Raw genomic sequence first — 57,671 nt, 5'->3', positions numbered from 1 at the left:
CACAATCCCCAGCTTGATGCCGCGGCCCGCAAGCTCCTCCATTGTCTCATTCACATGGGGAAAAGAGCCAATCAGCTCATCGTGGTGAGCATAATTATAGGAACGGTAAGACAGCTCCAGCGCGCTGGTATCTTCCAGGCCGGAAAAAGCACTCAACTGCTGATGCAGCGTAGTCCCCATATAGGGAATAATCTGCTCCCGGGTCAGCGGGGGCAGATTATTCTCCTTCAGTGTGTGCATGAACGAGCTGATAATCAGCTCGTTGGTATTTACAATCGTTCCGTCCAGATCAAACAGTATACATTCTATCATTAATCAGCTACTCCTTCGGTAATTCATCCGGCGTTTTCTCCGGCTCCGGTTGTCTAACCTGTGGAGCACTCTGCGGCGTATGAGCGGCACTTTCTGGAACTACAGCATCCGCTGCGGCAGCCTTGGTGCTGACAATAGGATCGGAGTAATGGTCCTTAGGCTGGCCTGTTACCCGCCGGACAATGATTAGTATTATAGCCGCTAAGATAGTCAGCAGCGCTAAAAGCTGCGAGCTGCGGATATTTCCATAAGCCGGATCAAGATATCCCTGTTCGAAACCAAGCCACTTCATTGGCGACCATAATCCGTTCAGGAAGGAGGCCAGTCCGCTGTTCCCCATGAAAGCCAGGCTGTCTGTACGCAGTGCTTCGATAAAGAAGCGTCCGATGGAATACCAAATGAAATAAGACAGGAAAATCTCGCCTGCACGCACAAACTTTTGCCGGCGCAGCACCATCAGCAGTAAAATGCCCAGCAGGCTCCAGAGTGATTCATACAGGAAAGTCGGATGATGGAAGGCGTCTCCTATGTACATCTGGTTCACTATAAAGTCAGGAAGATGCAGCTTGTCGCGCAGGAAGGATTCCTCCACAACGCCACCATAGGCTTCCTGGTTCACGAAATTCCCCCAGCGTCCGATCATCTGGCCCGCAAGCAGTCCGGGTGCGCAAATATCTGCAATGCGCCAGAACGCATACCCTTTGTAACGGAAATAAATAATACCGCAAATTATAGCTCCGATCAGAGCGCCATAGATTGCGATCCCGCCGTTCCAGATCTTGAAGACATCAATAAGGTTGTCCTTGTAATCCTCCCATTTGAACGCCACAAAATAAATCCGTGCACCAATGATCGCAGACGGCACACCGAGCAGCAGCATATCCATGAAAAATTCCTGCGGAATGTTGAAACGCTTGCCTTCCTGGATCGCCAAAAATAACCCGGCCAATGCGCCGACACCCAGTATCAAACCATACCAGTGAACCGGCAGTGAACCGATGGAGAAGACAATCGGATCAATCGCTAACGAAAAAAACATGCTCTCACACTCCTAGTCCAAATCATCCATGTCTTCAGATATGGTGGCAGTAAGCTTGTTGGTGAACTGCAACGCCGCATTGAAGCCCATCTGCTTCAAACGATAGTTCATTGCCGCCACTTCGATAATAACTGCAAGGTTACGTCCTGGGCGTACGGGAATCGTAACAAGCGGCACATCTGTATCAATAATCCGTGTCGTTTCCTCATCCAGTCCGAGCCGGTCATATTGCTTGTCCTGCTGCCAGGCTTCCAGTCTGACTACCAGCGTAATGCGTTTATGATTCCGGATCGCTCCTGCGCCAAACAATGTCATTACATTGATTATACCGACACCGCGAATTTCCAGCAGGTGGCGGATAAGCTCCGGAGCCGTCCCATGCAGCTGGTTATCCGAGGTTTGGCGGATTTCTACCGCGTCATCGGCAATCAGGCGGTGCCCCCGTTTTACAAGCTCAAGCGCTGTCTCACTTTTACCGATGCCGCTGCTGCCAGTAATCAGCATACCCACACCGTATACATCACAGAGAACGCCATGAATCGTGGCTGTAGGCGCCAGCCGGCCTTCCAAAAAGCTGGTTAGTCTGCTGGAAAATATCGTAGTTGCCATAGAGCTGCGCAGCACCGGCAATCCTTTTTCGTTGCTTATATCAATAAGCTCCTGCGGTACATCAAGTGCTCTTGTAATCACGATACAAGGCGTATTATCATTACAGATCCCGCGAATCCGGCTTTTACGTTCTTCGTCCGGCAGCATGGAGAAAAAAGCCAGCTCGGTCTTGCCCAGCAGTTGAACACGTTCTTCAGGGTAATATTCAAAATAACCAGCCATTTCCAGACCGGGACGATTCAAATCATCCACTGTAATCGGTCTCTTCAAGCCCTCATGTCCGGAAACAACCTCTAACTGAAAATTCTGCACCAATTCAGATACTTTTACCTTCTTAGCCATGTGTGTCCGTCCTTTCGTCACCAGCGGCGGTAACCGCTCGCCCGCATTTGGTTAATAACAGTTCCTATCCCAGCCGCAGGTAATTCTCCTGCTATCTTAATGGATAACGCCTATGAATGCAATCATAATAGCCTTGTTCCTTCTGTCGGACTCAGCAAAAAAGCAGGGCTCTCAAGAACCGTGGTATGCAAAAAATAAACAGCCCCACATTGTGGGGCCATGGCTTTCCGTCCAAAATCATGCGCTGTATAGAAAGCCCCCAAAATATAACTGCTTCTGTTTATTAAAAAAGCCGCCTTCTCAGGCGGCTTTCTTCAAACGGTTACGCTATCTTATCCGAGCAGAACGTTAAGTTCGGATTCCTTGTCGAAGATGTGGATTTTGTTCATGTCGATCGCCAATTTTGGCTTGCTGCCTTCACGGGTAGTGGAACGTCCATCTACACGGGCGATTACAGTGCCGGCACCAACGCCGCTCAAGTACAAGAGCATTTCATGACCCAGGTTTTCAGTAACATCTACCATCGAAGTGAAGATCGTGTTCGGAGAAGCTTCCAGGAATACTGGTTCTTCGTGAATATCTTCCGGACGAACACCCATGATTACTTCTTTGCCGATGTAGCCTTTGTTACGCAGCAGCGTGGCTTTGCCGCCTGGTACTTCAACATCAAGGTTCTCTGCGCGGAAGCGTACGGCGCCGCCAACGTCGGACAGTGTACCATTGATAAAGTTCATTGTAGGGGAACCGATAAATCCGGCTACGAACAGGTTTGTAGGCTCATTGTACAATTCTTCAGGAGAAGCAGCTTGTTGAATGATACCATCATACATAACTACGATACGGTCACCCATTGTCATAGCTTCTGTCTGGTCATGTGTTACATAGATACAAGTGGTTTCAAGACGTTTAACCAGCTTAGTGATTTCAGCACGCATCTGACCACGAAGTTTAGCATCCAAGTTGGAGAGAGGTTCATCCATCAGGAAGACTTGCGGATCACGTACGATCGCGCGGCCCAGGGCAACACGTTGGCGTTGACCACCGGACAATGCTTTTGGTTTGCGGTCAAGCAAATGTTCGATATCGAGGATTTTCGCAGCTTCGCGGACTTTTTTGTCGATTTCTTCTTTTTTCACTTTACGCAGTTTCAAACCGAATGCCATGTTCTGATATACACTCATGTGCGGATACAAGGCGTAGGATTGGAATACCATCGCGATATCGCGGTCTTTAGGAGCTACGTCATTGACTACACGGTCGCCAATGTACATCTTACCTTCGGAGATTTCTTCCAGACCGGCAATCATACGCAGGGTTGTGGATTTACCGCAACCGGATGGTCCGACCAATACCAGAAATTCCTTATCTTTAATATCAAGATTGATATCGATTACTGTCGCTTTATCGGAACCCGGGTATTTTTTGAAAATATGCTCTAAACGAACGCCTGCCATTGTATTTCCCCCTCGAGTCAATTATTGGATTAAAAAATAAATCGCTTTCTTGTATATTTATCTTACTTCAGACATGCCGCGCTGGCTATTTGTAACGTTCACAAAAAACCTATTTTCTTTTCGTCACTTTATACAATAACATGGCTAACTTCACAATAGCCGCATCTCCAAAGCTCCGGACATCCGCTCCGGTCTCCTGTTTGATCTTGTCCAGCCTGTACAGCAGCGTATTCCGGTGGATATAGAGCTTTTTGGCTGTTTCACTGACATTGCAGTCCATCTCAAAAAAAGTCTCCAAAGTAAGCAGCATTTCCTTGTCCGCGAGCACAGGGGAATAGTCCCCGATCTGACCAAGCAGTTGCCTGCGGCGCTCATCGGGAATACTGTTAACCAGCCGCTCCATATGAAGCTCCCATGGCAGATGAATGTAGTCCCCAACCTGAAAAATCCGGCCCAGTATAATCGTTTCGCGCAGCAGGGCTACCGCTCCGGTTAACCCTTTCACAGGAATAATGGCAGGTGCTACCGCCAGATGGAAAACCCCAACCCACTCGCTGGCAATCAGCTCATGCAGTCCCATACAGGTCTGCGCCAGCAGGTCATCAGCACTCTCTTCCTCGTCTTCCTTATCATCCCCGCCGGTGAGCAGTTCCTTACGGGCTAAAATTAACCATTCCTTCTCCTGCAGGGGGATAAGCAGAATTTCATTCTCGAAATAACTGCGCAGCAGCTTCATCAGAGAACGGTAGGTGACCTGCGGGTTATGAACATTTTCGCTGACCAGCAGGAAAGGGATCATCTCTCCCACCAGCCGTCCCTTCAAAGTCATCTCGTCAGGGATTTCCGCCTCATTCTTTTCCTGCTCCAATTGGGCATTCAACCACCCGCTGAGCTGGCGGGCCTCAATTTCCCCTTCTTCCTTCAGGCCCGTTGCCTTAAGGGCGATTGCGAAATTTCTTGCCGCATAGTTAACCAGCTGCACCTCCATTGGAGTCAGCCCATCCAGCTCCAGCCAAATTGCTGTTACCCGTTCATCGTTCTCATACAAAGGCACCCATAAACGTCCCTCATGCACCACAGGCTGGTCCTGATCTTCCGCACCCATACCAAAAAGGGAAGCCGAATGCTGCCTCCCAAGCTGTTTGATTCCGGTTCTCTTTCCGGTGAGCTGCTCCAATTTTTGACGCAAAACCTCACTATCCATCGTCACCATACTCCACCACTTTTGCTCTTTTCGCTTATTTTATCACATTTTTCAACAAGATGCGCCTTAGACACTATCAGGGTTAGCGCAGCCTGACTGGCAAACTTCAACCGGCATGAACATGGCTTCTAATGGTTCATAAAGAACAAATTACTCTGGCAGGTGAATAACATTACGGGACTTACAGCTGCAGGGATTCCCACCGCTCCAAAATCACAGGGGCACTGAAGACGGATCGTTGTACTATAGGCAGGCTTAGCATCTTTTGGGCTTGCTTAGAACTCCTATTCCAGGCTCCATCGAACGATATAACGACTGAGTCCGTAACTGCTGAAAAAGTAAGATTTTTGGCAAAATAGGGTCTCCTCAGTCCGCTTCAGTCCGCGGATGGAGCCCCATCCTCCTGCATCGCTTATATCCTCTGAGGCTTCCAGGATCTCCGCATTGTTTGACATTGAATAATTTCTATAAAACAAAAAAGCCATCACCGAATGGTGATGACTTTCGATTGGAATGAGCCATGAAGGACTCGAACCTTCGACACCCTGATTAAAAGTCAGGTGCTCTACCAACTGAGCTAATGGCTCATAAAAATGGTGGAGGCTGATGGATTCGAACCACCGAACACGTACGTGAGCAGATTTACAGTCTGATGCGTTTGGCCACTTCGCTAAGCCTCCGTAATATGGTGGCGCGGGAGGGAATCGAACCCCCGACACAAGGATTTTCAGTCCTTTGCTCTACCGACTGAGCTACCGAGCCATAAAAGAAAATCTAACCAACCCCATTATGGATTCTCATCCCTGAAGCAAATAAAAATGGCGGAACCGACGGGATTCGAACCCGCGATCTCCTGCGTGACAGGCAGGCATGTTAGGCCAACTACACCACGGTTCCGCATTTGTAATAAAATGGTGCCGGCGAGAGGACTTGAACCCCCAACCTACTGATTACAAGTCAGTTGCTCTACCAGTTGAGCTACACCGGCACGGTGTAAAGGTAAGCTTAAAACATAAAGATGGTGGAGGCTGAGGGGTTCGAACCCCCGACCCTCTGCTTGTAAGGCAGATGCTCTCCCAGCTGAGCTAAGCCTCCAGGTATGTATGGTAGCGGCAGAGGGGATCGAACCCCCGACCTCACGGGTATGAACCGTACGCTCTAGCCAGCTGAGCTACGCCGCCACAATAACATAATTAATGGATTTAAGATGGCGGAGAGAGAGGGATTCGAACCCTCGCACCGCTTACGCAGTCTAACCCCTTAGCAGAGGGTCCCCTTATAGCCACTTGGGTATCTCTCCAATTGATATAGCCATGTAAATCCATACAGGAATTTGATTCCTGAAAACTGAATCCGAAACGAAAATTGCATTTTAGTTTATTGGATAAGCCCTCGACCGATTAGTATTGGTCAGCTCCACACGTTACCGTGCTTCCACCTCCAACCTATCTACCTCGTCGTCTTCAAGGGGTCTTACATACTGGGAAATCTCATCTTGAGGGGGGCTTCACGCTTAGATGCTTTCAGCGCTTATCCCGTCCGTACGTAGCTACCCAGCCATGCTCCTGGCGGAACAACTGGTGCACCAGCGGTACGTCCATCCCGGTCCTCTCGTACTAAGGACAGCTCCTCTCAAATTTCCTACGCCCACGACAGATAGGGACCGAACTGTCTCACGACGTTCTGAACCCAGCTCGCGTACCGCTTTAATGGGCGAACAGCCCAACCCTTGGGACCTACTTCAGCCCCAGGATGCGATGAGCCGACATCGAGGTGCCAAACCTCCCCGTCGATGTGGACTCTTGGGGGAGATAAGCCTGTTATCCCCAGGGTAGCTTTTATCCGTTGAGCGATGGCCCTTCCATGCGGTACCACCGGATCACTAAGTCCGACTTTCGTCCCTGCTCGACTTGTAGGTCTCGCAGTCAAGCTCCCTTCTGCCTTTGCACTCTTCGAATGATTTCCAACCATTCTGAGGGAACCTTTGAACGCCTCCGTTACTCTTTAGGAGGCGACCGCCCCAGTCAAACTGCCCGCCTGACACGGTCCCCGTACCCGCTCAGGGTACCAGGTTAGAACCTAGATACGATCAGGGTGGTATCCCAACGGCGCCTCCACCGAAGCTTGCGCTCCGGCTTCTACGGCTCCCACCTATCCTGTACAGATCGTACCCAAATTCAATATCAAGCTGCAGTAAAGCTCCATGGGGTCTTTCCGTCTTGTCGCGGGTAACCTGCATCTTCACAGGTATTAAAATTTCACCGGATCTCTCGTTGAGACAGCGCCCAAGTCGTTACGCCATTCGTGCGGGTCAGAATTTACCTGACAAGGAATTTCGCTACCTTAGGACCGTTATAGTTACGGCCGCCGTTTACTGGGGCTTCGGTTCACAGCTTCGGGTTTAACCCCTAACCGCTCCCCTTAACCTTCCAGCACCGGGCAGGCGTCAGCCCGTATACTTCGCCTTGCGGCTTCGCACAGACCTGTGTTTTTGCTAAACAGTCGCTTGGGCCTTTTCACTGCGGCCCCCTCGGGCTATTCACCCTACCGAGGCACCCCTTCTCCCGAAGTTACGGGGTCATTTTGCCGAGTTCCTTAACGAGAGTTCTTCCGCGCGCCTTAGAATTCTCTTCTCGCCTACCTGTGTCGGTTTGCGGTACGGGCACCTTCTCCTGGCTAGAGGCTTTTCTTGGCAGTGTGAGATCATGACCTTCGCTACTGTAATTTTCGCTCCCCATCACAGCCCAGCCTTATGGTGTGCGGATTTGCCTACACACCAGCCTCACTGCTTGGACGGACATCCATCAGTCCGCGTCACTACCCTCCTGCGTCACCCCATCGCTCATAACGGATTACGGTGGTACAGTAATTTCAAACTGTTGTCCTTCGACTACGCCTGTCGGCCTCGCCTTAGGTCCCGACTTACCCTGAGCGGACGAGCCTTCCTCAGGAAACCTTGGGCTTTCGGCGGATCAGATTCTCACTGATCTTTTCGTTACTCATACCGGCATTCTCACTTGTGTACGCTCCAGCGCTCCTTACGGTACACCTTCAATGTATACACAACGCTCCCCTACCCCTGATGCAAAGCATCAAGCCATAGCTTCGGTGGTGTGTTTAGCCCCGTTACATTTTCGGCGCAGAGTCACTCGACCAGTGAGCTATTACGCACTCTTTCAATGGTGGCTGCTTCTAAGCCAACATCCTGGTTGTCTGTGCAACTCCACATCCTTTCCCACTTAACACACACTTGGGGACCTTAGCTGATGGTCTGGGCTGTTTCCCTTTTGACAATGGATCTTAGCACTCACTGTCTGACTCCCGGCAAGAAGTCCATGGCATTCGGAGTTTGACTGAGCTTGGTAACCCTTGCGGGCCCCGCACCCAATCAGTGCTCTACCTCCACGACTCCATTCACCGAGGCTAGCCCTAAAGCTATTTCGGGGAGAACCAGCTATCTCCGAGTTCGATTGGAATTTCTCCGCTACCCCCACCTCATCCCCGCACTTTTCAACGTACGTGGGTTCGGGCCTCCAGTGCGTGTTACCGCACCTTCACCCTGGACAGGGGTAGATCACACGGTTTCGGGTCTACGTCCACATACTTAATCGCCCTATTCAGACTCGCTTTCGCTGCGGCTCCGGCTTCTCACCTTAACCTTGCATGTTAAACGTAACTCGCCGGTTCATTCTACAAAAGGCACGCCATCATCCATATAGAGGACTCTGACTTTTTGTAAGCACACGGTTTCAGGTTCTATTTCACTCCCCTTCCGGGGTGCTTTTCACCTTTCCCTCACGGTACTGTTTCACTATCGGTCGCCAGGTAGTATTTAGCCTTAGCAGATGGTCCTGCCGGATTCATACGGGGTTTCACGTGCCCCGCACTACTCGGGATCCGTCTCGGAGGGAACAGGGTTTAGGGTACAGGGCTTTTACCTCTATCGCGGGCCTTTCCAGACCTCTTCGCCTACCCGGTTCCTTTGTAACTCCATGTGAGACGTCCCACAACCCCAAGGAGCAAGCTCCTTGGTTTAGGCTGTTCCGCGTTCGCTCGCCGCTACTGACGGAATCACTATTGTTTTCTCTTCCTCAGGGTACTTAGATGTTTCAGTTCCCCTGGTCTGCCTCTTCACACCCTATGAATTCAGGTATGAGTGACTGCGAATTACCACAGCCGGGTTTCCCCATTCGGACACCCCGGATCAAAGCTTGCTTACAGCTCCCCGAGGCAGTTTCGTTGTTCGCCACGTCCTTCGTCGGCTCCTGGCGCCTAGGCATCCTCCGTGTGCTCTTATTAGCTTAACCACGATTTTCTCCGTAGGAGAAATATCGAACATTGAATGAATTCAAAGCTCTTTACTTCCGTTAGGAAAATATCGGCCACTAATAACTATTTCAACTTGTTCACACAAGTTTCAGCTAAAAGATGTTCTAAAACGCATTTTCGTTTCGGTATCCAGTTTTCAAGGATCAAGTTCTTGCATATACTTTTTTGAAACAAGTTTGGTGGAGCCAAGCGGGATCGAACCGCTGACCTCCTGCTTGCAAGGCAGGCGCTCTCCCAGCTGAGCTATGGCCCCAAAAGAATTTAATGTTATATGGTGGGCCTTGGTGGACTCGAACCACCGACCTCACCCTTATCAGAGGTGCGCTCTAACCAACTGAGCTAAAAGCCCATATAACATATATAACATAAGGAAATCAATCAAAGGATTGATTGTCCGCTTGGCGGCGTCCTACTCTCCCAGGACCCTTCGGTCCAAGTACCATCGGCGCTGGAGGGCTTAACGGTCGTGTTCGGGATGGGTACGTGTGGAACCCCTCCGCTATCGCCACCAAACGTATACGAAAGAGACTTGCTCTTTCAAAACTGAACACGAGTGAGTGTTCGAACCCGAGGGTTCTAATGGAAGCAGAGCTTCCGATTTGAATGTCACCATCGCAGGTGACGATTCTCCATAGAAAGGAGGTGATCCAGCCGCACCTTCCGATACGGCTACCTTGTTACGACTTCACCCCAATCATCTACCCCACCTTCGGCGGCTGGCCCCCTTGCGGGTTACCCCACCGACTTCGGGTGTTGTAAACTCTCGTGGTGTGACGGGCGGTGTGTACAAGACCCGGGAACGTATTCACCGCGGCACGCTGATCCGCGATTACTAGCAATTCCGACTTCATGCAGGCGAGTTGCAGCCTGCAATCCGAACTGAGACCGGCTTTGCTGGGATTGGCTCCACCTCGCGGCTTCGCTTCCCGTTGTACCGGCCATTGTAGTACGTGTGTAGCCCAGGTCATAAGGGGCATGATGATTTGACGTCATCCCCACCTTCCTCCGGTTTGTCACCGGCAGTCACTCTAGAGTGCCCAGCTCTACCTGCTGGCAACTAAAGTCAAGGGTTGCGCTCGTTGCGGGACTTAACCCAACATCTCACGACACGAGCTGACGACAACCATGCACCACCTGTCTCAACTTTCCCCGAAGGGCACCTAATGCATCTCTGCTTCGTTAGTTGGATGTCAAGACCTGGTAAGGTTCTTCGCGTTGCTTCGAATTAAACCACATACTCCACTGCTTGTGCGGGTCCCCGTCAATTCCTTTGAGTTTCAGTCTTGCGACCGTACTCCCCAGGCGGAGTGCTTACTGTGTTAACTTCGGCACCAAGGGTATCGAAACCCCTAACACCTAGCACTCATCGTTTACGGCGTGGACTACCAGGGTATCTAATCCTGTTTGCTCCCCACGCTTTCGCGCCTCAGCGTCAGTTACAGCCCAGAAAGTCGCCTTCGCCACTGGTGTTCCTCCACATCTCTACGCATTTCACCGCTACACGTGGAATTCCACTTTCCTCTTCTGTACTCAAGCTGCCCAGTTTCCAGTGCGACCCCAGGTTGAGCCCAAGGTTTAAACACCAGACTTAAGCAGCCGCCTGCGCGCGCTTTACGCCCAATAATTCCGGACAACGCTTGCCCCCTACGTATTACCGCGGCTGCTGGCACGTAGTTAGCCGGGGCTTTCTTCTCAGGTACCGTCACTCCGGCAGCAGTTACTCTACCGGACGTTCTTCCCTGGCAACAGAGCTTTACGATCCGAAAACCTTCATCACTCACGCGGCGTTGCTCCGTCAGGCTTTCGCCCATTGCGGAAGATTCCCTACTGCTGCCTCCCGTAGGAGTCTGGGCCGTGTCTCAGTCCCAGTGTGGCCGTTCACCCTCTCAGGTCGGCTACGCATCGTCGCCTTGGTAGGCCGTTACCCCACCAACTAGCTAATGCGCCGCAGGCCCATCCTCTAACAGCAGATTGCTCCGCCTTTCATCCCAAACCCAGGAGGGTCAAGGAATTATCCGGTATTAGCTACCGTTTCCGGTAGTTATCCCAGTCTAGAGGGTAGGTTGCCTACGTGTTACTCACCCGTCCGCCGCTAAGCTTACCCCGAAGGATAAACTCCGCTCGACTTGCATGTATTAGGCACGCCGCCAGCGTTCGTCCTGAGCCAGGATCAAACTCTCCAATAAGTATTGAAAAGAGCGATAGCTCATTTTGAAACATCTGACGAGAATTTGCATTCTCATTTTTGGATCTCACTTGCATGAAATCCCACTCACTCGTTGTTCAGTTTTCAAAGATCAATGTCTTTTTCACTTCATCGTTGCTTGTCAGCAGCGACCTTTATAATATATCACAGCGCCTTCTTTTTAGTCAAGCGTTTTTTTAATTTAATTTTTCGCTTGGCTTATCGGCAAGCTATCATAGGATATCCTGTCCAAAGGGCCGAGACTTAATGTATCACAGATTCAGAACCCGCGTCAACCTTTAAAACAAAGTTAATTTCAAACCCATAAGCATCAGCACTCCCGGAAGTCCAAGAACCGTTACAGCACCTATAGTGGCAGGGTTCAGGGGAATATATATATCCGTTAGCAAGCCCGAAAAATTCACTACATAAATGCCCAGCGCAGCCAGAAGGAGATGTGTACCAAAGAGGCTGAGCCAAGCCCAGCCCAATTTTTTTTGAAAACAATTAGAAGTAATAAAAGTCCGGATAGAACCAGCACTGCCAGTGCGGCCATTCTTAACATGACAATCCTCCTTTTTTCCACCAACGTTACTTAGAGCTGAGCGCGGTTAAGCCCCAGGCTTTTGGCATGCTTCAGATGGATCTGATATTTGCGCTCAGCGGCTTCCAGAATATAAATGGCGTAGTCGATCTGATCCTGTCCCTTCGCCTCATCAAACATCAGATACGCCCTCTCCCACTCGGAGTGTGCCTGTTGGACTTCCAGGAACACGTTCCAATGATCGTCGTCTATTCTTTTTTGCTCCCCGTCGGCCTGCCTCCTAATACTCCACCATCCCATTCCAGACTCCTCCTTATATGAATAAGTTCTGGGCATAGTACTCAATCCTCACCCTCGTATATTCTCATTCATATCGAAACAGGGACAAACTTAGAACCAGTATGGCGGCAAAATAAGCAGGAATTTTCTGCATAGAATGTTCTCTGCCCTAAAAAACATGAAATTCAGCAAAAAAAAGGAGCCCCAGGGGCTCCTTTGATGAAAGGATATTGCACCAGAACTGCTTAGAACAGCTCACGGCGGCCTTCGAGGGCCTTGGACAAGGTTACCTCATCCGCATACTCCAAATCGCCGCCTACAGGCAGTCCATGGGCTATCCTGGTGATTTTGATCTCGAAAGGCCGGACCAGGCGGGAGATATACATCGCTGTGGCTTCACCCTCAATATTGGGGTTGGTGGCCATAATAAGCTCCTTCACTTTCTCATCACTCAGACGGGTCAGCAGCTCCTTCAAGCGGATATCATCCGGACCTATGCCTTCCATTGGTGAGATTGCCCCTTGCAGCACATGGTAATAGCCGTCGAATTCCTTAGTCCGTTCAATAGCCACCAGATCCTTGGAATCCTGGACTACACAGATTACGGAGGCATCGCGGGTTTTGTCCTGACAGATCCGGCAGGGATCGGTATCCGTAATATTGCAGCAGACCGAACAGTAATGAAGATTGCGTTTGACGCTGACCAGCGCCTTGGCAAAATCAATAACCTCGTCTTCCTTCATATTCAGCACATGAAAAGCAAGCCGGGCGGCTGACTTCGGACCAATTCCGGGCAAACGCGTAAAAGCTTCGATCAGCTTGGCTAGCGGTTCTGGATAATACAAATTAATGGTTCTCCTTTGGACTGGATGAAGTAAGGTCTAGAACAAGCCAGGGATCTTCATTCCTCCGGTAAATTTACCCATATCATTATTCGCCAGCTCTTCCGCTTGGGTAAGAGCATCATTTACCGCAGTAATCACTAGATCCTGCAGCATTTCGATATCATCGGGATCTACAGCCTCAGGCTTGATCTTGATCGAGAGCAGCTTTTTGTGGCCGTTGACTTGGACTGTTACCACACCGCCGCCGGATGATCCTTCAATGGTCTTGCTGCCCAGTTCCTCTTGGGCTTTGAGCATTTGCTCCTGCATTTTTTTGACCTGCTTCATCATTTGGTTCATATTGTTCATACATCGTCTCTCCTTTGGAATGCGCACTCGGCGCTGATAGGCTTAACTATTCTTTTATGACAACAAGGTCTTCCCCAAAGAGCTGGATCGCCTCGTCAATCCATGGTTCAGTCCGGGTATCCCCCGTTTCGTGTTCATGCTCCAATTGAAGTTCCTCTGTACTGGTCTGCGCAGCAGTTTTCATTGCAGCCTCATTCCAGTCGCGGAGCATCATGGTCACAAGCCGGTAAGGTTTGCCCAGACGGGCCGTAAATACGTTCTCAATTACCTGTCTGTTCGCAGGTTTCTCAGTAGTATCACGATGAATTGTATTCTTAAAGGCAACCAGCACAGCGTCTTCCATAACAGCCACAGGCTCTCCGTCGACAAACCAGGCGTGAACCGTGACCTTCTCTTCCTTCACACCCTGCAGGACAACACTCCACTTTTTATACACTTCCGCAAAATCGGGGCTGTCCTTGCCCGCAATAAACTTATCCAGCTGCGGCGGCAGCTTGGAAGGAGAGGATACCCGCGGCGCAGGCGCCTGGGCAGGCTGTCTGCCTTGATTGCCCTGCTCCCCGCGTCCTCCACCGGACAAGGCGCCGGACTGCATAGCCTGCTCCAGCTTCTTCTCCAAGGCAGCAATCTGCCGTTTGAGATGTTCCAGTTCACCGGAGTCCACAGCTGCAGCATTGCCGCCAACTACATGGGAAGAAGCCGCTTGCGGAGCGGTCCCGTGCGGGGAACCCTCTTGCTGCTGCAGGCTGCAGAGCTTCATCAGCGCTACTTCAAACAAGGTTTGCGGATGCGTAGCGTACTTCATCTCACCCAGATAACGGGTCAGCGTCTCTACGATCAGAAACAGCCGGTCCCGGGTGAATGCCGCCGCCATATCACGGAAGTCCGCCGGATTCAGTACACGGTCCGTTAGTTGATCGGCTCCCGGCACCATCTTGATCATCAGTAAATCGCGGAAATAATACAGCAGGTTCTCCAGACATTTATCAGCACTCTTGCCTTCATGCATAAGCTGCTCGACCAGCTCCAGAAGCAGTCCCATATCCCCTTCCAGAATGGCCGTAGCCAGGCGTGCAAATTGTTCGGAGGGAATCCCTCCGGTCATGCCCAGCACTTGCTGATAGGTGACTTGGCCATCTGTAAAGGAAGAAATCTGGTCCAGTATACTGAGCGCATCGCGCATCCCGCCATCGGAAAGGCGGGCAATATACTGCAGCGCATCTGAGTCCGCCGAGATCCCTTCCTTCTGGCAGATCGCTGTTAAGTGAGCTGTCTGCTCTTCCAGTGACACCCGGCGAAAATCAAAACGCTGGCAGCGGGAAATAATCGTTGCCGGCAATTTATGCGGCTCTGTGGTCGCCAGAATAAACATTACATGCGGAGGCGGCTCCTCCAGCGTCTTCAGCAGCGCATTAAAAGCTTCTGTAGTCAGCATATGCACTTCATCAATAATATACACTTTACGGCGGACTTCGGTAGGCGCATATTTCACCTTATCCCGGAGATCACGTATCTCTTCAACGCCCCGGTTCGACGCTGCGTCAATTTCCTGCACATCCATGACATTCCCCGCGGTGATCCGCAGACAGGATGGGCATTCATTGCATGGCTCAGCGCCTTCACTGCGCTCGCAATTGACAGCTTTGGCGAGCACTTTGGCGGCGCTTGTCTTGCCTGTACCCCGCGGTCCGCTGAACAGATAGGCATGCGAAACCCGCTGTTCACGAATTGCATTTTGCAGCGTCTGAATAATGTGCTGTTGTCCTACCATGTCATGAAACGACTGCGGCCGCCAGGCACGATACAGCGCGATATGTTCCACTATGCATTACCCTCTCTTAGGCTGCCGCTTTCGGCAATTTGTCGCTAATTTATTATACTATATACACCAGGCTTTGACCAAAAACAAAAAAGCATCTCCGCCCGTGGCAAAGATACTGTTATGGATAATATGTAAAACCGCGCACCTGTTATTGATGGCTGCGATCCAAGCGGCAACCCTACAACACTGCTCGGGCTAGGCCACCCTCCGGCACAAGAGTTAACTTACTTATGGCTGCTTCCTTCCGGACCTGACCAGGTTCATAAGCACTCATTGCGGAGGACCCAACCGTCAACACAGCCCGTAGGAACCAGGGCCTCACATCGACAGCACCTCTAACAGGAATTCAACCTCGCTACAGCGGATTGCGAGTTACAGGGCACCGCTACCTCCCCGTCTAGCACGGCGAAGATAAGTATAGCCTACGTGCGGGCAAAAATCAACTCCAGATAAAGGATGAGCCCCCGGCATAATGTCCGGGGGCCGGTACGATCCATAACTGCTAAAGTGCAACTGGATTAGATACCATATTTTTTCTTAAATTTATCAACACGGCCGCCGGCATCCATGAACTTCTGCTTGCCCGTGAAGAACGGGTGGCAGCTGGAGCAAATTTCGACACGCAGCTCTGGCTTTACAGAACCGGTCTCGAAGGTATTGCCACACGCACAGGTTACCTTGGTTACATTGTACTTGGGTTGAATTGCTGATTGCATATAAACCTCACCTCTCGTGCCCTAAGCCTCATGCGGGCCTAGAGTTATTAAAATATCTAAGCGGTATTTTAGCACGAAAGGATAGACTCTGCAATATGTCTGTGTCCCGCTTATTTATGCTAGATTTTCACCCGCCGCTGCTTGGCCCGGGCCAAATCCGCAGGCGGCACATGGGTATACGAACCTATGACAACATCCGGAAGCTCTTCACGGAAAATCTCCAGCATCGTCTTCATTCCCAGAATCTCCCCCTGAGCCGGGGGTATTAATTCCAGGTAGCTCTCCGGGTCAATATTGAGGTTGCGCATTTGTATCAGCTTCAGGTCTGTACGTCTAACGAATTCCACCATCGCCTCGATCTCCTCTTCGCGGTCTGTGACCCCCGGAAAGATCAGGTAATTGATCGATGTATACACACCCTGTGAAGCTGCGTATTTCAGAGACTTCTCGACATTAGCTAACGTATAGCCACGTGGTTTGTAATAAGCATTATAGTGGTCATCCAGCGCGCTGATTGTACTGACACGCATTAAATCCAGTCCGGCGTCAACGATGCCGCGAATATGATCGCTTAGGCCGGCATTCGTATTAATGTTGATGTAGCCCATATCTGTAATGGACCGGACTTCACGAATCGCCTCGATAATAAGCTTTGCTTGAGTAGACGGTTCACCTTCACAGCCCTGGCCGAAGCTGATTATGGACTGGGGCGTTTTCAGATGCTCCAGCATTACCTCTGAAATCTCGTTCACCGTAGGGCGAAAGTTCATTCGTGTCTGCGGCGATACAAAGCCGCTGTCGTCCGGCTGTTCGGAAATACAGCCGAAGCATCCGGCATTGCAGGAATAGGAAACAGGAACCGCTCCTTCCCACCGCCCCAAAAAGGTGTTGGAGGAGGTCAGACATTCGTAGCCAAGCGCACAATTGGAAAGGTGGCCGTAAAGACGGTTCTCCGGGTACTTCGCAGTTAAACTGCCCACCCCAGCTTCAACATCCTCCCGATCACAATTAAGCGGATTCCACTGCTCGGGATCATCCGTAAGATCCGCAGCCACGTAAAAGCCGCCATCTTTCCACACTACTGCGGAATAGCCGAAAAGTGGAAGCTTATACGACTTGTCTGTCTTGACGTAGCCGGGAAGACACAGACGGGTAAAGCCTTGCGGCAGCAATGCTCCCACCGCCTGCGATCCTTCCGGCAACGGCAGCATTTCACCTGTCTTAGGGTTCATGCCCACTGCGCGCGTATTAGGCAACCCTACCAGGGTGGCCCCTTCAGGCAGCGGTATCAGCTCTTCCTCCAGCATCTCAACAATCATATCCCCACTGCGGGCTAAACCGTACAGCTCGGAATGATCATATACGTTTCCTTGTTCGTCGGCATATACCAAATACATGTTAGTCTCCTCTTATTCTCGTTTCTCAGGTGGTGGGCACTGAAGGCGTCTTCGGCCGGGATGTCCGGCGTGCGGACGAGCCGCTGTTCGAGGTTCCGCCATTGCTTGCCGTTCCGCTTGGAGACGAAGATTCCTTATTCCCCGCAACATCAAAGGAGGCCAGGAATTCGGCATTCGTCTTGCTGTCACGCAGCTTTTTGAGGAAGCCTTCCACAAAATCGTAGGACTCGTTCATATTTTTGCGAATTGCCCAAATGGTATCCAGCTCTTCCTTGCTCAGCAGCACCTCTTCGCGGCGCGTGCCGGAACGGCGGATATCGATGGCCGGGAAAATGCGGCGTTCTGCCAGCTTGCGGTCCAAATGAAGCTCCATGTTCCCTGTACCTTTAAATTCTTCATAAATAATATCATCCATCCGTGAACCGGTATCAATAAGCGCCGTTGCGAGTATGGTTAGGCTTCCGCCTTCCTCCACATTCCGTGCAGACCCAAAAAACCGTTTGGGACGATGGAATGCCGCCGGATCAATACCGCCGCTCAGTGTGCGCCCGGATGGAGGTACAACCAAGTTGTAGGCACGCGCGAGCCGGGTAATACTATCCAGCAAAATGACAACATCCTTCTTATGCTCTACTAAACGCAAAGCCCGCTGCAGTACAAGCTCGGCTACTTTGATATGGTTCTCCGGGAGCTCATCAAAGGTAGATGCCACAACTTCACCCTTCACAGAACGCTGCATATCCGTTACTTCCTCGGGACGTTCATCAATCAGCAGTACAAACAGAGCAATTTCAGGATTGTTAGTGGAAATGCTGTTGGCAATTTCTTTTAGGAGGAGCGTTTTCCCTGCTTTGGGAGGTGCTACAATCAAACCGCGCTGCCCCAGACCAACAGGAGCAAGCAAATCCATAATTCGGGTAGACAAGTGTGTAGGGGATGTTTCAAGCGGCAGCTTATCTTGCGGATAAAGAGGTGTCAGCGCCGGAAAATGCAAACGCTCTGCTGCACTGGCAGGATTCTCGCCGTTGACGGCGTTGACTTGAAGCAATCCGAAGTAGCGTTCATTCTCTTTGGGAGTGCGGCATTTGCCGGATACCAGATCGCCGCTTCTAAGATCGAACTTGCGAATCTGGGAAGCCGAGATATAAATATCTTCCGCGCTGGGCAAGTAGTTAATCGGCCTTAGAAAACCATAGCCCTCAGGCAAAATTTCGAGCACACCTTCCATAAACATGAGCCCGCTCTGTTCCGCCTGAGCCCGGAGGATGGCAAAAATCAGCTCCCGTTTTTTTAGCGTCCCGTAGTATGGAATCTGGTATTTTTTCGCCAGCTTATACAAATCGGTCAGCTTCATTTCTTCCAAATCGGAAATTTGAAGATCCATGTAATAACCACCTATTCAATTTTTATAATAATAAGTTCTTCTAGCAAGATAGACGGGAAAATAGGAGTCTACTAAATTGCTCATTAGGATAGCATTACCCAATTTGGAAGGGAATATGCAGTGCGGGAGCAAAAAATACCCCTTCCATGCCATCGGATGATCCTAAATTATTCGTTCTCGCGCCATACATCGGCTCCCAAATTACGCAAGTTGCTAACCAGATTGTCGTAACCACGGTCGATAAATTCCACACCGGTAACCTCGGTAATTCCTTCCTCCACCGTAAGTCCGGCAATCACAAGCGCTGCGCCTGCACGCAGATCGGCAGCTTTGACCTTCGCAGCATTCAGCCTGCTTCCTTCAATAATGGCGGAACGTCCTTCGACACGGATTTTGGCGCCCATACGCACCAGTTCCGGCACATGCTTAAACCGGTTACTGTATACAAAATCGCTGAGCACACTGACCCCTTCAGCCTGGGTAAGCATACTTGTCATTGGCGATTGCAAATCGGTGGCAAATCCAGGGTATATCAGTGCTTTTACATCAGCATGCTCGTATTTACCCTGGCCGATGACCCGGATGCTCTCATCCAGTTCTTCAATACTTACGCCCATCTCCAGGAGCTTGGCCGTCAGCGCCTCCAGATGCTTCGGGATTACATTATCTATCAATACATTGCCGCGCGTAGCTGCAGCAGCAATCATATACGTTCCAGCCTGAATACGGTCGGGAATGATGGAATGACGGCAGCCGTGCATTTCCGTGACACCTTCGATCCGGATCGTTTCAGTTCCCGCGCCCTTAATAACAGCGCCCATGGAGTTCAAGAGGGTTGCTACATCTATAATCTCAGGCTCTTTAGCCGCATTTTCAATAATTGTTGAGCCCTTGGCGCGTGAAGCCGCAAGCATAATGTTAATAGTGGCACCTACGCTCGATACGTCCAGATAGATTTTGGCACCGTGCAGTTCCTTGGCATACAAGTGAATAGAACCATGATCGTTGGTGACAGTCGCACCCAGCGCTTCAAAGCCCTTAATGTGCTGGTCAATCGGACGGGGTTCAAAATTGCAGCCCCCGGGAAGACCAATCGTTGCCTCCTTAAATCTTCCAAGAAGCGCTCCCATCATATAATACGAGGCCCGGAGTTTCTTCACCGGTCCGTTAGGCATTGGAATGGATACGATACGGGAGGGATTAATTCTCATCTGGCTGCCTGTCCAGGAAACCGCGGCTCCAAGATCCTCCAGAATTTCGGAGTATACAGCTACATCGCTAAGGGACGGCAAGTTATCCAGAACAACTTCAGACTCGGCCAAAATCGCCGCAGGAATAAGCGCAATCGCGCTATTCTTCGCTCCACTGATGGTGACAACGCCTTCTAAAGGACGTCCACCGCCAATCATTAATTTTTCCATAAATTTATCCGGTTCCCCCTACGTGTATTGCAGCTTGCCCTGGCAATACCTGCTGTGGCTTTGTTGGTAATGAAGATTAGAAACGGCTGCGCCGCCCTTACACAAGGACGGCGCCCGTTTCCGCAAGCAAATACAAGGACAGGTTACCGCGGTAAGCGAATAACTCCTTATATTAAATGGAAAGACACCGGCTAGGCGGTGCTCTCCAAATATAATCTATTCAGCTGGACGACATTACAGTAATCTGTTGTTGCAAACGTGGAGAGGTGCAGTGACAGCCCTAAGAAAGCCTGTCCGCTTTCCTCATAAATGGATTAGGCTTTGTTGCTGGAGCCGAACTCGCGGATTTTGCCGATAACGGTCTGTTTGATAGCTTCGCGGCCTGGTGCGATGAATGTACGCGGATCGTAAGCATCCGGTTTTGCAGCCAGCACTTCGCGAACAACCTTAGCAAATGCGATCTGGTTCTCAGTGTTTACGTTGATTTTGGAAGTACCCAGGGAAATGGATTTCTTGATGTCATGCTCTGGAATACCAGTTCCGCCGTGCAGAACCAATGGAAGTTTAACCGCATCACGGATTTCTTCCATTTCTTTGAACCCAAGGTTAGGCTCGCCATGGTAAGGGCCATGTACGGAACCAAGCGCAGGAGCCAAGGTATCGATGCCTGTTTCTTTGACGATACGCACGCATTCGTTCAGGTCCGCATACTGAATGCCGCCGATAACGTCATCTTCCTGTCCGCCGACAGTACCCACTTCAGCTTCTACAGAAACGCCTTTTGCATGAGCATAATCTACAACTTTTTTGGTCATTTCGATATTCTCATCAATTGGGTGATGGGAACCGTCGATCATTACAGATGTGAATCCGGCATCAATCGCTTCCTTGCATTTGTCAAAGCTGGAACCGTGATCCAGGTGAATGGCAACCGGTACAGTGATCTTCATGTCATGGATAAGACCTTCAACCATCTTCACAACGGTGTAGAATCCGCCCATGTGACGGGCTGCGCCTTCGGATACGCCAAGGATTACTGGTGACTTCTCTTCTTCTGCGGCACCAAGAATCGCTTGAGTCCACTCCAGGTTGTTGATGTTGTACTGGCCTACTGCGTATTTTCCTTGTAGTGCTTTGTTTAACATGTCTGTCATCGATACTAATGGCATGGTTTCAATCCTCCTAAAATATTGGGTTGCTTATATAAGCCGACATCACATACAGGCCTATTATAGCACATCCTGTGTCAAATACTAAATAGGATACACAAAAAAATGTCCCGCCGGGACGATATTCGGCCAACCCATACTTCAGGCAGATTAATCCTCTCTAGAATATCCATAACAGAACATTCCCAAACTACTTAGCTGCATTGGTCTATAGACTTATTGTTAAGGTGCATGTTCACAGCTATCCGCATCTCATCGATGTCAAACGGCTTAGTAAAATGCATTAGCGCCCCCAGCTTGGTCGCCTCCTTAATCATATCCAGTTCACCGTAAGCTGTCATCATAATGACCTTGATAGCCGGATTGATCTCCTTCAAATGCTTCAGGATCTCAAGTCCGTCCATCCCCGGAATTTTCATATCGAGCAAGACCAGGTCGGGCGATTCGCTGCGGACAATGTCCAATGCCAGTTTTCCGTTAGCGGCTTGAAATGTGGCATACCCTTCACTATTAAATACTTCCATGAGGAGAATTCGGATTCCGTTCTGATCATCGACAATTAACACTTTTTTCTTTTCCATACCATACCCTCCCAGAATTTGAAGCAGATTGTCCATACCGCGCGCACGTACAGCTAATGACCCCTTAACAAAACAAGTCTATACGAAACCTATTATTCGTTCCTTATAGTCAAAATCCTGCTAATTGGTTAAAATGCGTAAATCTATGTCATTTTATGGACTGGAACCAGTCAGCGATTAGGAGACATTTCATGCTCAAAATGGAGGTACCGAGGATGATTTGTGGCGTGAAACCTATAAACCCTCATATTTTAAAGAAAGCCTCCAGGGCGGAGGCTCGGCAGGACTAATTTACAGGTCTTTGGATTACAATTGTTCGGAATGAGTCAGCGAAGCTTTGACAAATTCACGGAAAAGCGGCTGCGGACGGTTCGGACGGGAGGTAAACTCTGGATGGAACTGTACTGAGAGGAACCACGGATGGCCCGGAAGCTCGACGATCTCCACCAGACGGCCATCCGGAGAGGTTCCGGAGATTACGAGGCCGGCTTTTTCAATCTCATCACGGTAGGCGTTGTTGAACTCATACCGGTGACGGTGACGTTCATATACCAATTCATCATCGTAGCAGGACATTGCCAGTGATTCAGGAAGAAGCTTACATGGGTAAAGACCAAGACGCATAGTTCCGCCCATATCTTCGATATCCTTCTGCTCCGGCAGCAGGTCAATCAGCGGGTGCGGTGTAGCCGGATCAATCTCCGAGCTGTTCGCACCTGCCAGTCCCAGAATGGAACGGCCGTATTCAATAACGGAAACCTGCATCCCAAGGCAGATACCGAAGAACGGAATGGATTGTTCACGGGCATAACGAATGGCAGAAATCTTGCCTTCGATCCCCCGGTCACCGAAGCCGCCCGGAACGAGAATGCCGCCGATGCCGCCCAGCAATTCGCCGACATTCTCGTCGGTAACAAGCTCAGCATCCACCCAGCGGACCTTCACCTCGGCATTGGCCGCAAAGCCGGCATGCGAAAGGGACTCCACCACACTCAAATAAGCATCATGCAGGGCTACATATTTGCCGACGATGGCGATTTCAACGGTGCGCTCCAGCTTCTGGATCCGGCCCAGCATATTTTCCCATTCGCGCATATCCGGAGCAGGTGTCGTCAGCTTCAAATGATTGACTACAATTTCGTCCAGTCCTTCATCCCGAAGGTTGAGCGGTACTTCATACAAGGTTGATGCATCGCGGCATTCCACCACTGCATTGGCATCGATATCGCAGAACAGGGCGATTTTGGCCTTCATGTCATCAGAAAGCGCATATTCCGTGCGGCAGACAATGACATTCGGCTGAATCCCGATACTGCGCAGCTCCTTGACGCTGTGCTGAGTCGGTTTGGTTTTGACTTCTCCGGCAGCCTTGATATACGGAATCAGGGTGACATGAATGTACATCACATTCTCACGGCCGATGTCGCTTTTGATCTGACGGATTGCTTCCAGAAACGGCAAGCTCTCGATATCGCCCACGGTTCCGCCGATTTCGGTAATCACTACATCGGACCCGGTTTCACGTCCTGCGCGGAACACGCGTTCCTTGATCTCGTTCGTGATATGCGGAATGACTTGAACCGTGCCGCCCAAATATTCCCCGCGGCGCTCTTTGCTGATGACCGAGGAGTAGATCTTGCCAGTTGTCACGTTGCTGTTCTTCGAGAGATTGATGTCAATAAACCGTTCATAGTGCCCAAGGTCCAGGTCGGTTTCCGCCCCATCGTCGGTTACGAACACTTCGCCATGCTGATAAGGACTCATGGTTCCAGGGTCTACATTAATATAAGGATCGAATTTTTGAATCGTCACCTTCAAACCTCTGTTCTTGAGCAGCCTGCCCAGAGAAGCGGCGGTAATCCCTTTGCCCAGGGAAGACACGACACCACCCGTTACAAAAATATACTTTGTCACTGTATAACCCTCCTAAATAAAGTCCAGAAATTCAGGCGACGCTTGGTGTTTATCGTACCCTTTTTTCCATTATCAAAACAGGGAATCCACAAGTTACTTCTTAAATAGATCCCGGAAAAACCCTCCAAAAAAAACAAAAAAGTGACACCCGTAGAACCGGGGCACTTTTTATTTTTGAAAACAATATTAACTTTCATTATAAGCCCATGCAATAGTTTACTCTGACGATCCCACCCATGTCAAGGGAGGAATTGCGCCTGATTGCAATCTATTCTAATAGTTGTCGTTCTCGTCCTCATCGTCGGCATCTTCGTCGTCGCCGTCTTCGGAATCCTCATCATCCACGTCGTCTTCGTCGATGTCATCTTCATCGATTACAACATCTTCGTCAACTTCTTCTTCGCTGTCGTCGTCGGAATAGAGGTCGTCACGATCTTCATCGATAGCGTCGAAATCCTCTTCTTCTGCTGCGTAGTTATCTTCCTCTTCTGCGAAGTCGTCGTCCTCCAGATCGTCATCCTCGTCATTGATAATACGCGGACGTTTGGAGTTGCCGACCGGGTCATCGGAGCGTTCCAGCGGATACCAGCGTTTCAATCCCCACAGGTTGGTTCCAACGCAGGCAAACCGCCCGTCAATGTTGATCTCGGTATATAACTGTGCAATAGTATCGTTCGTTTGTTCTTCTGTCATCCCGCGCAGCTTGGCCACTTCGACCATCAGATCACGGTAATAATAGGGTGTATTGGCTGCTTTGAGCACCAGAAAAGCCAGGTCCACCATCGGCATTTCTTTTACTTTCTCGGGGTCCAGCTTTAAATTGAGTGGCGTACTCACTAAGGGACACTTCCTCTCACGCTTTGTTCACATTACCGTTAATTTCTATTCCATGATATCCATTAACAAAACTAAGTAAAACCTATTTGGCAGCAAATTGCAAGTCAAAACCGTCCTGCAGAATTATGTATTCCCAGACTTCCCGGAAAACCCGTTCCTCTCTCACATTAAAAAGGCGGAGGTACTCCCTCCGCGCATGACTGTATCCACGCCAAGGATCGGCTCCTTACGGGATGTTGCAAAGAGAACCCTGCGGCCCTCTTCTGTTTATTTTATGTAAAGCTCCGCTTTTTGACACGATGGGCAGCCCATTTCGCTAAAAAAGGGCAAGTTCCCATTCGGACGTCTGCCTCCTTTCATACAATATGTCAGCACGGCACCGAGGAGGGGACGGCGTAACTTATGGATTACTACAGATTTTGGCAGATACTGCTTAATGAGATATCGGCTGCCCCCAAAAATGCCGACCGGCGCATCGTTACCTTCAAAGATGCCCGCCAGTATGCCGGAGCGCTGTCAGAGTGGAAATCGCTGAAGGCGAAAACACCGGGACTGCGGCAAGTGCAGATGTCCCCGCTGATCCGGGCATTTTTTGTGCCTGCTGCCGGAGCAGGTAAGCTGCTCCATACATTTGAAGATGCCCTGTGTATCGAAGAGGATGCACGGATACAAGTCCATGCGGCGGCCCCTGAAAAATCGGGCACCTCCTTAATGCCCTGGGCGTTAAAGCGATTCATGCCCCGCAGGCCTGGTCCAGATCCACCGGGGTGCATGTGAAAATCGGTGTCATTGATACAGGAGCCGACTACCGGCATCCGGATCTCAAGCATTCGCTGGCCTCCGGCGTGAACCTGCTGTACCGCGGCATGCTCCCTTTCGATGACAATGGACACGGCACCCATATCGCCGGAACGCTGGCAGCGGCCGGCGGCACCCGCGGCATGATGGGTGTGGCGCCACGGGCGCAGTTGTACCCGGTCAAAGCTTTTGATCATAACGGCTCGGCTTATGTGTCCGATATTGTGCTGGGCATCGACTGGTGCGTACAGAACAGGATCGATATTATTAATATGAGCTTCGGCATGAAGACCAGAAGCAAAGCCCTTCACGATGTGGTGATCAAGGCCTACCGGGCCGGGATCGCCATCATCGCTTCCTCCGGCAACGACGGCAAACGCGGCGGGGATTATCCCGCCCGCTACCCCGAGACGATCGCCGTCGGCGCCCTTGACCGAAGGCACCGCGTCGCGGCCTTCAGCAACCGCGGTCCGTATATTGATGTATACGGACCCGGGGAAAGCGTGACCTCCTGCTGGCTGAAGGAGGGCTACAGAGAGATGAGCGGCACCTCCATGGCGACCTCGCATGTCACGGGAGCCGCCGCCTTGCTGCTCGCGCTGCGCCCGGGGCTCTCGCCACGGGAGCTGAAGCTGCTCCTGCGCCGCACGGCCTCGCCGGTGCGGCTGCGCAAGGGCCAGCGCCGCGCAGCCTTGGGCGGCGGCGCGGCCGATGCCCTGCGCCTGCTGCGGGCAGGCGCGCGGGCGAAGCGGGCGGCCGCTGCGAAGGCATAGCGGCGGCGGCCGCCGCCCGTGGCCCGCAAGGGGCCTTGCGCGGCCTGGGGACCGCAGGCCGCGCACGGGCCGGACGGGCCGCGTCAGGCGGCGGACTGCGGGCGGGCTGCGATGGGCCGCGGCGGGCCGCAGGCGGCTTTGACCGGACTGCCGGGGGTAGGCCCGGCACTTGGGTTCCTCTGCGAACTCAATGAGCTCGCTTCACGATCTATCCGCCGCTGATGCGGACAGGAAATCCGTTAATTGGGGGATTCGTCCATTCAGCAGGACAAGCGAACTTGAGATTCCGCTATTTGTCCGATCGCCCCTTATTTTAGGTTCAAACGAACGATATAACAGCTTCTGATTCCGAATCCGCTCGAAAATCGGACTTTTTCTTGTATAATATCCTAAACAAAACCAAAAGCTCCGCCCGGATCACACGGGCGGAGCTTTTGGTACGGAAGCCGGACGCTACATCCGGTCCGGTGCGGTAACACCAACGAGGCGCAGCACGTTGGCGATTGTGGTCCGCACCGCGCCCAGCAGGGCAAGGCGGGCCAGGGTCTGGGCGGCATCTTCGGTGATGACGCGCTCCGCTTTGTAGTAGCTGTGGAACAGCGAAGCCAGATCGTACACATAGCGGATCAGGCGGTGCGGTGCATAGCTGCTTGCGGCAATCCCGATCTCCGCCGGCAATTCGCCGATTTTGCGCAGAAGGGCATATTCATGTTCAGCGGTGAGCTTGGCATAATCGATTTCGGCAAAATCCGGAAGCACAATCCCCTGCTCCTCCGCCTGGCGGAAAATGCTGCAGATCCGTGCATGCGCGTACTGCACATAGAAAACAGGATTTTCATTGGAGGTGGAAATAGCCAGGTCCATATCGAAGTCCAGATGCGAATCCATGCTGCGCATGGTGAAGAAATAGCGGATGGCGTCGATTCCGACTTCGTCCATCAGGTCTTCCATCGTAACCGCTTTGCCCGTACGTTTGGACATTTTGACCTTTTCGCCGTTCTGGAAGAGACTGACCATTTGGGCAATCAGCACAACCAGCTTTTCCGGATCATTGCCAAGCGCCGACATAGCCGCCTTCATCCGGGGAATATAGCCGTGGTGGTCGGCGCCCCAGATGTTGATCATTGTATCGTAGCCCCGGCCATATTTGTCGTTGTGATAAGCGATATCCGGCGTCAGGTAGGTGTAGGTCCCATCATTCTTGATCAGCACGCGGTCCTTGTCGTCGCCGTATTTGGTCGTTTGCAGCCAGGTGGCCCCATCTTGCTCGTAGACTTCGCCGCGCTCGCGCAGCTCATCCAGGGAACGCAGCACTTCACCGTTCTCGTACAGCGAGGTTTCGCTGAACCAGATATCGAAGCCTACGCGGAAGCGGGTGAGGTCGCGTTTGATTTTGTCCAGCTCCTTGGCGAGACCATAGGTGCGGAAGAATGCCGCCCGGTCGCCCGGTGTCATGGACAGCAGAGCGTCGCCTTTTTCAGCCACCAGCTCTTTGGCAAAACCCTTGATGTCTTCGCCATGATAGCCGTCCTCCGGCATTTCCGCCGGCTGTCCCAGCTCCTGAAGGTAACGGGTTTCGATGGATTTGCACAGGTTGGCGACCTGGTTCCCGGCATCATTGATGTAATATTCGCGGGTTACCTCGTAGCCGGCAAAATCCAGTACGTTACAGAGCGCGTCGCCGACAGCAGCCCCGCGGGCATGCCCCAGATGAAGGCTGCCGGTAGGGTTGGCGCTGACAAATTCCATTTCGACCCTTTTGCCCTGGCCTGCATCGATGCGGCCATAATTGTCACCCTGTTCGGCTACGAGGGCGATCACCGGGTAGAGGTAGCTTTTGGACAGCGTAAAGTTGATGAAGCCCGGTCCGGCAATTTCAGCCTTTTCAATAGAAGCAGCGCTCTTGTCCAGATGCCCGATAATCGCTTCAGCAATCTGCCGCGGATTACGTTTGGCAATCTTGGTGAGCTGCATCGCGGCATTGGTCGCCAGGTCCCCGTGGGCTTTGTCTTTCGGCACCTCCAGCACAATGGCCGGAAGCTCCTCTCTAGTAACCAGGCCAGCGGCGATAATAGCCCCAGCGATCGCTTCCCTCAACCGTTCATTGGCTAACTGAAGCGGGTTTTGACTTTGTGTCATGATTGTGGTTCCTCCTGTATATGCAAACTTATAGCGAACTGTCCCGATAATTCCCCGTACACGTAGAGATCATATTCCCACGCAACCGCAAGCGATCTTCCAGCGCGCTTCACGTCCAGCTTCCGGGTGTCTGTAGAGAGATTAAACTGTGTATAAGGCGAGCGGTAGAATCCCGGCAGACGTTGTCCCGGCTCAAAGGACTGCTCCGACTGGACGCCGCCGTGACGGATCAGCTTGAGCCCGTTGTCTGTAATCTTCACGGTGGTGCGGACTGAAACCGCCTCGTCCTTGGGTCCTGTCTGCGTTTCTTCATAACGGAGATAGAGCTGATTGCCTCTGGTGATAACTTCGCCTGCTGCGTGCACCACGTTCCGTTCCCCGCCCTGCACGCTCTCCAGTGTTACGGATACGCCGTATTTGTCGGACTCTGATTCAGTCATCACACGTTCCTCGCTTGTTCATACTTATATTCATCTAAGGCATATTCGCTTTCCCATTGTACACTATATCCAGATCGGGAGGGCAATTCAATGGCTTTCGCCTCTAAAAATAATCACAACGGCAGCAGCGCCACTGTGTCCCTGCCCTTAAGCTGCTCTACCATAGATGTCCAGGCCTCCGGCTTATCCGCCAGCACTGCGTAATAACGGGTCAGAAAACCGGCAACCAAAGCCGCCTCTATCTGCTCCAAATTTTCATCGCCGGGCATAAAACAAAGATCCAGACCCGCTACCGCCTCACCGTCCCCCTGCCATGAGGGATGTACATAGGGGAAATCAAGACGTTTATAGCCTAAATGCGACAGCACCTCACGGCGGACAAACGGGTCCATGGGCTTAATGCCGCCAAAAGCATGCTCTACCCGGTACGGATCGTAAATCTCGGCAAACATGCCGAACAGCTCCTTGCCGTTGTCAGCCGCCAGCTTCTGCAGGTCTTTCAGACGGTGCTGCGCCAGAAAGCGGCCGACTCCCAGGCCCTCACGGCCTATAATCGTGAAATCGGTCATGGCCACATTCCAGTCGCTGTAGTAACGGTATTCCGTGGTGCCAACAACCAAGCCTTCATGCACCGCAGCAAACACACGGATGCCGGGATCTTCCAGCGGCTCCTTCCATAAGCTGTATTCAAGCACTTCCTCGGGAGGGAACACTTCCGACAGAAGGTTATGTACTTGTCTGAACAAAGGGTCAGCGACACTCGTAATTCTGCTATACTCCATACTCATAAATCTCCTCCGCTTCTGAAATAAACAGTTCATTACTTATAGAAAAGGATTCCGCCACTCCATGAGCGCAGCGTAATTGCCCGACTCCTCATCATCCAGATAATCAGCCACTACCCCGACCGGTGACCGGCCGCAGCGCAGCAGGAAAGTAATCACCGGATCAGACCACTTCCCGGCCACCACTCCGGCCAGATACTCCTCCGCTGACATCCTGGAGGCCTGCAGATGATAGCCGGGCATCCGGCCCGCTCCCAGCAGCCGCTCCAGCTTCTGATCTACCACAGCGTGATACAGCGACTGCACCAGCTCTTTACCCAGCCCCAGCTTGCGGTATTTGGGACGGACGCACAGATCAGCGATATACAGTGTGTTCCCGTCCGGCTGGTGCGTAGTAATATATCCATCTGCCGTAACCTCCGACCAGGTATGCTGAAGCGCCGGAACCTCAGGGTCAAAACGGATTTTCAGGCCCGTTACCGAACCTGCCAGTTCCCCGTTCACCTCTACACATAAAGCACCTTCCGGAAAAAGAGTTACATGATTCAGCAGCTGCTCCCGGTTCCACCACAATTCAGCAGGATAGGGCGGCGGAAAAGCCTCAGACTGAATGGTGATCAGTTCCGTAAAATCAGCCTCCGTGTAAGACCGGATCACCGCAGGCACCGGGATTTTGCCGTCAAAAGCGTAGAAACTCTTGTAATACATGCCTTCTCTTCCTCCCTACGTCCAGTCGGCGTACAGATCCGTCCGGCGGTCTCGCCATGTGGTCACGGACCCGCGTTCACGGACGCGGTACAGCAGCTCCAGATCCAGATCGGCGGTGATGATCATATCGCTGTTGATTTCCCCCTCGGCCAGCAGCCCTTGTGGAGGAAACGGAATATCATTGGGCGTAATCACCGCCGCCTGGCCAAAGTTCGCCCGCATCAGGTCCACGGTGGGCAGTGAGCCTACGGTGCCTGTCAGCACGACATAGACTTGATTTTCTACCGCCCGGGCATGGCTGGTGTATCTTACCCGGTGGAAGCCATGCCGGTCATCTGTGCAGGAAGGGCAGAAGATCACATCCGCCCCCTTGGCGCGGGCCATACGCACGATCTCCGGAAATTCAATATCGTAGCAGGTCAGCATGGCGATGGTTCCTTTGTCCGTCTGGAACACCTCCAACCCTTCCCCCGCCCCCATATTCCAGCCCTCTACTTCAGCGGGCGTGATATGCAGCTTAGCCTGCTCGGCAATTCTCCCGTCCGGATAAAAAAGATGGGCCACATTATAAAGCTTACCGTTCCTGCGCAGCACATGGGTGCCGCCAATGATATGCACCGCATATTTTTGGGCATACCCGGCAAACAGCTCCCGGTAACGGTCTGTAAACTGCGGCAGATCCTCTATAGTGAGGGCTTTTCCCTGCTCATCGCCAATGGACATCAGCTGTGTCGTCAAAAATTCGGGGAACAGGATGAATTCCGCACCGTACTCTTCGGCTGTTTTGATATAATGCTCGCACTCAGCGGCAAACTCCCCGAAGGAGGAAATGGTATGCAAATGGTACTGGACAGCAGATACGCGAAAAGCCATGGGCGGCAATCCTCCTAAACGTGATATGGGCGCACATTCATTAAAGTACCTAAAATTTTACCATAACCGGCCGCAAAATCACATCTTCACCCCTTATGAAACGTATCCCACCTAGCCGTGCATAGCGGATATACATAAGACTTTCTAGACAAGCTCCAGCTTCGCCTTTTAATTTCCACAATGTATACCCACATTGTTGTACAATTCACAAGATTTTTGTCCGTTTAGCGTACTTAGGGCACAGATTGTTGTATAACGTACAGGATGTTCACCCATTCGGCCTGCATAAATCACACTTTGTTGTATTCCGTGCAAGGTTTTCGGGGGTTAACACCTTAGGGGAACCCTTTATGTGTCCTTCAGCAATTCCAGGTGGAAAAAGGATAACTAATTTGCCCGAATCTCCTGTTCTCCGCAGGTTAAGTGGAGAAAGGGTAACTCATTCAGCACATTTCGCCCCTAACTAGGTAATTTGGCCCAATTAAGTTCCCTTTTTCCACTTAAGTCTCACAATTGTTTATTTTTGGGAGGAATAAGTTTCCTTTTTCCAACTTCACCGTTCATCTGCTTCTTGGCCAGCGTTAGTCGGAAAAAGCCGATCGAATCCGGCTGATTTCCGCCCGTTTATGGGTGATTTTGCCGCCCTCCTACTTATCCCCAGTTTTATACACACCTTATCCACAACTTTAAAAAAATCATAATTCCCTAAAAAACAAAAAAGCAGCTCCAGTTAACGGAGCCGCTTCAGCTTGCAGGGTATGCGCATATTCCTCAATCTGGTGGTCTCAAAGTGTAACCCCGGCTTATTGTTCTGTCCCCTTAAAAGCGAATTTCAGCTTCCAGGTGGACCCGCCGTCTTCAGTTGCATACAGGGAGGAAGCATTCTGTCCCCGGACAGCCATCCAGCCTTCTGTAACACCTGTGAAGGAAATGAGCCCGTCATAGCCCGGGACCGCCGGAAGATTGGTCCACTTCTTGCCGCCGTTGTAGGCACGTCCAACGGCCACTTTCTCGCCTGCCGGAGAGAAGCCGAACAGAAAAACGGCACTGCTGCCGACCAGCTGCATATTACCGGGCTTGCCGGAAGCCGGCCCCGTTGTCAGCTGCGCTGCCCCGCTGCCTGGTGCAGGCCCGCCGCCGGCAGTGTTCTGTGCAATGACACGGCTCCAGCTTTTGCCCTTGTTGCTGCTGGCATAGAGCGAGTAGGAGGTCTGCGACATCCCTGATCCCCCATACAGCAGAGCGTACACCTGATCACCGTTTGCATATACCCTTCCAGACTCGGGATAGGCAAAAGCTGATTTTAGCGAAAGCGACCAAGTGGCCCCTCCATCGGAGGTTTTCATGATCCGGTAGCCGGCCCCAGGGGCAACTACAACTGCATACCCGCTGCTAGCGCTGGTGAACTCCGCACTGCGTGTGTTGGCGGGAGTCGGGATAAGACGCCAGGTGCGTCCTCCGTCCTTCGTGTAATAGGTGGAGGCCAGGCTGTAGCCATAGCCCTGCTTCTTGTCCTTAAAGTCAATTCTGTCGAAGACAGTTGCTGTATCGGTCATCCGTTGCCAGGTAGAGCCGCCATCCGCGGTGGCAATGAGGTAGGCCGCCGCTGTACCCTTCACGGAAGCCAGGGCCCAGCCATGAACATTATCCGGAAAATCAATTTGCCTGAAACTCCACTGTCCCTTATAGATCTCCTGAAAGTGACAGCCTCCGTCGGAGGTCCCAATCATGAATCCGTTGCCTGCTGCCCGGCCGGTATCGGCATTCAGAAATTGAATGTCGGAGAAATTCAGCGGTGCGGCCCCGGACGCAGCATGCTCGGCCTGCAGCTCCTTCAGCAATCCATGATCACCGGTGCTGCACGCCGGTACTGCCGCTTGCGCCGCAGCCGCCTGTACCGGTGAAGCGGGCATTCCCCACGCAGATGACGCCAAAAGAACTGCCGACAGAAGGGCCAACCGCCCTTGATATATTTTTTTAGTCCAATTCATAGTTACACCTCCACCTTCTCATTGATCCAGCCATTTCTAAAGGCACTACTCTGTTATACTGCTCCATCCCTTCCCCTATCAACCCGGATAAAGTCACAATCTGACAACAATTTGGTTACTACTTGGGCCGGCATGGTGAAACGCCAGCCTTTTCGGGGAGGACCTCCGGCCGTTATGAATATCCAGGCCCTTCCTTCCCCATAATGAGAATTGACAAGCCAAACTAATCAAAGGAGCCTGATGTCATGCCGCGCGAACCTGTTGCCCCTCCGAAACCCAAACACCGCCTCCGCCGGCTGTCCCGGCTGCTGGCTATAATGGGTGTGCTTTGTGTACTGGCGGCTGGCGGGCTGCTCGGATACCTCTACCATAAGGATCTCCCGCCGATTGCTGATGATATCCGCTCCAAGCTGCTTGATTCCCGCGGAAATGTGCTAACCACCTTCACTACGGATGGCCGCAGCCGGGAGCCCGTAACACTTAATCAGATTTCACCGCTGCTCATACAGGCTACGCTTGCGGTGGAGGACCGCAAATTCTACAAGCACTCCGGCTTTGATGTCAAGGGCATGGGCCGGGCAGTGCTTGCCAATCTGGAGTCAGGCGACCGCACACAAGGGGCCAGCACTCTAACCCAGCAGCTTGCGCGCAATCTCTACCTCTCCCATGAGAAGACCTGGACCCGCAAGGCAAAGGAAGCCCTGTATACGATGCAGCTTGAGATGAAATACAGCAAAGACGAAATTCTGAATATGTATCTGAACCAAATTTATTATGGCCACGGCGCCTACGGCATTGAAGCGGCCTCACAGATGTATTTTGGCAAAGCGGCGGCTGACCTTGATCTGGCGGAGAGTGCAATCCTTGCCGGTATCCCCAAAGGCCCGACCTACTATTCCCCCTATACTCATATGGACAATGCCAAGAAACGGCAGCGGATTATATTGGCCGCCATGACAGAAGTGGGTGATATTACTGAAGCTCAGGCAGCAGCAGCCAAGCTGGAAACCCTAAGCTTCAAGCCTCAGGGAGAAAAGAATACCCTTGCTGCTGCGCCTTATTTCCGCGACTATGTCCGCAGTCTGGCCACCGACACCCTGCATATCAGCAGCGAAGAGCTGGATCAGGGGGGGCTGAATGTATATACAACGCTCGATCCCGATATGCAGCAGGCGGCCGAAGACGCTGTAGAGAAAGGAATGGACCCCTCCGGCGACCTGGAGACTGCGCTTGTATCCATTGATCCCCGTACCGGCTATATCAAAGCCATGGTCGGGGGCAAAAACTACCGCACCAACCAGTTCAACCATGCACTGGCCACTACCCGTCAGCCCGGGTCTTCCTTTAAACCCATCATGTATTTAACCGCGCTGTCCTCCAAGAGCATGACGGGACTGTCCGTCTTCAACAGCCAGCCGACACTGTTCCACTATGATAATGACCGCAAGACCTATCAGCCGAAAAACTTCGGGGACAAGTATCTGGGGGAAATCAACATGCGCCAGGCAATTGCCGCCTCCGACAATATTTATGCGGTGAACACGATTATGAAAGTAGGCGCGGAAAAAGTGGCAGACATGGCGGCAAAGATGGGAATAGACAGTCCCCTGCAGACCGTACCATCGCTGGCTCTGGGCACATCGCCGGTGAGTCCGCTGGAAATGGCGTCTGCATTCGCCGTTATCGGCGGAGGCGGAGTAAAGCTTCCGGTCACGGCAATCCTGAAAATTACCGATGCGAATGGAAAACTTCTATATGAAGCCCCGCAGACGCAGGGCGAGAAGGTTGTAGAGCCGGCGGCAGCGTATGTGTTAACCCGGCTGATGGAAGGAGTATTCGAGAGCGGCGGGACAGGCAACCGCGTTGCCTCCATGATCAAGCGTCCTGTTGCCGGGAAAACCGGGACTACCGACACCGACGGCTGGATGGTGGGCTTTACGCCCGAGCTGTCCACAGCCGTCTGGGTCGGCTATGACAAAGGGCGGGATATTGCCACTGCCGATGGACGGCGTGCTGCCCCGATCTTTGCCCAGTTTACGGAAAAAGCGCTGGAAAACGTTCCGCCGAAAATTTTCCCGATTCCTGACGGAGTGGTCAGCGTATATGTCAATCCGCAATCCGGCAAGCTGGCTACGGCGGCCTGTCCCGAGAAAGTGCTGGAAACCTTCATCAGCGGCACGGAACCCAAGGAATACTGCGATCAGCACGGTACAAGCGGTGCCGTAAGTCCCCCTGACGGTAACGGGGAGCCTCCGGCGGAGGACATCAAGGAAGAGCATTCGCTGTGGAAGGATATCAAACGCTGGTGGTTGAATTAATCCGGGTTGCTTCGCTGCGGCTCATGCGATACGATGGGACCAATCGACCGGGAGGATACGGATGAAGGTTCCGGGACCCGGGTTGTGAGGTGCCATTACCCGATGGATTTGAAGAATAACTCTGACGGCAGAGAAGGTCTGCCGTCCAGAAAATTGCTGTCCCCTGATCTATATAAGCTTACAGCGCTCCAGGCCGGACCGCTTCTTCTGGGACAGCATCTCGTCCGGCGGACCGAGGATGGAGAGATCCGCTGCCGGATTGTGGAGACAGAAAGCTATGGCGGCGCAGAAGATAAAGGCAGCCACGCCTACGGCGGACGCCGTTCAGCCCGTACCGAGGTCATGTTCAGCGCTGGAGGAACAGCCTATGTGTATCTCATATACGGTATGTACCATTGCGTTAATGTAGTAACTGCTGCCGAACATGATCCTCATGCTGTATTGATTCGCGCGGTAGAGCCGCTTACCAGTACAGACGCTGCGCGGATGGCGGCTTACCGCGGCATCACGGTCAAGAAGCCGGCCAGCCTGTCCGGCGGGCCGGGCAAGCTGTGCCGGGCGCTGCGTATTGACAAAAGCCTGAACGGATGCCGGCTGGATGACCCGCTTGGACCGCTGTGGCTTGAGCAGGGAGATTCGCCGGAACACCTGGATATTGCCGCAGCACCGAGAATCAACATTCCTTATGCCGAAGAATATGCTCCGCTTCCCTGGCGTTTCTATCTCAGAGGGAATCCTTATGTCTCTGTCATTGACAAACAGGCGGAGCCCTTTTCCCTCAGCTAAAAGTTAGGTGATGCTGTTTCGGCGGCTCAAAAATGGGTAAAAAACAAACGAACCCTAACTCATCTCTCCTTTTGGACTTCCCAAATGGAGAGATTTTTAAATTCAGGGGAAGTTTTTTCCTGAAATTAGCAAAAAACTCTATATATGAATGCGCTTTCCCCGTTCTCATAACTTACAATTACTGCTATAATCATAAATATCCACAAAAAATAAAAAGATGTAAATGAGGGACATGGGATGAAGGATACAGGCATGATCCGGAGTTTAGACAGTCTTGGCAGAATTGTGGTTCCCGTAGAAATCCGCATGACACGAAATATTGACATTGGGGATCCTATCGAGTTTTTCATTTTGGATGAAGAAATCATCGTACTCAGAAAGTACACCTCAACTGAATGCACGTTCTGCAGAAGCCTCGATCATGTCAGCTACTATAAGGACCAGTTCATTTGCAACAGCTGTCTGAAAGAGCTCGGCAATCCAGACCGGACGGCCGATGAGACCGTTCAGCTGCAAAGTCCCGCAGAGATCACTCCTGAACCCGGCCGCGGGGGCGGCGGAGCAAAACAGAGGAAATGAGTCAACGCTTGGAGAAGGCTATAGAAGATCACCCCTATGCTAATCAGAAGGAGCTTGCCGAGGTTCTTGGCATCAGTCAGGCCCGGGTAAGCCAGCTCAAGCGCAAGCTTAACCTGCTCAGCAGATCATAAACTGTCACCCGCACCCTGCAGTTTTATACAACATAGAAACAGCCAAGCTCTCCTGAAAAGGGGAGCTTGGCTGTTTGTGTAATGCAGACGCAATAGTCTTATGCCACACAATGGCGGGTTATCGCTTATTCTGACAGCGCAGCTTTGAGTTCAGCGGCGGAAGCATCCCACCACTCCGCATTATGGGCAATCAGCAATGACCTCAGTGCAGACTTGTCCGCTGCACCAAGCCCCTCCAGAATCACTCTCCGCTTCAGGGCAGAATCGAGCTTGTTCACGTGATCGGCAAGAATCTTCCAGCCTCTGCGGGCTTCGGTGTCAATCCACATCTCGCAGGCTGTGACTCCGCCATAGGACTGGCCTTCAGGCGTACGGTCTACAGCTACCCATACCACCCACACCTGTCTTCCGTTCGGAACATCTTCACGGTTCGGACTGAATTTAATGCCCTTCTCCACTTTACTCTTGGCATGCATGGCACCGATATCGATAACGGCTTCACCGCCGTCAATAATGACCGGCGATACATTGTTCAAATCGATGGAGCCTGCGCCGAACCCCTTATGCTTGCTTTTGGCATTCACGATATTCAGAGCCATCGGTTTTTTGCCCTCTGGTTGGTTGTTATCCACAAGTGCACATCCTTCCCTCTCACTAATAATTTAATTTTAGCTAATAATGCGGCGAATGCAAACATATACATCCCGTAGATGCTTGTCACGGGAGGAATCACAGTATGAAGCCATTGTCATTAAGGTACACCCTCATCTTTGCGGCCCTGGCCACCCTCGCCCTTCTGGGAGGTGGAATCTGGGCTCTTTCAGGGCATAACCCGGCCGTTCAGACTGCAGCTGCTCCCAAAGAGGCCAAGTCCCCCGCAGCCGCACAGATCAAAGCACCACAGCCCGTTCTCCCTGAGAGCAGGCCGCTCCCCGTATCGGAGGCCCTTAGCCAGCGGGTAACCGAATATCATCTTGACGCGCAGCTGCTCCCCTCAACGGGGTCGCTGACGGCTTCAGAGACGGTCACCTGGACCCACCCCGGCCAAAAACCGGTACAAGACCTCTACTTCCACTTGTATCCGAATGCCTTTGCCTCCAAAGATACCACCTTCATGAAGGAATCCGGGGAAAGCTCCGCGGGGATACCATGCCTGCAAATGGCTACGGCAGCATGACCCTGACGGATTTGCGGACCAGTGACGGCGTCTCGCTCATGCAGCGGCTGCAGTATGTACAACCCGATGATGGCAACGTGCATGACAAAACACTGGTCAAGGTGCATCTTCCGCAGCCGGTCAATGGGGAGAAAGTGTCACACTGAAGCTGAAATATACAGTAACACTGCCCAAAATATTCGCGCGTATGGGGATTTCAGGTAACTTTATAATGGCTGGACAATGGTTCCCCAAAATTAGTGTCTATGAGCCAGCCGGCACCCGGGGCGTGAAGCAGGAAGGCTGGAATCTGCATCAGTACCACGGCACCTCCGAATTCTACAGCGATTTCGGGATCTATAATGTTACCCTTTCTGTACCCTCCAATTACACCGTGGCGGCAACCGGCTTTCCGGTAAAGACCGCCAAATTGAAGCAGGGCCAGAAAATCTACAAGTTCTATGCCGATGATGTTCATGACTTCGCCTGGGCTGCCTCCCCCGACTTCCTGGTTGCAGAAGAGGCCTTCTCGTCATCGGAGGTGCCAGGGGTAAGGATCAAGCTCTACCTGGACCCGCTGCATAAGGACTTACAGGAACGGTATTTCCAGGCTGCCAAAGCTGCCCTGAACACATTCAGCAAATGGTATGGTCCTTATCCGTACTCCACACTTTCTATCGTGGTCCCTCCCAAAGAGGGAAGCGGTGCAGGCGGGATGGAGTACCCCACACTGGTAACCGCCTCTAGTGCATCTGAAAATGTGCCGGGAACCCAGCTGGAGCGAACCATTATCCATGAAATCGGGCATCAGTTTTTTTATGGCATGGTGGCCACCAATGAATTTGAAGAGGCCTGGCTCGATGAGAGCTTCACCTCCTACGCGGAAGACCGGCTAATGGAGCAGGAATACGGGGTGGCGTCCAACCTCCCGCTTCAGGCCAGTCTGGTGCCCTCCGCACAGCCGCTTACACTGGAAACTTGGAAATACACCGGAGATGATGCCTATACCCGCAACATCTACATTAGGGGTAAGCTGGTGCTGAAAGACATTGAACATCAGGTCGGAACCAAAACAATGGATGCCATCTTGGCCGCTTATGTCCGCAAATACCGTTTCCGTCACCCGTCAACAGCGGACTTTCAAAGGACGGTGGAAAAGGTGACTAAAAAATCATGGCAAACGTATTTCGATCATTATGTATACAGTGGCGGCGCTCCTGATTTTGCTATAAATCATATTGCAAATACTATCAGCAAAGCAGGGGCGGATAACGAAGACTCCCGCTATGAATCTTCAGTTACCGTAAGCAATAAAGGCAGCCGGCACGGGGATGTGCCGGTAAAGTTTACCTTCTCGGACGGATATACCGTTCAAAGATATTGGAATGGGGAAAGCAAGCAAACGACATTTCAGCTGTCCTACAAAGCGCCGCTCCTGTCGGCAGAGATTGATCCGGAGCACTCCGTTCTGCTGGAGAGCAAGCATCTGAACAATTTCAGACTCGCCGAACTGGAGCCTGATACGCTCTCACGCTGGACGCTCAGCATGACCAACCTGATTGAAAATCTGCTCGGCACTCTTGTCTGGTGAGGTGAAGGATTGTGAAAAGATCGATAAGCTGCGGCTGGCACAGCATGAAAGAGCAATTATATATATTGATCCTGTTATTTATTTACCGGCTTTTCTGGGGCTATTTCATGTACAAGTTTGTCAAAAGCGCCGTGGTTCCCGTGCTTCTGCGCTACCCGGACCAGCATGCGGGAGGCAGCGGGCTGGGCAGACTGCTGTACTATGTGGAGGGGCAATTCGCTTTGGGTTCGGACCCGGCGGTTCAGCATTGGCTCTGGATGCTTCTGGTATTGAGCGCAGCAAGATTGCTGGTCTCCCCATTCATCCGCGCAGGGCTGCTCCACGAGCTGCACCAGGAGCGCAAGGGCGAGCGCGGAATGTTCTTTTTCCGGGCATGCGGCTGTATGGGCTTCCGGTGATGCTGTTCAGTCTTATAGAATGGGTGCTGGCGGCCCTGCCCTTGTACTGGCTTTTTCCCAAAATGTACAACCTGCTGCTAAGCGGCATTCTGGATTACAGACAGCTGCTGAAGCTGGTTCCTTACGTCCTGGCATGGCTTGTGTATCTTTTCTTTATTCGGAAGCTGTTGCTCTACATGCAGTTCGGGTATACGGCCGGTACAGGAATACTCCAATCCCTGCTGGTGTGCCTGAAGGTCATTGTTCCATCTGCAGGACTCTCCCTTGTGCTGGGAGCATGCGGGCTGGTGATGATGCTTGTTTGCGGAGCAACCGCGCTGCTTAGTCCCGGATTGCCGGCCTTTCTGCTCCGCCAGTTCTCTCCGCTGCCCACTACACTGTTCAAAATGTGGGGAATCGCCGCCCAGTATCATCTCTGGCGCAGTAAAATATTTCCGCAATAATAGAGCCGCTTAACCGGCATAATAAAAGAGTCGCTACTCCTTACCGGGAGCGGGACTCTTTTTTTGAGTTACAAAGTGATAAAGAGTATTTGCAAAACTGTAAATCCTCTGGTACAATGATGCCTGTACTACTAGTAACAAATTTGTAATCTTTAAGTTACAGCTTGTAAACCACATTTAACTTGAGCATTAAAGCTTGTTACACACGCTCTTCTGGTGCACAAAACGCCAAATTCCCTGCACCGGGAAGCGGGGGAACCATATCTTGGGTGAATTGATCTCGCTTTAGAGGGGTCATAGGGGACCTTCTACCGAATCCTTAAGCTAACCTCGCAGGCCTTGGAAGGAGTACATCATTTGAAAAGTCAGAACTTCAAGAAGAAATGCACCGCAGCAGCACTTGGATTAGTGATGGTATTCACATTAGGAGCTGGCAGCGCTTTCGCCGACTCCAAAATGGACACAGTTATCGCCAAAACAATCGGAACGACCTATAAATTCGGGGGCACCAGCACCAGCGGTTTCGACTGCTCCGGATTCACGAGGTACGTATTCAAAAATGTCGGACTAACCCTGCCACGCACTTCCAAAGCTCAATTCAGCGTCGGCACCCCTGTGTCCCGCAATAACTTGCGTTCAGGCGACCTCGTTTTCTTTAACACCTTTGGATCGGGAGTTTCCCATGTCGGCATTTATGTCGGGAATGGCAAATTCGCACAATCCTCCAGTTCACGCGGCGTTACGATAACTTCACTGAGCCAAGCCTACTGGGCCAACCGCTACGTTGGCGCCAAACGAGTGATGAGCACTACAGCGTACCAGGCTGTTGCCTACGATTGATAAACGTTATTCCCTTCAATATTACTGCCTCTAACAACTAAATATAACTTATACGAACCCGGACTGATTATTGCCGTAATCATTTCCGGGTTTTTCCTTTTCCTTATTCTCCCTTTTACACGTTCCGGAGATCTTTGAAACACCTTTTTGCTAAATATTCCAAAAAAATCTCCCATACAGCTTACGCAGCGCGTAAAATGGGCCCTCAAGAATAGATTTTTGTCCCGTCAAACGGAAAAAATATGCATTATTATGCTTTAAATGATTGCCAAGAGCTTCTGTCTTTGTTACAATTACTGCAGTGAGTTGATAGTAACATTTTTGTAATTATTCAAAGTTAATTTACAAACTTTTTGTCATGTATTGATCCGCAAGCTAATCCTAATCAACAGTCGAGCCGAGTTCCTTAATCATTAGGGAAACGGGGGAACCGATTTTGGGTGAATTGACCTCCTATTCACAGAGGGGTCATAGGGGACCTTCAACCGAACCCTTAAGCTAACCTCGTAGGCAATTGGAAGGGGTATTTACTTTTGAAGAAGAAGCTGGCATCAGCCTTACTGAGCTTTTCCATTATCCTTACTATCGGAGCAGGAAGCGCTTTCGCAGACTCCAAAATGGATCAGGTTATCGACAAAGCCATCGGAACAAGATACGTATCCGGCGGAATATCGACTAACGGATTTGATTGCTCCGGGTTTACGATGTATGTTTTTGATAAAATCGGAATCAACCTTCCTCACCAGTCCGGGTCCCAATACCAAATGGGAACTGCTATATCGCGTGACAACATCAGACCGGGCGATCTCGTATTCTTCAATACAAGCGGCAACGGCGTATCCCATGTCGGCATTTATGTCGGTGAAGGCAAATTCGCACATGCATCCTCTAAACGCGGTGTAACCGTCAGCTCGTTGAATGACAGCTACTACGTCAACCGCTACGTTGGCGCCAAACGAATTATGAGCACAGATGCTTATCAGAATGTAGCTTCCGACTCCCAAGACAACGACGATGTGCAGTAAACAGCACTTGTAATTCCAAAAAGGCTCTTCTCCAGGATTTTTGCCGAAATTCTGGAGGGGGCTTTTTTTTGTCTACAAAAAATATTTACCCTGCTCATGATCTGCCAAACACAAAAACCCCTAATTTTCGCTATTTTCCAAAATAATATTCCGCAATTGTCAGGGGCTTCACTTCCGCTTAAAGTTTATTCGCTCCAAAAGGATGGTTATGTATATAATTAAAGATATAACGCTTCACTTTGGATGGGAGGCCGATACCTGATGATTAGTTCCCCCGCAACCTTTTACAGTGTTCCTATGGATGTTGCCCACGCTGCCGAAATATGCCAATGGGTCTATAAGCCTCCGTATAACATTTACGGCTGGATGTCCTGGGAGCAGATGCAGGCTTTGGGCGTTGAGTTCGGTGATCCCCGGCTTCGAAGTGAGCAATATGTCTCGGTGGTGAACGGTCAGGGCACGCTCTGCGGCTTCGCGCAGCTCTTCCCAATGGAAGGCGTAGTCCGGCTTGGAGTCGGGATGCGGCCTGATCTGTGCGGACATGGCATGGGGCATCTGTTCATGAATGCTGTGGTCAAGGAGGCTCTGAAACGTTATCCGGACCGCGAAATTGATCTGGAGGTGCTGACGTGGAACCAACGGGCTATACGCGCTTATCAAAAAAGCGGATTTACCATTACAGATACCTATGAACGCCGGACTCCCACGGGCAATAAGCCTTTTTATTGTATGGTCTATGATAAATAGCACAAATCAGCCAATTATTTGTTACAAACCCTATGATAACGCTTTACCTTCTTGTATAATGTAGACAGCAGCTTACATGGAGGGGACGGATGCAGATGCAGAAATGGATCATGAGCGGTTTATTTTTTGCCGCCTGTGCCTTTGCGGTAGTCTTAATGTTTACTTTGCCGGGCAAAGCCGAAGTCGCTGAGGAGAACAAGCCAACTATGCCGGAAGTACAGCTGGATGCGGCGGGTGCTGAGGCCATTGTGAAGGCTAATTGCATTACCTGCCATGGGGATCAGCTCCAGGGTGGTGTAGGACCCAGCCTGCAGCAGGAAGGCGGCAAGCATGATGCCGGGGAGATCTTCACCATTGTGACTAAGGGCCGCGGACAAATGCCTTCCTTCAAGGATAAGCTGGCCCCGGAGGAGATCGCAAATGTAGCCATGTGGCTTGCAGAGAAGAAGTAGCTTCACTTACACTTCACAGAAGAATAAGCACAAAATGCCCTTGCAAGGATGATGCTGATCCTATGGCAGGGCATTTTTTATATAAGGGTTATGATGAACTCTCATTCGGACCGGTTCGATCGGGCTTGGGTTAACGGTTCTTCTCAAAGGCCTCGTTAAATTCATGGGCCTGCCGGATATCCAGCGTGGTAAGCCCCTCTTCTTCTGCCGCAGACAAGCGGAGAAAGACCGTTTTATAATCGACTGTAATATGCGGATGATGCTCGAATGCTTCCGATATGGCGGCCACCTCATCCACAAAAGCAATCCCCTTCATGTATTCATTGAACATGTATTTGCGCACCAGAGTATTCTGCTCCAGCTTCCATCCTTCCAGCTTGCTCACCTGCTCCCGCAGCTCCTCTTCCGTAAATTGCAATGTTCTTCCTCCCTTACTAAATTAACAGCAAAAGCCTTGCAGCTCTATTACCAGTGGCGTTGTTGCCTGAAACAAAACATCCCTCAGCTTATAGAAGTCCAAGGGATGCGCCAGGATGAGGTTTTTTTGGTTTAATGTATTCACAAATCCCAGCAAATAGTACCCGGCTTCATCAATTTTACCACGCGGCGCAGGCTGCGGGCAAACCGCCCTCCGGCACCTGCCTGTCCCCTAGACCAGAAGGACTGAAGCCAGATCCTCTTCGCCAAGCAGAATATTGATCCGGTGTGTCTCCTTGTCATAGATCACAACACCGCTGCCCACTTCGATCACCGGCTCATTCCCCAGGGCGTAGAACAGATCCTCAGCAAGTGCTTCCCAGACTTCCAGCTTCGACTCCTGAGGCAGTTCCTGCCACTCATCAGGCTCCATTTCAAAAAATACATACCCGTCGGAAATTCTTCCTACCGCTTCCGTCAGCTCACCCAGAATTTCACTGTAATCCCTGCCGTGCTTCACACCCACATCAATCACTCCGTTTTCTCCACAGATGAATAATATCCTACCCTACTCATTATAGCCGAAAAAATGACTTCACAAAAAAGGGAATGCTGTCGATAAATAAGAATATACGTGATTGGTCAGGCAGATGCCCCACCGCTGTTCATGGATGATACACGCGGTACAGTCGGACCACTTCTTAATTCTCATGGACGAGGTGCATAAATGGAAATTTCAACAATAATCGGTTTGATTTTTGGTCTGGTTACAATAGTATGGGGGATGTATCTTAAGGGTGCTCCACTGCATGCCTTAAATGCTCCGGCCGCTTATGTAATTATCCTCCTGGGTACAGCCGCATCCATATTCATGGCTTTCCCGTTCTCGGAAGTCAAAAAACTCCCTAAGCTGTTTAAGTTAATCTTTGTAAAGCAAAAAATGGTCAGCAAATCGGAACTCATTACCATGTTCATGGAGTGGGCTTCCATCACCCGCCGCGAAGGTCTGCTTGCCCTGGAATCCAAGGTCGATGAAATCGAGGACAACTTTCTCCGAAACGGCATGCGGATGATTATCGACGGCAACGATCAGGAATTTGTCCGGGATGTATTAATGGAAGATATCCACGCTACTGAAGATAGACATAAAGCCGGAGCGCTTATTTTCTCCCAAGCCGGCATGTACGCTCCAACACTGGGGGTACTCGGGGCCGTTATCGGGCTGATTGCCGCACTGTCGGATATGAGTGCCATGGAAAAACTGGCTCATGCCATCGGTGCAGCCTTCATCGCTACACTGGTCGGTATCTTTACAGGTTACGTGCTCTGGCATCCCATTTCGAATAAGCTGAAGCGGCTGTCCAAACGGGAAATTGAGGTTAGGCTGATGATGGTGGAAGGACTGTTGTCTATTCAATCCGGGGTGTCCACAATCGCCATCAACCAGAAGCTGTCCGTCTTCCTCACTCCGTTGGAACGTGCAAAGCTGGGTGACAAGGAGGGGGCTTCCAGTGAGCAAAAAGACTAGACATGAGGAGCACGAAGAGCATGCCGACGAATCCTGGCTGCTGCCCTATTCTGACTTAATGACGTTGCTGGTTGCTCTGTTCCTCGTTATGTACGCCATGAGTGCAACAGATGCCAAAAAATTCGAAGAAATGGCGCAGGCCTTCAGTTCGGCACTGAATGGCGGGTCTGGAGTGCTGGAATACCGGTCTGATGCCCCCACAAATACTCAGCTGGATCAGGGCAAAGAAGATAAAATGAACAGTGTTGTTGCTCCTAATACCGGTAAAGCCGATATCGCCAAGCTCCGCCAGAAGGAACAGGAGGAGCTCGAGAAGCTGAAGAAACAGTTTGACCAGTACATTAAGAACAACGGTCTGACCGATTTGCTCAGCACCAAGCTGAATCAATCCCAGCTGACCATCACCATCAGCGATAACGCCTTGTTCTCCTCAGGACAAGCTGTAGTTAAGGATGAATCCCGTCAGCTGGCCAAATCCATCTCCACCATGCTGCAGCAATTTCCGAATTATGAAGTTCTGGTAGAGGGCCACACAGACAACATCCCGATTTCCAATAGCGAGTATCCCTCCAACTGGGATCTCAGTGTTGCCCGTGCGCTGCAATTCATGAAAATCCTGCTGCTGAACCCCTATCTGGACCCGGTTAAGTTCAGTCCTATCGGCTATGGGGAATATCATCCGGTCGCTGACAATGCTACGGCAGCCGGACGCGCGAAAAACCGGCGTGTGGAAGTCTCCATCCTTCGCAAATATCAGGACGTAACCGAAACTACGCCAGTTACACCCAGCAATTAAAGATTTGGACAAAAAATAAAGAGCTGCTCTGAAGCGTCTTAACCGGCCCTCAGAACAGCTCTTTTTTCCGTTTGTCTTATAGTGTCCGTTGACGCCGTTATTGCAGCTGATAGTTCAGCATAGCTCCCAGCTCCATCTTCTCCGGGGCAGTCAGCTCACGCCATTCCCCGGTCTGCAGGGAACCCAGGTGGATATTCATCACCCTGATGCGCTGCAGCCGCCGGACCTCATAGCCAAAAGCAGCGCACATGCGGCGGATCTGCCGGTTTTTGCCTTCCGTCAGAATAATCCGGAACACCCGCTCACTGATCCGCGTCACTTGACAGGGAAGCGTACGGCTCCCCAGGATCTTGACCCCGCTGGACATCCCCGTAACAAAGGATGGAGTAACCGGCCGGTCCACTGTTACGATATATTCTTTCTCATGCTTGCCTTCAGCCCTTAATATCTTGTTAACGATATCTCCGTCATTGGTCAGCAGGATTAACCCCTCGGAATCTTTATCCAGCCTGCCGATGGGGAATATCCGCTCATGATGTCCGACAAAATCGACAATATTCCCCTGGATATGTGCTTCTGTCGTTGAAGTAATACCCACTGGCTTATTCAACGCGATGTAGACAACCTTGCTGCCCGTTTCAAGGCGTTTGCCGTCTATGCGCACATCATCTCCCGGCTCAGCCTGGCTGCCAAGCACAGCACGCTCTCCGTTGATGGTGACTCTGCCGCCTTCCACCAGCTTGTCTGCTTCACGCCGTGAGCAGAATCCTGTCTCACTGATGAATTTATTAATTCTCACTTCAATCTTCACTCCGTTCTTCGTTCATAGCCTGCCCGGGAGTATGCTCTCCGGCTTCGGGCAGTTTAATGGTAACCTGAGCACCGCTCCCGTATTCACTGTGTATTTCCAGGCTCCCCTTATGGGATTGGATAATCCGCTGGCTGACCATCAGCCCAAGTCCGGTTCCCGTCTCCTTGTTGGTAAAGAACGGCTCCCCTAGCTTCGGCAATATTTCCTCGGGAACCCCTTCACCCTCGTCAGAGATGACAATCACTACGGTGCCGTCAATGATTTGTTGCTCCAGTATGATTGTGCCTCCGTCAGGCATGGCCTCAATTGCATTTTTGACAATGTTGATAAACACCTGCTTCAGCTGGTTTTCTTCACAGTGGACCGTTGCCGGCTGCTGGGAAAACCGGGCCTCGAATTCAATGCCGAACAGATGCGCCTGGCTGTCCAGAAGAGAGATCACATCACCCAGAATGAGCCGGACGTCCCTAAGCTGAAAATGCACGGCCTGCGGCTTGGCCAAAATCAAAAATTCACTCACGATCATATTAATCCGCTCCAGCTCCGAGAGCATAAGTTCAATATGAAGCGGCACCAGAATCTTCTTCTCCTGCTGAAGCTGCAAAAATCCCCTCAGGGTGGTTAACGGATTCCGGATCTCATGGGCAACCCCGGCGGCAAGCTGGCCGACCGTAGTCAGCTTCTCAGAGCGTCTCAGCAGCTCCTCCATCCGGTTGCGCTCCGTCATATCACGCGAGACATGGACAAAAGACTGCGGATTGCCCTCCTCGTCACGGATAACCGAGCTGCTGACGCTGACTTCAACGAGCGAGCCGTCGCGTTTCAGCCTGATGGTTTCCAGCGGCGGCAGAACCGCTCCGTTCTTCAGCTCCCTCAGTCTGGTTTCCTCCTGCTTCTGCGCCGTAGCAGGCACCAGGTATGGCGTCTTATCCGATACATCGTCCGCGCTCCAGCCATACAGCTCTTCGAAGGCCCGGTTCGTACTGATAATCCGTCCGTCCATGTCCATGGTATGAATGGCATCTGAAGTGCCGTTAATGACCGACTCCAGCCGTTCCTTGACGGCCCGGTTCTCTTCCAGCGTCTGTCCCAGCCGGTTGGTATGCTGCAGCAGATGGGAGGTCATGGCATTGATACGGTGTGCCAGCTGCCCCAGCTCATCACGGCTATCGACTTTAAGCGGAGGTTCGAATTTGCCCCGGGCCACATCGTTAACTTTTGCTAGAATATGCTGAATCGGCCGGGTAACAATACCCGCAAGGATATAGCTCGCCGCAAAAAAAACTACCAGCAGAATAATCGATGTAGTCACATTATTGATCAGCTGCTCTTTGATTACAGAGGAAATAACCGAATAATCCATGACTACACTGATGACGTAATCCTCCACGCCCGGCTGCGTAATGGGAATAAAGGTTTTCAGCACTCTTTTACCCAGCGCCTGCGTGTCCAGTGTCAGAGGGCTGCCGCTGCTAAGAGCTTCCATAACAGCCGTCTTGTCCTCTTCCACATTGCCATAAATGTATGTGCCATACTTAATCGCCCGGTTTCTCAGCTTCTGATTTGTAGGATCACTGCCATCCGGAAGCATAGTGGGTGCTCCAAAGGTTTTGGGATTGATCCCTGTGACCTCCAGAATGCCTGGATTAACCTCCTTGGACTGGCGGACAATCTCATCGGGATTCATAATCTTGACATAATCACTTACGGCGGTGCTGCGGATGTAAGGATCTATAATGTAATTGCTCTTTTGATCATAATAGTATCCCCACTTCTCGATAAACTTCGGATTGGAGGTAGAATATTCAAAAGGTCCTGACCAAAAATGCTCAAAGCTCTGCCCCTGCTCGACGGAAACCTCCTGACCCGCAAACAGCTCCAAAAATGCCACATACCAATAGCCCATACCTTTGGTAGACAGACCAATCTCACCGGGATCTGAGGATCTGGCTACAACCACATCATCCTCAGTCTTAACCAGGAGCGAAATATTAGACACTCCCAGTTTATGGGCCAGCGCAACCAGTTGAGCGTCCTTCACATTCTTAATATCGGGATCAAGCTCTTTGGAAGCCAGAATAGCGGTCAATCTGAGGTTCTGGGCAATTTGATGCTGGACATAATTAGAGCTGTAGCTGCTCTGCTCGACCGAAACGGCAATCTGTCTGGCAGCCATCTTCATATTCTTCTCACTTTCATTGCGAAGATTACTCCGGGCGGCATGAAGATTAAGTGTTAGATTAAGCGCCAGAATTAAGAGCACCGATCCGAAAATGATTGCCGATAACTTAGTTTTTATGGACAAGCTGTATTTTCACCTCTTACCCGCTGGTAAATCCTAGCGGAGCATTCAAACATTATCATACCTTTTGCCTCCCCATTTGAAAAGACATTTCACTCACGCTGGCTGTTTCGGGAAATATTGAATTATGCAGACACTTTCTCTACAATGGATAAGAAACCATCCACAGGTTATACACATATAAACAATTTATCAGATTGCGATGTGCACAATTTTGTGTATAAGTCGAGCCTTATCCACAGAGTTGTACACAATTTGTTAAGAACGAATATTTGTTCGTTGTACAAGGGGCATTTGCAGAAGGGAAGATGAGCTTGAATAGTGTAAATGATGAACTGTCCTCTGAGGAATTGGCGGTTCATGAATATTGGATGAAAGAAGCAATTGCGGAGGCCCGCAAAGCGGAAGCTTTAGGCGAGGTTCCTATAGGAGCCGTAGTTGTCCGTGATGGAAAGATTATCGGCCGCGGCTATAACCTGCGGGAGACAACGATGGATTCCACCGCCCACGCGGAGATGGTAGCGATTCGTGAAGCCAGTGTATTGCTTGGTTCGTGGCGTCTCCTGGATTGCCACCTGTATGTTACCTTAGAGCCCTGCCCTATGTGTGCAGGGGCCATGGTCCAGTCCAGAGTGCCGCTTACGGTCTACGGCACCCCGGATCCCAAAGCCGGCTGTGCAGGCACACTCATGAATCTTCTGGAGGAACCGCGCTTTAATCACCGCACCGAGGTCATTCAAGGCATATTGCAGCAGGAATGCGCTGAACTGCTGACCACTTTTTTCCGGCAGCTGCGCAAGAAATCTTCAAAGTAAGGAGAATCCCATGGATCAGAAGTTATATGACACATCACATGGCATTTATATTTCTCTGCTGCAGGTCCAGGATGCCGATGTACTCCTCCGGCTGCGTCTGCGCAATAAAGAACATCATCAACCCTTTGAACCGCTGCGCGACGGGGATTACTTCACGCTGGAGAGCCAGCAGCGGCTCATTGCCCAGCGTGTGGAGGACTCCTTGCAGGACCGGGGCTACATGTTCGGTATATTTTTACTTGATGGCATGCTGATTGGACAGATCACGATCTCTAATGTAGTACGTGGGGTTGGACAGTTTGCGGATATAGGCTATTTCATTGATTATGCGCTGCAGGGACAAGGATACACCAGCGCGGCCGTAGGCCTTATCCTTAAGTTCGCCTTCCGTTCCCTTGGCCTGCATAGAGTGCAAGCCGCCATTCTGCTTCATAATCACGGCTCCCGCCGGGTCTTGGAGAAGAACGGGTTTCTGGCTGAGGGCATAGCCCGCCGTTTTATTAAAATAAATGGACAATGGCAGGATCACCGCACTTACGCTATTCTCGCTGATGATATCCGGCCACAGGAGTAATGACAATTTTCCCCGGTACAAGCTCTCCCCCTGTTATGGATATCATAAAAAATCCCGCACAAGCGCGAAGACTTCGCACATATGCGGGATTTTTGATTTCAACTGCCTGCTTAGTAGGAGCTGCCTATGCTTCCAAATTCCTGCTGCAGCTCATCCATCGTAATGACATCGTCTCCCTGAGGAATGCCAATGGTGAAGGTCTGCTTTTCATTGATTTTACTGTATTGATTGCTGGCGGTTAAGGACAAGCTGACATTCTCACCCTTGTCTGGATCGTTCACCTTAATGTCCATCAGAAGATCCTGATACACCGGAAAATCATCTTTGTTGATCGCTGTATTCAGATTGAATTTGTTGATGGTCAGATATTTTCCTAAATCGGCCAAGTCCTTGTCGAATTCTGCGCGGGCATCACTGGACTTCAGCTCTTCTTTGAATTTAGCCATGTCGGCATCGTCAATTTTCAGAACATCCTTATATTCCGGTTTGCTCACGATATCGATAATCTTCGGCAAGGCATTATTCACAAGAATCGTTAGCGCCTCTTTGACGTTATCATTGGTTACGTTGAACTGAACCACCTGATCTGCTTCCACACCCTCGGGCAAAGCGGCGTCCTTCGGCTTAATGTTCTTGAAGTATGTTGTATCATCATACTCGCCCATCAATGTGTTAAGCACCTCATTAGAGAGCTTTTGCATCTTCTGAGTATCAAGAGAACCAGGATTCCATTCGGTTCCTCCCTGCTCAGCCAGCTCCTTCAGATCAAGCTCTACAAACTTGCCGACTACTGTTTCCGGAAGCGGCAGGAATGGGATAGACGGTATTTTGAAATACATCTTTTCCTTGGTCATCACCATTGGAATCGTGAAGGACATCGTCATATCACCCTTCAGATTGAGTACCATCGTCATTTCGGTCTGCATTGGATCTGCCTGATAGACACCGTCGATTGTGATATCGGCGTTTTTCAGCATACTGAGCACCTGTGCCGTTGACCCATCCGACTCGCTGTTTGCCGGCGCATCTATAGCCAGATTATTAATCACCAGCTTACTCTTCATCTCATACGATTTCAGAGTGGTCGCTTTGATCGCAGCAGATTTCAGTGCCTCCTTAGGCGCTTGCTCCTTGTTGGCGCAGCCGGGTAAAATTACTGCAGCGGTTAGCAGCAGTGCGGCAGCGGACAACCCCCATTTTCTCTTCATTAAAAATCTCCTCTCCCATGTAAACTATTTCTTCCCTCCCTTATGATAAACCATTTGGCAATTATGAGAAACATTTCTTTCTAATATCACTCTAAAAAAATCAGCCTTGACGGTTATGATGGTCTACATGGTTAGCCTGCTTAACCTTTTTGGAGCCGGAAAGCGGTTCAGGTCCGGAGAACTTATGTTCCTTCCGGCGCTCCTGATGGTTATCTTCCGAACCTGGCGCAGGCATGCTTTTGGGTTTGCTCATTTGTAGGTTTGCCTCCTAGGGATTGGTCAGGTCTTGCAGCGCCTGGGCGCATTCATGAATCTGTCTGGTGTACCGCTGGGCCAAAAGCTGAACTGCATCGGAGCGTTCATCGGTCTGGCGCCCAGCTTCTTCGGCATCAATTAGACTTACTGCAACCTCACGGCTGTCGACATAAGTACAACGAAAGTCCAGGGAATACGCCTGACGTCCGGCAGCATTAAAATGAACCAGCAGACTGCTAGGGTCCGCTGCATCACCCTGTACGCTAAAGCTGTCTCCATCCTCCATCAGAGCAGGCAGACGCTCCTGCCAAGCAGACACCAGACTTTGCTGATCCAGCTGTAATTCTCGGTTCATCGTTATTATCAGCCTCCTTCCCTATTACATTGCGGAGAAAAGGAGCTTTTTATACTTGGCGGCACGGGTTCCCGGACCGCTCCCCCTCCGTGAGGCAAGGACCCTTGCCCAGGGACCTCAATATATACTTTCTGAGATGTAAAAAAAGCCGCCTTCCAAGGAAGGCAGCTTCTATCTTCATGTATTGAATTCATTTCTGAAGGAATGGCGGAGAGGATGGGATTCGAACCCATGTGGGCTTGCACCCTAACGGTTTTCAAGACCGCCCCGTTATGACCGCTTCGGTACCTCTCCAATGCATCAAAATTTCACATGCATTAGAAAGTATACCACACAGAGCAAGCCTTCGCAAGTATAATTATTGAGCAGCCTTCGGACTGATCGCTTTCACATTCCGCATATACGGCTGCAGTACTGCAGGAATCAATACTGTGCCGTCTTCCTGCTGATAATTCTCCAGAATAGCGGCTACCGTACGGCCAACAGCAAGTGCGGAGCCATTCAGTGTATGGACAAATTCCGGCTTAGCTTTAGGCTCCTTGCGGTAACGGATGTTAGCCCGTCTGGCCTGGAAGTCTTCTGTATTCGAGCAGGAGGAGATTTCACGGTACATGCCGCTCTCTGGCAGCCACACCTCAAGATCGTACGTCTTAGCAGAAGTGAAGCCCATATCGCCCGTACAGAGGCCCAGTACGCGATATGGCAGTTCCAGGAGCTGCAGCACACGTTCAGCATCCGCCGTCATCTTCTCCAGTTCCTCATATGAGGTTTCTGGTGTGGTGAGCTTCACCAGTTCCACCTTGTTGAACTGATGCTGGCGGATCAGCCCGCGTGTATCCCGGCCGGCCGAGCCTGCTTCAGAACGGAAACAAGAGCTGTAGGCCACGTGATACTTCGGCAAATCTGCAGCCGTCAGAATTTCCTCGCGGTAGTAATTCGTCACTGGAACCTCAGCAGTAGGTATCAGATAATATTCGGTATCCCGCAGCTTGAAGAGATCCTCCTCGAACTTAGGAAGCTGGCCGGTGCCGTATAGGCTGTCCTTATTAACAATATAAGGCGGCAGCATCTCCTCATAATTATGTTCCCCGCTGTGAAGATCCATCATGAAGTTGATAAGTGCACGTTCCAGACGCGCTCCAAGCCCCTTGTAAAAAGCAAAACGAGAGCCTGTGACCTTGGCAGCGGCTTCAAAGTCAATGATATCCAGCTGCTGTGCCAGCTCCCAATGCGACTTCGGCGTAAACCCAAACTCACGCGGCTGCGACCACCGGCGGATTTCCACATTCTCTTCCTCGGACTTGCCTACGGGCACCGATTCATGAGGGATATTAGGAATGTTCATGGTTAATTCCTCAATACGGGCCTCCAGCTCTCTTACTTCATCGTCCAACTCTTTAATCCGGTCAGACACGGTGCGCATCTCAGCTATTAGATCATCCGCAGGCTCACCGTTCTTCTTCTTTTTCGCCACTTCACCAGATACAGTATTGCGGCGGTTCTTCAGCCCCTCCGTTTCCTGCAGCAGCTCACGGCGGCGCAGATCCAACTGGGGAAATCCGGCAATCAAATCAAGCGATTTACCTCTTTTATTCAATGCTTCTTCTACTCTCGCATAATCACTGCGCAATATCTTTACATCTAGCACAAAGTTTCCCTCCTGAAAACAGCCCAGACCCTTTCAATATGCTGTTCACAGCCTTGAAAGAGTCGGGATGTTCTTATATGCAGTTCTATTGATTGGCTGCTGCGCTATGCTCTACCATGCCGGCAAAGTATTGGTGCAGCCTGTAATCATCTGTCAACTCCGGATGAAAAGAGGATACGAGCAAATTCCCCTGACGGGCGGTCACAATCTCATCCTTATAGACCGTGAGTACATCCACATCCGGTCCAACCTCTGTAATGAGCGGCGCCCGAATAAAGACAGCACGTACCGGCTCGTCGATCCCTTTGACTTCCAGATCACATTCAAAACTTTCACGCTGGCGTCCAAAGGCATTCCGGGCAACTGTAATATCCATCAGCTCTAAATGAGCGGGCTCGCCGCCATCAATACGCTTAGCCAGTACGATCATTCCGGCGCATGTCCCAAAAACAGGCTTACCCCGGCCGGCAAAATCACGGATCGCCTCAATAAAGCCATATTTGCGCATGAGCTTGCCAATCGTGGTGCTCTCACCGCCCGGAATGATCAATCCCTCGATCTCTTCCAACTGCTCTGCGCGTTTAATGGGCAGGCCTTGCGCCCCGGTCTTTTCTATACTAACAATATGCTCTGTTACTGCGCCTTGAAGCGCCAGCACCCCTATCTTCATCGGAACAACCTTCTCTCTACATTAACGGCCGCGCTCCGACATGCGTTCTGCCGGCGACAGTGAGGCAATATCGATCCCCTTCATCGGGGTACCGAGGTTCTTGGATACTTCAGCAATCAATTTATAGTCCGTGAAGTGAGTAGTAGCCTCAACGATTGCACGGGCAAACTTCTCAGGATTATCGGATTTGAAAATACCGGAGCCCACAAAAACACCATCGGCTCCCAGATGCATCATCAAAGCAGCATCAGCCGGAGTGGCCACACCGCCTGCAGCAAAGTTAACTACCGGCAATTTTCCCAGTTCATGAACTTCAAGCAGCAAATCATAGGGAACACCAAGAGTCTTGGCTTCATTATAGAGCTCGTCCAATGAAAGATTGGTTACTTTACGGATCTGGCTGTTAATATAGCGCATATGACGTACAGCCTCAACAATGTTGCCGGTTCCTGGCTCGCCTTTGGTACGAATCATGGATGCACCTTCATTGATGCGGCGTAGAGCTTCACCCAGATCTTTGGCTCCACATACAAACGGAACCGTAAATTCACGCTTGTTAATATGGAACACTTCATCCGCAGGAGTCAGCACTTCACTCTCATCCAAATAATCCACACCGAGGGATTCCAGAACCTTCGCTTCTACATAATGTCCGATACGGGCCTTGGCCATCACGGGGATGCTTACTACCTTGATAACCTCTTCCACAATAGTAGGGTCGGCCATCCGGGCCACACCGCCTGCTGCACGAATATCAGAAGGGACGCGTTCCAGAGCCATAACGGCTACTGCTCCCGCAGCCTCAGCAATTTTTGCCTGTTCTGCATTCATGACGTCCATAATGACGCCGCCTTTTTGCATTTCTGCCATGCCTCTTTTTACTCGCGATGTTCCTGTTTCCATGACTTTGCCTCCCGAATAAACTATTTAATTTAACATATTATTTTACCGCAAGACGGCTATATATACAATCTATTTACTCGGAATTCATCCTGTTGCCAGCATGTTTCAGCCGTTAGAACAAGTTCTTAATTCCTTTAAACAGATCGCCAAAAAACTCTCCAATTGCTCTCATCAGCAGCTTGAACCAGCCTGCCTTCTCCGCTTCTTCAGCCGTAATCAGGTTAACGGTCTTCTCTTGAACTTGAGTAATACCTTCTACCTGGTAGGAGTAAGTCACTTTGCCCACCTTGCTGGCTCCGGCAATCGGTGCAACCAGGGTTGCCGGATCATTGATGACCACAGCGGTTTTGATCTGTGGGGATGCAGTTCCCTTAGGCACGATAAAAGTAACGCCGGCATCCGTCACAACGGGGACATTTTTGTGTTTGCCTTTTAATACAGGAACGGTTTCGTTGCCTGCAATGACGGCCTTAGGCGCTACAACCTGCTTAACCTCAAAATTATTGAAGCCAAAATCAAGCACCTTCTTCGTTTCTGTGAACCGGTGAGGCTCCGAGTCTGCTCCCATTACAACACTAATCAGCCGCATGCCATCCCGTACAGCAGTACCGGTGAAGCAGTTGCCGGCATTATTAGTATGTCCGGTCTTCAAACCATCAAGCCCCGGATAAGCATAAGCTTTGAAGTTGGTCACATTCTTGTTCGCTTCCAGCATCCAGTTATAGTTAACCATCGGCGCTTTATCGCGCTCACGGAATTTGTAGGACTGAATGGTCGTGAAATCTGTGAAATCCGGATGGTCGGTGACTATATGTTTGGCGAGAATGGCCGCATCCATAGCGGACATTACCGTTTCACGATCTGTGTCAGGCTGAAACTTTGCAGGCATATCCGCCCGGTTCAAGCCGGTGGAATTGATGAAATAGGCCGTCTTCATTCCCATCTTCTGTGCAGTTTCGTTCATCATAGCAACGAATTCCTGTTCAGATCCGGCAACCTCTTCTGCCAAAGCTACCGTAGCATCATTTGCAGAGCCTACCGCCATGGCTATGTATAGCTCTTTAACTGTGTGTTCATCACCTTGTGCCAGAAAAATACGCGAACCAATCTGCTTGGACGCATTCTCCTGCACCACGACTTTCTGATCCCAGGATAACTGGCCTTTGTTAACGGCTTCGGTGACGAGGTACTCGGTCATCATTTTGGTCATGCTCGCCGGAGGCAGGGGCACATCTGCATTTAGCGACAAAAGCACCTCACCGGTGGTAGGTTCCAGCAGAACGGCAGATTTCAGGTTCAACCCCAACGACTCCACCGAAGGAATCTTGGCTGCAGCCGCTTTGGCCTTTGTTTTATTGGTAGCTGCTGTGCCTGATTCTGTAGTTGCCGGTGTCTTCACCGCATCAGCCAGCGCGGAATTTACGGGAGAAGCTAGGATATTTAAAAGCAGACCTACTGTCGCTGTCTTCATTACAAATTGCTTACCGCTAAATTTATGCTTGTACTTCAATGATTAACTCTCCTTTTGACCTCATATCATTGCTTGTTCTATTCTAACACAGGGGTATCTGCAAAAAAAGACAGACAGGACGAAATTCGTCCTGTCTGCCCTTAAAATATCGCTTAACTTGTACTACAGGGAGTAGTTAGGAGCTTCCTTAGTAATTTGTACGTCATGCGGGTGA

General features: G+C 51.0%; 50 protein-coding genes, 11 tRNA genes, 3 rRNA genes, 1 other RNA gene, 3 pseudogenes and 2 riboswitches (2 of these 70 only partly in view). Of the genes and pseudogenes, 15 read left to right on the top strand and 53 right to left on the bottom strand.

All coding sequences use genetic code 11. From position 1 onward, the window contains the following. The 33 genes from ppaX to rpoE form a co-directional block, all read right to left on the bottom strand. Positions 1-312, bottom strand: the 5' end (the start) of a protein-coding gene (ppaX, locus tag JI735_RS09385) for a pyrophosphatase PpaX (protein ID WP_039833050.1). It extends 342 nt beyond the left edge of the window; the window shows 312 of its 654 coding nt (coding positions 1-312); the start codon lies at positions 310-312; the stop codon falls past the left edge of the window. 7 nt (positions 313-319) lie between these two features. Beyond that, positions 320-1,351 carry a prolipoprotein diacylglyceryl transferase gene (gene lgt / locus JI735_RS09380; RefSeq protein ID WP_039833051.1) on the bottom strand — a complete coding sequence of 344 codons (1,032 nt, stop codon included), beginning with the start codon at positions 1,349-1,351 and terminating at the stop codon, positions 320-322. A 12-nt stretch (positions 1,352-1,363) separates the two neighbouring features. After that, entirely contained in the window at positions 1,364-2,302 is a 939-nt protein-coding gene (gene hprK / locus JI735_RS09375) for an HPr(Ser) kinase/phosphatase (protein ID WP_020425530.1), read from the bottom strand. 332 nt (positions 2,303-2,634) lie between these two features. Next, entirely contained in the window at positions 2,635-3,756 is a 1,122-nt protein-coding gene (locus tag JI735_RS09370; RefSeq protein WP_039833052.1) for an ABC transporter ATP-binding protein, read from the bottom strand. A 109-nt stretch (positions 3,757-3,865) separates the two neighbouring features. Next, positions 3,866-4,960, bottom strand: coding sequence for a PucR family transcriptional regulator (locus JI735_RS09365; RefSeq protein WP_039833053.1), 1,095 nt, complete (start codon positions 4,958-4,960; stop codon positions 3,866-3,868). Positions 4,961-5,474: 514 nt separating this feature from the next. Then, positions 5,475-5,547: transfer RNA gene (locus JI735_RS09360), tRNA-Lys, on the bottom strand. A gap of 7 nt (positions 5,548-5,554) precedes the next feature. Next, positions 5,555-5,640: transfer RNA gene (locus JI735_RS09355), tRNA-Tyr, on the bottom strand. A 6-nt stretch (positions 5,641-5,646) separates the two neighbouring features. After that, positions 5,647-5,722 (bottom strand) — tRNA-Phe (locus JI735_RS09350). Positions 5,723-5,779: 57 nt separating this feature from the next. Next, positions 5,780-5,857 (bottom strand) — tRNA-Asp (locus JI735_RS09345). A gap of 15 nt (positions 5,858-5,872) precedes the next feature. Beyond that, positions 5,873-5,948: transfer RNA gene (locus tag JI735_RS09340), tRNA-Thr, on the bottom strand. A 31-nt stretch (positions 5,949-5,979) separates the two neighbouring features. Further along, positions 5,980-6,055 (bottom strand) — tRNA-Val (locus JI735_RS09335). A gap of 9 nt (positions 6,056-6,064) precedes the next feature. Continuing rightward, positions 6,065-6,141: transfer RNA gene (locus tag JI735_RS09330), tRNA-Met, on the bottom strand. 27 nt (positions 6,142-6,168) lie between these two features. Beyond that, a tRNA-Ser gene (locus JI735_RS09325) sits at positions 6,169-6,260 on the bottom strand. 80 nt (positions 6,261-6,340) lie between these two features. Next, positions 6,341-9,267 (bottom strand): 23S ribosomal RNA (locus JI735_RS09320). 199 nt (positions 9,268-9,466) lie between these two features. Continuing rightward, positions 9,467-9,542: transfer RNA gene (locus JI735_RS09315), tRNA-Ala, on the bottom strand. Positions 9,543-9,561: 19 nt separating this feature from the next. Next, positions 9,562-9,638 (bottom strand) — tRNA-Ile (locus JI735_RS09310). A 47-nt stretch (positions 9,639-9,685) separates the two neighbouring features. Further along, positions 9,686-9,802 (bottom strand): 5S ribosomal RNA (gene rrf / locus JI735_RS09305). 122 nt (positions 9,803-9,924) lie between these two features. Beyond that, positions 9,925-11,475 (bottom strand): 16S ribosomal RNA (locus tag JI735_RS09300). The 16S, 23S and 5S rRNA genes sit together here with 10 tRNA genes alongside, the layout of an rRNA operon. A gap of 298 nt (positions 11,476-11,773) precedes the next feature. Beyond that, positions 11,774-11,899: a pro-sigmaK processing inhibitor BofA family protein gene (locus JI735_RS37245; RefSeq protein WP_325175592.1), complete on the bottom strand. Its 126-nt coding sequence runs from the start codon at positions 11,897-11,899 to the stop codon at positions 11,774-11,776. Next, positions 11,899-12,039 carry a hypothetical protein gene (locus JI735_RS37240; RefSeq protein WP_325175591.1) on the bottom strand — a complete coding sequence of 47 codons (141 nt, stop codon included), beginning with the start codon at positions 12,037-12,039 and terminating at the stop codon, positions 11,899-11,901. Before JI735_RS37240 ends, JI735_RS37245 begins: the two co-directional genes overlap by 1 nt. Positions 12,040-12,069: 30 nt before the next feature. Next, positions 12,070-12,318 carry a hypothetical protein gene (locus tag JI735_RS09290; RefSeq protein ID WP_020426333.1) on the bottom strand — a complete coding sequence of 83 codons (249 nt, stop codon included), beginning with the start codon at positions 12,316-12,318 and terminating at the stop codon, positions 12,070-12,072. A 224-nt stretch (positions 12,319-12,542) separates the two neighbouring features. After that, positions 12,543-13,142, bottom strand: a complete 600-nt coding sequence (recR, locus tag JI735_RS09285; RefSeq protein WP_039832490.1) for a recombination mediator RecR — start codon at positions 13,140-13,142, stop codon at positions 12,543-12,545. A gap of 36 nt (positions 13,143-13,178) precedes the next feature. Further along, positions 13,179-13,490, bottom strand: a complete 312-nt coding sequence (locus JI735_RS09280) for a YbaB/EbfC family nucleoid-associated protein (RefSeq protein WP_039832492.1) — start codon at positions 13,488-13,490, stop codon at positions 13,179-13,181. 46 nt (positions 13,491-13,536) lie between these two features. After that, the gene (gene dnaX, locus JI735_RS09275; protein ID WP_039832493.1) at positions 13,537-15,312 is read right to left on the bottom strand and encodes a DNA polymerase III subunit gamma/tau; all 1,776 of its coding nucleotides are present in this window, start codon (positions 15,310-15,312) and stop codon (positions 13,537-13,539) included. Positions 15,313-15,449: 137 nt separating this feature from the next. Further along, an RNA gene (ffs, locus tag JI735_RS09270) (signal recognition particle sRNA large type) lies at positions 15,450-15,718 on the bottom strand. Positions 15,719-15,830: 112 nt separating this feature from the next. After that, a complete protein-coding gene (rpmE, locus tag JI735_RS09265; protein ID WP_039832494.1) occupies positions 15,831-16,028 on the bottom strand; it encodes a 50S ribosomal protein L31 in 198 nt (65 codons plus the stop codon). Positions 16,029-16,147: 119 nt separating this feature from the next. Further along, positions 16,148-17,425, bottom strand: coding sequence for a radical SAM family protein (locus tag JI735_RS09260; RefSeq protein ID WP_039832495.1), 1,278 nt, complete (start codon positions 17,423-17,425; stop codon positions 16,148-16,150). Between the two features lie 25 nt (positions 17,426-17,450). Further along, complete coding sequence (gene rho, locus JI735_RS09255; protein WP_025703873.1) at positions 17,451-18,809, bottom strand: transcription termination factor Rho; 1,359 nt, start codon at positions 18,807-18,809, stop codon at positions 17,451-17,453. A gap of 167 nt (positions 18,810-18,976) precedes the next feature. Further along, the gene (locus tag JI735_RS09250) at positions 18,977-20,230 is read right to left on the bottom strand and encodes a UDP-N-acetylglucosamine 1-carboxyvinyltransferase (protein ID WP_039832496.1); all 1,254 of its coding nucleotides are present in this window, start codon (positions 20,228-20,230) and stop codon (positions 18,977-18,979) included. A gap of 314 nt (positions 20,231-20,544) precedes the next feature. Next, complete coding sequence (gene fba, locus JI735_RS09245; RefSeq protein WP_020428184.1) at positions 20,545-21,399, bottom strand: class II fructose-1,6-bisphosphate aldolase; 855 nt, start codon at positions 21,397-21,399, stop codon at positions 20,545-20,547. Between the two features lie 194 nt (positions 21,400-21,593). Continuing rightward, positions 21,594-21,980: a response regulator gene (locus tag JI735_RS09240; RefSeq protein WP_020428183.1), complete on the bottom strand. Its 387-nt coding sequence runs from the start codon at positions 21,978-21,980 to the stop codon at positions 21,594-21,596. Between the two features lie 306 nt (positions 21,981-22,286). Further along, positions 22,287-23,894: a CTP synthase gene (locus tag JI735_RS09235; RefSeq protein ID WP_039832183.1), complete on the bottom strand. Its 1,608-nt coding sequence runs from the start codon at positions 23,892-23,894 to the stop codon at positions 22,287-22,289. Positions 23,895-24,167: 273 nt separating this feature from the next. After that, positions 24,168-24,731 carry a DNA-directed RNA polymerase subunit delta gene (gene rpoE, locus JI735_RS09230; RefSeq protein WP_020428181.1) on the bottom strand — a complete coding sequence of 188 codons (564 nt, stop codon included), beginning with the start codon at positions 24,729-24,731 and terminating at the stop codon, positions 24,168-24,170. A 402-nt stretch (positions 24,732-25,133) separates the two neighbouring features. Here rpoE and JI735_RS09225 point away from each other — a divergent pair. Then, positions 25,134-26,302 (top strand): annotated as a pseudogene (locus JI735_RS09225) (S8 family peptidase). A gap of 453 nt (positions 26,303-26,755) precedes the next feature. On the opposite strand, the gene argS reads toward JI735_RS09225, so the two are convergent. The 6 genes from argS to JI735_RS09195 all read right to left on the bottom strand — a co-directional run bounded on the left by argS (position 26,756) and on the right by JI735_RS09195 (position 33,238). Continuing rightward, a complete protein-coding gene (gene argS / locus JI735_RS09220; RefSeq protein ID WP_039832671.1) occupies positions 26,756-28,441 on the bottom strand; it encodes an arginine--tRNA ligase in 1,686 nt (561 codons plus the stop codon). Next, positions 28,438-28,881 carry a YwiB family protein gene (locus JI735_RS09215; RefSeq protein ID WP_039832670.1) on the bottom strand — a complete coding sequence of 148 codons (444 nt, stop codon included), beginning with the start codon at positions 28,879-28,881 and terminating at the stop codon, positions 28,438-28,440. The genes argS and JI735_RS09215 overlap by 4 nt, the downstream gene beginning before the upstream one ends. Before the next feature lie 113 nt (positions 28,882-28,994). Next, a complete protein-coding gene (locus JI735_RS09210; protein WP_039832669.1) occupies positions 28,995-29,663 on the bottom strand; it encodes a hypothetical protein in 669 nt (222 codons plus the stop codon). Between the two features lie 42 nt (positions 29,664-29,705). Next, positions 29,706-30,374 carry a GNAT family N-acetyltransferase gene (locus JI735_RS09205; RefSeq protein WP_039832668.1) on the bottom strand — a complete coding sequence of 223 codons (669 nt, stop codon included), beginning with the start codon at positions 30,372-30,374 and terminating at the stop codon, positions 29,706-29,708. A 15-nt stretch (positions 30,375-30,389) separates the two neighbouring features. Further along, positions 30,390-31,247 carry a carbon-nitrogen hydrolase family protein gene (locus JI735_RS09200; protein ID WP_039832667.1) on the bottom strand — a complete coding sequence of 286 codons (858 nt, stop codon included), beginning with the start codon at positions 31,245-31,247 and terminating at the stop codon, positions 30,390-30,392. A gap of 803 nt (positions 31,248-32,050) precedes the next feature. Beyond that, a complete protein-coding gene (locus tag JI735_RS09195) occupies positions 32,051-33,238 on the bottom strand; it encodes a beta propeller repeat protein (RefSeq protein ID WP_051051408.1) in 1,188 nt (395 codons plus the stop codon). Between the two features lie 245 nt (positions 33,239-33,483). Here JI735_RS09195 and JI735_RS09190 point away from each other — a divergent pair, with 245 nt between their 5' ends. The 3 genes and pseudogenes from JI735_RS09190 to JI735_RS09180 all read left to right on the top strand — a co-directional run bounded on the left by JI735_RS09190 (position 33,484) and on the right by JI735_RS09180 (position 37,052). Further along, positions 33,484-35,556 (top strand): transglycosylase domain-containing protein, encoded by a 2,073-nt coding sequence (locus tag JI735_RS09190; protein ID WP_039832666.1) that lies wholly within the window; start codon positions 33,484-33,486, stop codon positions 35,554-35,556. A 33-nt stretch (positions 35,557-35,589) separates the two neighbouring features. Next, the gene (locus tag JI735_RS09185) at positions 35,590-36,342 is read left to right on the top strand and encodes a DNA-3-methyladenine glycosylase (protein ID WP_233476320.1); all 753 of its coding nucleotides are present in this window, start codon (positions 35,590-35,592) and stop codon (positions 36,340-36,342) included. A gap of 237 nt (positions 36,343-36,579) precedes the next feature. Next, positions 36,580-37,052: pseudogene (locus JI735_RS09180) on the top strand (AbrB/MazE/SpoVT family DNA-binding domain-containing protein). A 125-nt stretch (positions 37,053-37,177) separates the two neighbouring features. Here JI735_RS09180 and JI735_RS09175 read toward each other — a convergent pair. Further along, positions 37,178-37,684 carry a YwhD family protein gene (locus JI735_RS09175; RefSeq protein ID WP_039832663.1) on the bottom strand — a complete coding sequence of 169 codons (507 nt, stop codon included), beginning with the start codon at positions 37,682-37,684 and terminating at the stop codon, positions 37,178-37,180. Positions 37,685-37,788: 104 nt separating this feature from the next. On the opposite strand from JI735_RS09175, the pseudogene JI735_RS09170 reads away from it, so the two are divergent. The 7 genes and pseudogenes from JI735_RS09170 to JI735_RS09140 all read left to right on the top strand — a co-directional run bounded on the left by JI735_RS09170 (position 37,789) and on the right by JI735_RS09140 (position 43,704). Next, positions 37,789-39,799, top strand: a pseudogene (locus tag JI735_RS09170) (M1 family metallopeptidase). Positions 39,800-39,810: 11 nt separating this feature from the next. Beyond that, positions 39,811-40,197 (top strand): hypothetical protein, encoded by a 387-nt coding sequence (locus JI735_RS09165; RefSeq protein WP_233476317.1) that lies wholly within the window; start codon positions 39,811-39,813, stop codon positions 40,195-40,197. Further along, entirely contained in the window at positions 40,173-40,640 is a 468-nt protein-coding gene (locus JI735_RS09160; RefSeq protein ID WP_233476316.1) for a hypothetical protein, read from the top strand. Before JI735_RS09165 ends, JI735_RS09160 begins: the two co-directional genes overlap by 25 nt. A gap of 216 nt (positions 40,641-40,856) precedes the next feature. Continuing rightward, a riboswitch (cyclic di-AMP (ydaO/yuaA leader) is annotated at positions 40,857-40,994 on the top strand. A gap of 57 nt (positions 40,995-41,051) precedes the next feature. Then, positions 41,052-41,480, top strand: coding sequence for a C40 family peptidase (locus tag JI735_RS09155; RefSeq protein ID WP_051051410.1), 429 nt, complete (start codon positions 41,052-41,054; stop codon positions 41,478-41,480). Positions 41,481-41,865: 385 nt separating this feature from the next. After that, positions 41,866-42,008, top strand: a riboswitch (cyclic di-AMP (ydaO/yuaA leader). A 5-nt stretch (positions 42,009-42,013) separates the two neighbouring features. Next, the gene (locus JI735_RS09150; RefSeq protein ID WP_020425639.1) at positions 42,014-42,505 is read left to right on the top strand and encodes a C40 family peptidase; all 492 of its coding nucleotides are present in this window, start codon (positions 42,014-42,016) and stop codon (positions 42,503-42,505) included. 261 nt (positions 42,506-42,766) lie between these two features. After that, positions 42,767-43,252, top strand: coding sequence for a GNAT family N-acetyltransferase (locus JI735_RS09145; protein ID WP_039832661.1), 486 nt, complete (start codon positions 42,767-42,769; stop codon positions 43,250-43,252). A gap of 95 nt (positions 43,253-43,347) precedes the next feature. Continuing rightward, on the top strand, positions 43,348-43,704 hold the full coding sequence (locus JI735_RS09140; protein ID WP_039832673.1) for a c-type cytochrome: 357 nt from the start codon (positions 43,348-43,350) through the stop codon (positions 43,702-43,704). A gap of 130 nt (positions 43,705-43,834) precedes the next feature. Here the strand turns inward: JI735_RS09140 and JI735_RS09135 are convergent, their stop codons facing one another. Together JI735_RS09135 and JI735_RS09130 are read right to left on the bottom strand one after the other, a co-directional pair. Continuing rightward, complete coding sequence (locus JI735_RS09135) at positions 43,835-44,122, bottom strand: 4a-hydroxytetrahydrobiopterin dehydratase (protein WP_020425635.1); 288 nt, start codon at positions 44,120-44,122, stop codon at positions 43,835-43,837. Positions 44,123-44,353: 231 nt separating this feature from the next. After that, complete coding sequence (locus tag JI735_RS09130; RefSeq protein ID WP_039832672.1) at positions 44,354-44,647, bottom strand: hypothetical protein; 294 nt, start codon at positions 44,645-44,647, stop codon at positions 44,354-44,356. Positions 44,648-44,848: 201 nt separating this feature from the next. Between JI735_RS09130 and motA the strand changes: the two genes are divergently transcribed. Next, positions 44,849-45,649, top strand: coding sequence for a flagellar motor stator protein MotA (gene motA, locus JI735_RS09125; RefSeq protein ID WP_202677326.1), 801 nt, complete (start codon positions 44,849-44,851; stop codon positions 45,647-45,649). Then, entirely contained in the window at positions 45,633-46,445 is an 813-nt protein-coding gene (gene motB / locus JI735_RS09120) for a flagellar motor protein MotB (RefSeq protein ID WP_039834038.1), read from the top strand. Before motA ends, motB begins: the two co-directional genes overlap by 17 nt. A gap of 97 nt (positions 46,446-46,542) precedes the next feature. Here motB and rluF read toward each other — a convergent pair whose 3' ends face one another. Then, complete coding sequence (gene rluF, locus JI735_RS09115) at positions 46,543-47,244, bottom strand: 23S rRNA pseudouridine(2604) synthase RluF (protein ID WP_039785048.1); 702 nt, start codon at positions 47,242-47,244, stop codon at positions 46,543-46,545. A gap of 1 nt (position 47,245) precedes the next feature. Next, the gene (locus tag JI735_RS09110) at positions 47,246-49,561 is read right to left on the bottom strand and encodes an ATP-binding protein (RefSeq protein WP_202677325.1); all 2,316 of its coding nucleotides are present in this window, start codon (positions 49,559-49,561) and stop codon (positions 47,246-47,248) included. 311 nt (positions 49,562-49,872) lie between these two features. Between JI735_RS09110 and tadA the strand changes: the two genes are divergently transcribed. Together tadA and JI735_RS09100 are read left to right on the top strand one after the other, a co-directional pair. Then, positions 49,873-50,373, top strand: a complete 501-nt coding sequence (gene tadA / locus JI735_RS09105) for a tRNA adenosine(34) deaminase TadA (protein WP_411830080.1) — start codon at positions 49,873-49,875, stop codon at positions 50,371-50,373. 10 nt (positions 50,374-50,383) lie between these two features. Next, entirely contained in the window at positions 50,384-50,947 is a 564-nt protein-coding gene (locus JI735_RS09100) for a GNAT family N-acetyltransferase (RefSeq protein WP_039832647.1), read from the top strand. A 110-nt stretch (positions 50,948-51,057) separates the two neighbouring features. Here the strand turns inward: JI735_RS09100 and JI735_RS09095 are convergent, their stop codons facing one another. The 9 genes from JI735_RS09095 to guaB all read right to left on the bottom strand — a co-directional run. Beyond that, positions 51,058-52,155: a DUF6612 family protein gene (locus JI735_RS09095; RefSeq protein ID WP_039832649.1), complete on the bottom strand. Its 1,098-nt coding sequence runs from the start codon at positions 52,153-52,155 to the stop codon at positions 51,058-51,060. Positions 52,156-52,255: 100 nt separating this feature from the next. After that, positions 52,256-52,408 (bottom strand): small acid-soluble spore protein P, encoded by a 153-nt coding sequence (locus tag JI735_RS09090; protein ID WP_020428195.1) that lies wholly within the window; start codon positions 52,406-52,408, stop codon positions 52,256-52,258. A gap of 15 nt (positions 52,409-52,423) precedes the next feature. Continuing rightward, positions 52,424-52,765, bottom strand: a complete 342-nt coding sequence (locus JI735_RS09085) for a hypothetical protein (RefSeq protein ID WP_020428196.1) — start codon at positions 52,763-52,765, stop codon at positions 52,424-52,426. A gap of 205 nt (positions 52,766-52,970) precedes the next feature. Beyond that, positions 52,971-53,059 (bottom strand) — tRNA-Ser (locus JI735_RS09080). A gap of 64 nt (positions 53,060-53,123) precedes the next feature. Continuing rightward, on the bottom strand, positions 53,124-54,413 hold the full coding sequence (serS, locus tag JI735_RS09075; RefSeq protein WP_039832650.1) for a serine--tRNA ligase: 1,290 nt from the start codon (positions 54,411-54,413) through the stop codon (positions 53,124-53,126). 85 nt (positions 54,414-54,498) lie between these two features. Then, positions 54,499-55,083 (bottom strand): pyridoxal 5'-phosphate synthase glutaminase subunit PdxT, encoded by a 585-nt coding sequence (pdxT, locus tag JI735_RS09070; protein ID WP_039832651.1) that lies wholly within the window; start codon positions 55,081-55,083, stop codon positions 54,499-54,501. 21 nt (positions 55,084-55,104) lie between these two features. Beyond that, positions 55,105-55,986 carry a pyridoxal 5'-phosphate synthase lyase subunit PdxS gene (pdxS, locus tag JI735_RS09065; RefSeq protein ID WP_039832652.1) on the bottom strand — a complete coding sequence of 294 codons (882 nt, stop codon included), beginning with the start codon at positions 55,984-55,986 and terminating at the stop codon, positions 55,105-55,107. A 112-nt stretch (positions 55,987-56,098) separates the two neighbouring features. Beyond that, the gene (locus JI735_RS09060) at positions 56,099-57,457 is read right to left on the bottom strand and encodes a D-alanyl-D-alanine carboxypeptidase family protein (protein ID WP_051051402.1); all 1,359 of its coding nucleotides are present in this window, start codon (positions 57,455-57,457) and stop codon (positions 56,099-56,101) included. Between the two features lie 162 nt (positions 57,458-57,619). Beyond that, on the bottom strand, positions 57,620-57,671 hold the final stretch of the coding sequence (gene guaB / locus JI735_RS09055; RefSeq protein WP_039832654.1) for an IMP dehydrogenase. The gene runs 1,406 nt beyond the window's last position; the window shows 52 of its 1,458 coding nt (coding positions 1,407-1,458); the start codon falls outside the window, past its right edge — the gene reads right to left on this strand; its stop codon occupies positions 57,620-57,622.

Origin of the sequence: Paenibacillus sonchi (assembly GCF_016772475.1) — a bacterium.
Taxonomy (GTDB): domain Bacteria; phylum Bacillota; class Bacilli; order Paenibacillales; family Paenibacillaceae; genus Paenibacillus_AQ; species Paenibacillus_AQ sonchi.
This window is presented reverse-complemented; position numbering and strand designations above follow the sequence as displayed.

Bases quoted from the DNA above. Each gene is read 5' to 3' on its own strand.
- lgt (WP_039833051.1), bottom strand. From the start codon at position 1,351: ATGTTTTTTTCGTTAGCGATTGATCCGATTGTCTTCTCCATCGGTTCA.
- hprK (WP_020425530.1), bottom strand. From the start codon at position 2,302: ATGGCTAAGAAGGTAAAAGTATCTGAATTGGTGCAGAATTTTCAGTTA.
- JI735_RS09370 (WP_039833052.1), bottom strand. From the start codon at position 3,756: ATGGCAGGCGTTCGTTTAGAGCATATTTTCAAAAAATACCCGGGTTCC.
- JI735_RS09365 (WP_039833053.1), bottom strand. From the start codon at position 4,960: ATGGATAGTGAGGTTTTGCGTCAAAAATTGGAGCAGCTCACCGGAAAG.
- JI735_RS37240 (WP_325175591.1), bottom strand. From the start codon at position 12,039: ATGTTAAGAATGGCCGCACTGGCAGTGCTGGTTCTATCCGGACTTTTA.
- JI735_RS09290 (WP_020426333.1), bottom strand. From the start codon at position 12,318: ATGGGATGGTGGAGTATTAGGAGGCAGGCCGACGGGGAGCAAAAAAGA.
- JI735_RS09280 (WP_039832492.1), bottom strand. From the start codon at position 13,490: ATGAACAATATGAACCAAATGATGAAGCAGGTCAAAAAAATGCAGGAG.
- rpmE (WP_039832494.1), bottom strand. From the start codon at position 16,028: ATGCAATCAGCAATTCAACCCAAGTACAATGTAACCAAGGTAACCTGT.
- JI735_RS09260 (WP_039832495.1), bottom strand. From the start codon at position 17,425: ATGTATTTGGTATATGCCGACGAACAAGGAAACGTATATGATCATTCC.
- rho (WP_025703873.1), bottom strand. From the start codon at position 18,809: ATGGATCTTCAAATTTCCGATTTGGAAGAAATGAAGCTGACCGATTTG.
- JI735_RS09250 (WP_039832496.1), bottom strand. From the start codon at position 20,230: ATGGAAAAATTAATGATTGGCGGTGGACGTCCTTTAGAAGGCGTTGTC.
- fba (WP_020428184.1), bottom strand. From the start codon at position 21,399: ATGCCATTAGTATCGATGACAGACATGTTAAACAAAGCACTACAAGGA.
- JI735_RS09240 (WP_020428183.1), bottom strand. From the start codon at position 21,980: ATGGAAAAGAAAAAAGTGTTAATTGTCGATGATCAGAACGGAATCCGA.
- argS (WP_039832671.1), bottom strand. From the start codon at position 28,441: ATGACACAAAGTCAAAACCCGCTTCAGTTAGCCAATGAACGGTTGAGG.
- JI735_RS09215 (WP_039832670.1), bottom strand. From the start codon at position 28,881: ATGACTGAATCAGAGTCCGACAAATACGGCGTATCCGTAACACTGGAG.
- JI735_RS09210 (WP_039832669.1), bottom strand. From the start codon at position 29,663: ATGGAGTATAGCAGAATTACGAGTGTCGCTGACCCTTTGTTCAGACAA.
- JI735_RS09205 (WP_039832668.1), bottom strand. From the start codon at position 30,374: ATGTATTACAAGAGTTTCTACGCTTTTGACGGCAAAATCCCGGTGCCT.
- JI735_RS09200 (WP_039832667.1), bottom strand. From the start codon at position 31,247: ATGGCTTTTCGCGTATCTGCTGTCCAGTACCATTTGCATACCATTTCC.
- JI735_RS09195 (WP_051051408.1), bottom strand. From the start codon at position 33,238: ATGAATTGGACTAAAAAAATATATCAAGGGCGGTTGGCCCTTCTGTCG.
- JI735_RS09190 (WP_039832666.1), top strand. From the start codon at position 33,484: ATGCCGCGCGAACCTGTTGCCCCTCCGAAACCCAAACACCGCCTCCGC.
- JI735_RS09185 (WP_233476320.1), top strand. From the start codon at position 35,590: ATGGGACCAATCGACCGGGAGGATACGGATGAAGGTTCCGGGACCCGG.
- JI735_RS09160 (WP_233476316.1), top strand. From the start codon at position 40,173: ATGCGGCTGTATGGGCTTCCGGTGATGCTGTTCAGTCTTATAGAATGG.
- JI735_RS09155 (WP_051051410.1), top strand. From the start codon at position 41,052: ATGGTATTCACATTAGGAGCTGGCAGCGCTTTCGCCGACTCCAAAATG.
- JI735_RS09145 (WP_039832661.1), top strand. From the start codon at position 42,767: ATGATTAGTTCCCCCGCAACCTTTTACAGTGTTCCTATGGATGTTGCC.
- JI735_RS09140 (WP_039832673.1), top strand. From the start codon at position 43,348: ATGCAGAAATGGATCATGAGCGGTTTATTTTTTGCCGCCTGTGCCTTT.
- motA (WP_202677326.1), top strand. From the start codon at position 44,849: ATGGAAATTTCAACAATAATCGGTTTGATTTTTGGTCTGGTTACAATA.
- JI735_RS09100 (WP_039832647.1), top strand. From the start codon at position 50,384: ATGGATCAGAAGTTATATGACACATCACATGGCATTTATATTTCTCTG.
- JI735_RS09095 (WP_039832649.1), bottom strand. From the start codon at position 52,155: ATGAAGAGAAAATGGGGGTTGTCCGCTGCCGCACTGCTGCTAACCGCT.
- JI735_RS09090 (WP_020428195.1), bottom strand. From the start codon at position 52,408: ATGAGCAAACCCAAAAGCATGCCTGCGCCAGGTTCGGAAGATAACCAT.
- JI735_RS09085 (WP_020428196.1), bottom strand. From the start codon at position 52,765: ATGAACCGAGAATTACAGCTGGATCAGCAAAGTCTGGTGTCTGCTTGG.
- pdxT (WP_039832651.1), bottom strand. From the start codon at position 55,083: ATGAAGATAGGGGTGCTGGCGCTTCAAGGCGCAGTAACAGAGCATATT.
- pdxS (WP_039832652.1), bottom strand. From the start codon at position 55,986: ATGGAAACAGGAACATCGCGAGTAAAAAGAGGCATGGCAGAAATGCAA.
- JI735_RS09060 (WP_051051402.1), bottom strand. From the start codon at position 57,457: ATGAAGACAGCGACAGTAGGTCTGCTTTTAAATATCCTAGCTTCTCCC.